Origin of the sequence: Dokdonella soli, from assembly GCF_039523175.1 — a bacterium.
Taxonomy (GTDB): Bacteria; Pseudomonadota; Gammaproteobacteria; order Xanthomonadales; family Rhodanobacteraceae; genus Dokdonella_A; species Dokdonella_A soli.
Genome location: NZ_BAAAEU010000024.1, coordinates 230,687 through 288,357 on the forward strand (window position 1 = coordinate 230,687; position 57,671 = coordinate 288,357).

General features: G+C 65.5%; 49 protein-coding genes, 1 tRNA gene and 2 riboswitches (1 of these 52 cut by a window edge). Of the genes, 30 read left to right on the forward strand and 20 right to left on the reverse strand.

Annotation, left to right across the window (positions count from 1 at the left end):
* The first annotated feature begins 172 nt into the window (after positions 1-172).
* From ABD002_RS15030 to ABD002_RS15040, 3 genes are all read left to right on the forward strand, one after another.
* Positions 173-1,420, forward strand: a complete 1,248-nt coding sequence (locus tag ABD002_RS15030; protein ID WP_343792508.1) for a polyhydroxyalkanoate depolymerase — start codon at positions 173-175, stop codon at positions 1,418-1,420.
* 96 nt (positions 1,421-1,516) lie between these two features.
* Entirely contained in the window at positions 1,517-1,924 is a 408-nt protein-coding gene (locus tag ABD002_RS15035; RefSeq protein ID WP_343792510.1) for a hypothetical protein, read from the forward strand.
* Positions 1,925-1,985: 61 nt separating this feature from the next.
* Positions 1,986-2,915 carry a peptidylprolyl isomerase gene (locus tag ABD002_RS15040; RefSeq protein WP_379988527.1) on the forward strand — a complete coding sequence of 310 codons (930 nt, stop codon included), beginning with the start codon at positions 1,986-1,988 and terminating at the stop codon, positions 2,913-2,915.
* Positions 2,916-3,091: 176 nt separating this feature from the next.
* Here ABD002_RS15040 and ypfJ read toward each other — a convergent pair whose 3' ends face one another.
* Positions 3,092-3,973, reverse strand: a complete 882-nt coding sequence (gene ypfJ, locus ABD002_RS15045) for a KPN_02809 family neutral zinc metallopeptidase (protein ID WP_343792512.1) — start codon at positions 3,971-3,973, stop codon at positions 3,092-3,094.
* 153 nt (positions 3,974-4,126) lie between these two features.
* Complete coding sequence (locus ABD002_RS15050; protein ID WP_343792514.1) at positions 4,127-4,855, reverse strand: MerR family transcriptional regulator; 729 nt, start codon at positions 4,853-4,855, stop codon at positions 4,127-4,129.
* A 340-nt stretch (positions 4,856-5,195) separates the two neighbouring features.
* Between ABD002_RS15050 and rnt the strand changes: the two genes are divergently transcribed.
* The 7 genes from rnt to phoU all read left to right on the forward strand — a co-directional run bounded on the left by rnt (position 5,196) and on the right by phoU (position 11,151).
* Positions 5,196-5,846, forward strand: coding sequence for a ribonuclease T (gene rnt / locus ABD002_RS15055; RefSeq protein ID WP_343792516.1), 651 nt, complete (start codon positions 5,196-5,198; stop codon positions 5,844-5,846).
* Positions 5,847-5,905: 59 nt separating this feature from the next.
* The gene (locus ABD002_RS15060) at positions 5,906-6,190 is read left to right on the forward strand and encodes an FmdB family zinc ribbon protein (RefSeq protein ID WP_343792518.1); all 285 of its coding nucleotides are present in this window, start codon (positions 5,906-5,908) and stop codon (positions 6,188-6,190) included.
* Between the two features lie 238 nt (positions 6,191-6,428).
* Entirely contained in the window at positions 6,429-7,424 is a 996-nt protein-coding gene (gene pstS, locus ABD002_RS15065; protein ID WP_379988618.1) for a phosphate ABC transporter substrate-binding protein PstS, read from the forward strand.
* A gap of 195 nt (positions 7,425-7,619) precedes the next feature.
* Entirely contained in the window at positions 7,620-8,585 is a 966-nt protein-coding gene (gene pstC / locus ABD002_RS15070; protein ID WP_343793290.1) for a phosphate ABC transporter permease subunit PstC, read from the forward strand.
* On the forward strand, positions 8,582-9,442 hold the full coding sequence (pstA, locus tag ABD002_RS15075) for a phosphate ABC transporter permease PstA (protein ID WP_343792520.1): 861 nt from the start codon (positions 8,582-8,584) through the stop codon (positions 9,440-9,442). Before pstC ends, pstA begins: the two co-directional genes overlap by 4 nt.
* On the forward strand, positions 9,435-10,262 hold the full coding sequence (gene pstB / locus ABD002_RS15080; RefSeq protein ID WP_343792522.1) for a phosphate ABC transporter ATP-binding protein PstB: 828 nt from the start codon (positions 9,435-9,437) through the stop codon (positions 10,260-10,262). The genes pstA and pstB overlap by 8 nt, the downstream gene beginning before the upstream one ends.
* Positions 10,263-10,422: 160 nt before the next feature.
* On the forward strand, positions 10,423-11,151 hold the full coding sequence (gene phoU / locus ABD002_RS15085; RefSeq protein WP_343792524.1) for a phosphate signaling complex protein PhoU: 729 nt from the start codon (positions 10,423-10,425) through the stop codon (positions 11,149-11,151).
* 197 nt (positions 11,152-11,348) lie between these two features.
* On the opposite strand, the gene rlmB is transcribed toward phoU, so the two are convergent.
* Positions 11,349-12,095 (reverse strand): 23S rRNA (guanosine(2251)-2'-O)-methyltransferase RlmB, encoded by a 747-nt coding sequence (gene rlmB / locus ABD002_RS15090; protein WP_343792526.1) that lies wholly within the window; start codon positions 12,093-12,095, stop codon positions 11,349-11,351.
* Positions 12,096-12,154: 59 nt separating this feature from the next.
* Positions 12,155-14,368 carry a ribonuclease R gene (rnr, locus tag ABD002_RS15095; protein ID WP_343793292.1) on the reverse strand — a complete coding sequence of 738 codons (2,214 nt, stop codon included), beginning with the start codon at positions 14,366-14,368 and terminating at the stop codon, positions 12,155-12,157.
* A 215-nt stretch (positions 14,369-14,583) separates the two neighbouring features.
* Here rnr and ABD002_RS15100 point away from each other — a divergent pair.
* The 6 genes from ABD002_RS15100 (at position 14,584) to ABD002_RS15125 (ending at position 22,338) form a co-directional block, all read left to right on the forward strand.
* Positions 14,584-14,668 (forward strand) — tRNA-Leu (locus tag ABD002_RS15100).
* 459 nt (positions 14,669-15,127) lie between these two features.
* Positions 15,128-16,006, forward strand: a complete 879-nt coding sequence (locus ABD002_RS15105) for a response regulator (RefSeq protein ID WP_343792528.1) — start codon at positions 15,128-15,130, stop codon at positions 16,004-16,006.
* Positions 15,987-16,406: a response regulator gene (locus ABD002_RS15110; RefSeq protein WP_343792530.1), complete on the forward strand. Its 420-nt coding sequence runs from the start codon at positions 15,987-15,989 to the stop codon at positions 16,404-16,406. The genes ABD002_RS15105 and ABD002_RS15110 overlap by 20 nt, the downstream gene beginning before the upstream one ends.
* 3 nt (positions 16,407-16,409) lie before the next feature.
* Complete coding sequence (locus ABD002_RS15115) at positions 16,410-16,883, forward strand: chemotaxis protein CheW (protein ID WP_343792531.1); 474 nt, start codon at positions 16,410-16,412, stop codon at positions 16,881-16,883.
* 33 nt (positions 16,884-16,916) lie between these two features.
* A complete protein-coding gene (locus ABD002_RS15120) occupies positions 16,917-18,740 on the forward strand; it encodes a methyl-accepting chemotaxis protein (RefSeq protein WP_343792532.1) in 1,824 nt (607 codons plus the stop codon).
* A gap of 73 nt (positions 18,741-18,813) precedes the next feature.
* Complete coding sequence (locus ABD002_RS15125) at positions 18,814-22,338, forward strand: hybrid sensor histidine kinase/response regulator (protein ID WP_343792534.1); 3,525 nt, start codon at positions 18,814-18,816, stop codon at positions 22,336-22,338.
* A 116-nt stretch (positions 22,339-22,454) separates the two neighbouring features.
* On the opposite strand, the gene ABD002_RS15130 is transcribed toward ABD002_RS15125, so the two are convergent.
* Positions 22,455-22,877, reverse strand: a complete 423-nt coding sequence (locus ABD002_RS15130) for a VOC family protein (RefSeq protein ID WP_343792536.1) — start codon at positions 22,875-22,877, stop codon at positions 22,455-22,457.
* Positions 22,878-22,962: 85 nt separating this feature from the next.
* A riboswitch (glycine riboswitch) is annotated at positions 22,963-23,062 on the forward strand.
* A gap of 1 nt (position 23,063) precedes the next feature.
* Positions 23,064-23,170, forward strand: a riboswitch (glycine riboswitch).
* 60 nt (positions 23,171-23,230) lie between these two features.
* On the opposite strand from ABD002_RS15130, the gene gcvP reads away from it, so the two are divergent.
* Positions 23,231-26,122, forward strand: a complete 2,892-nt coding sequence (gene gcvP, locus ABD002_RS15135; protein WP_343792538.1) for an aminomethyl-transferring glycine dehydrogenase — start codon at positions 23,231-23,233, stop codon at positions 26,120-26,122.
* 106 nt (positions 26,123-26,228) lie between these two features.
* Here the strand turns inward: gcvP and ABD002_RS15140 are convergent, their stop codons facing one another.
* Both ABD002_RS15140 and ABD002_RS15145 read right to left on the reverse strand, forming a co-directional pair.
* Positions 26,229-26,906: an alpha/beta hydrolase family protein gene (locus tag ABD002_RS15140; RefSeq protein WP_343792540.1), complete on the reverse strand. Its 678-nt coding sequence runs from the start codon at positions 26,904-26,906 to the stop codon at positions 26,229-26,231.
* 11 nt (positions 26,907-26,917) lie between these two features.
* Complete coding sequence (locus ABD002_RS15145) at positions 26,918-27,625, reverse strand: DUF72 domain-containing protein (RefSeq protein ID WP_343792542.1); 708 nt, start codon at positions 27,623-27,625, stop codon at positions 26,918-26,920.
* 31 nt (positions 27,626-27,656) lie between these two features.
* Between ABD002_RS15145 and ligD the strand changes: the two genes are divergently transcribed.
* The 4 genes from ligD to ABD002_RS15165 all read left to right on the forward strand — a co-directional run bounded on the left by ligD (position 27,657) and on the right by ABD002_RS15165 (position 32,702).
* A complete protein-coding gene (ligD, locus tag ABD002_RS15150; RefSeq protein WP_343792544.1) occupies positions 27,657-30,539 on the forward strand; it encodes a non-homologous end-joining DNA ligase in 2,883 nt (960 codons plus the stop codon).
* Positions 30,540-30,559: 20 nt separating this feature from the next.
* Positions 30,560-31,459 (forward strand): non-homologous end joining protein Ku, encoded by a 900-nt coding sequence (gene ku, locus ABD002_RS15155; RefSeq protein ID WP_343792546.1) that lies wholly within the window; start codon positions 30,560-30,562, stop codon positions 31,457-31,459.
* A 7-nt stretch (positions 31,460-31,466) separates the two neighbouring features.
* Positions 31,467-32,285 carry a tetratricopeptide repeat protein gene (locus tag ABD002_RS15160; RefSeq protein WP_343792548.1) on the forward strand — a complete coding sequence of 273 codons (819 nt, stop codon included), beginning with the start codon at positions 31,467-31,469 and terminating at the stop codon, positions 32,283-32,285.
* 183 nt (positions 32,286-32,468) lie between these two features.
* Positions 32,469-32,702 carry a hypothetical protein gene (locus ABD002_RS15165; protein WP_343792551.1) on the forward strand — a complete coding sequence of 78 codons (234 nt, stop codon included), beginning with the start codon at positions 32,469-32,471 and terminating at the stop codon, positions 32,700-32,702.
* Positions 32,703-32,836: 134 nt separating this feature from the next.
* Here ABD002_RS15165 and ABD002_RS15170 read toward each other — a convergent pair whose 3' ends face one another.
* The 7 genes from ABD002_RS15170 to miaA form a co-directional block, all read right to left on the reverse strand.
* Positions 32,837-34,129, reverse strand: coding sequence for an adenylosuccinate synthase (locus tag ABD002_RS15170; protein WP_343792553.1), 1,293 nt, complete (start codon positions 34,127-34,129; stop codon positions 32,837-32,839).
* A 373-nt stretch (positions 34,130-34,502) separates the two neighbouring features.
* The gene (locus ABD002_RS15175) at positions 34,503-34,688 is read right to left on the reverse strand and encodes a DUF2065 domain-containing protein (protein ID WP_343792555.1); all 186 of its coding nucleotides are present in this window, start codon (positions 34,686-34,688) and stop codon (positions 34,503-34,505) included.
* A 4-nt stretch (positions 34,689-34,692) separates the two neighbouring features.
* On the reverse strand, positions 34,693-35,553 hold the full coding sequence (gene hflC, locus ABD002_RS15180; RefSeq protein ID WP_343792557.1) for a protease modulator HflC: 861 nt from the start codon (positions 35,551-35,553) through the stop codon (positions 34,693-34,695).
* Positions 35,553-36,605: an FtsH protease activity modulator HflK gene (gene hflK, locus ABD002_RS15185; RefSeq protein WP_343792559.1), complete on the reverse strand. Its 1,053-nt coding sequence runs from the start codon at positions 36,603-36,605 to the stop codon at positions 35,553-35,555. Before hflK ends, hflC begins: the two co-directional genes overlap by 1 nt.
* A gap of 157 nt (positions 36,606-36,762) precedes the next feature.
* Positions 36,763-38,157, reverse strand: coding sequence for a ribosome rescue GTPase HflX (hflX, locus tag ABD002_RS15190; RefSeq protein WP_343793294.1), 1,395 nt, complete (start codon positions 38,155-38,157; stop codon positions 36,763-36,765).
* Positions 38,158-38,241: 84 nt separating this feature from the next.
* Positions 38,242-38,520, reverse strand: a complete 279-nt coding sequence (gene hfq / locus ABD002_RS15195) for an RNA chaperone Hfq (protein WP_343792561.1) — start codon at positions 38,518-38,520, stop codon at positions 38,242-38,244.
* Positions 38,521-38,669: 149 nt separating this feature from the next.
* Positions 38,670-39,623 carry a tRNA (adenosine(37)-N6)-dimethylallyltransferase MiaA gene (gene miaA, locus ABD002_RS15200; RefSeq protein ID WP_343792563.1) on the reverse strand — a complete coding sequence of 318 codons (954 nt, stop codon included), beginning with the start codon at positions 39,621-39,623 and terminating at the stop codon, positions 38,670-38,672.
* A gap of 98 nt (positions 39,624-39,721) precedes the next feature.
* Between miaA and tdh the strand changes: the two genes are divergently transcribed.
* The 7 genes from tdh (at position 39,722) to ABD002_RS15235 (ending at position 45,878) form a co-directional block, all read left to right on the forward strand.
* Complete coding sequence (tdh, locus tag ABD002_RS15205) at positions 39,722-40,759, forward strand: L-threonine 3-dehydrogenase (protein ID WP_343792565.1); 1,038 nt, start codon at positions 39,722-39,724, stop codon at positions 40,757-40,759.
* On the forward strand, positions 40,750-41,406 hold the full coding sequence (locus tag ABD002_RS15210) for a hypothetical protein (protein ID WP_343792567.1): 657 nt from the start codon (positions 40,750-40,752) through the stop codon (positions 41,404-41,406). Before tdh ends, ABD002_RS15210 begins: the two co-directional genes overlap by 10 nt.
* A gap of 8 nt (positions 41,407-41,414) precedes the next feature.
* Positions 41,415-42,794 carry a tRNA lysidine(34) synthetase TilS gene (gene tilS / locus ABD002_RS15215; RefSeq protein WP_343792569.1) on the forward strand — a complete coding sequence of 460 codons (1,380 nt, stop codon included), beginning with the start codon at positions 41,415-41,417 and terminating at the stop codon, positions 42,792-42,794.
* 11 nt (positions 42,795-42,805) lie between these two features.
* Positions 42,806-43,057 carry an exodeoxyribonuclease VII small subunit gene (locus ABD002_RS15220; protein WP_343792571.1) on the forward strand — a complete coding sequence of 84 codons (252 nt, stop codon included), beginning with the start codon at positions 42,806-42,808 and terminating at the stop codon, positions 43,055-43,057.
* A gap of 262 nt (positions 43,058-43,319) precedes the next feature.
* On the forward strand, positions 43,320-44,204 hold the full coding sequence (ispA, locus tag ABD002_RS15225; protein WP_379988615.1) for a (2E,6E)-farnesyl diphosphate synthase: 885 nt from the start codon (positions 43,320-43,322) through the stop codon (positions 44,202-44,204).
* Positions 44,205-44,217: 13 nt separating this feature from the next.
* Complete coding sequence (locus tag ABD002_RS15230) at positions 44,218-45,381, forward strand: dipeptidase (RefSeq protein ID WP_343792573.1); 1,164 nt, start codon at positions 44,218-44,220, stop codon at positions 45,379-45,381.
* Positions 45,378-45,878 (forward strand): Rid family hydrolase, encoded by a 501-nt coding sequence (locus ABD002_RS15235; RefSeq protein ID WP_343792576.1) that lies wholly within the window; start codon positions 45,378-45,380, stop codon positions 45,876-45,878. The genes ABD002_RS15230 and ABD002_RS15235 overlap by 4 nt, the downstream gene beginning before the upstream one ends.
* 42 nt (positions 45,879-45,920) lie before the next feature.
* Here ABD002_RS15235 and ABD002_RS15240 read toward each other — a convergent pair whose 3' ends face one another.
* Together ABD002_RS15240 and pmbA are read right to left on the reverse strand one after the other, a co-directional pair.
* Positions 45,921-46,337, reverse strand: coding sequence for a DUF4870 domain-containing protein (locus ABD002_RS15240; protein WP_343792578.1), 417 nt, complete (start codon positions 46,335-46,337; stop codon positions 45,921-45,923).
* Between the two features lie 66 nt (positions 46,338-46,403).
* The gene (pmbA, locus tag ABD002_RS15245; protein ID WP_379988613.1) at positions 46,404-47,729 is read right to left on the reverse strand and encodes a metalloprotease PmbA; all 1,326 of its coding nucleotides are present in this window, start codon (positions 47,727-47,729) and stop codon (positions 46,404-46,406) included.
* A 58-nt stretch (positions 47,730-47,787) separates the two neighbouring features.
* On the opposite strand from pmbA, the gene yjgA reads away from it, so the two are divergent.
* Positions 47,788-48,309 carry a ribosome biogenesis factor YjgA gene (gene yjgA, locus ABD002_RS15250; RefSeq protein ID WP_343792582.1) on the forward strand — a complete coding sequence of 174 codons (522 nt, stop codon included), beginning with the start codon at positions 47,788-47,790 and terminating at the stop codon, positions 48,307-48,309.
* Between the two features lie 149 nt (positions 48,310-48,458).
* Here the strand turns inward: yjgA and tldD are convergent, their stop codons facing one another.
* The 4 genes from tldD to ABD002_RS15270 form a co-directional block, all read right to left on the reverse strand.
* Positions 48,459-49,901, reverse strand: coding sequence for a metalloprotease TldD (gene tldD, locus ABD002_RS15255; RefSeq protein WP_343792584.1), 1,443 nt, complete (start codon positions 49,899-49,901; stop codon positions 48,459-48,461).
* A gap of 340 nt (positions 49,902-50,241) precedes the next feature.
* Positions 50,242-54,198, reverse strand: a complete 3,957-nt coding sequence (locus tag ABD002_RS15260; protein ID WP_343792586.1) for a YhdP family protein — start codon at positions 54,196-54,198, stop codon at positions 50,242-50,244.
* A 24-nt stretch (positions 54,199-54,222) separates the two neighbouring features.
* Entirely contained in the window at positions 54,223-55,821 is a 1,599-nt protein-coding gene (locus tag ABD002_RS15265) for an Rne/Rng family ribonuclease (RefSeq protein ID WP_343792588.1), read from the reverse strand.
* 246 nt (positions 55,822-56,067) lie between these two features.
* Positions 56,068-56,634, reverse strand: a complete 567-nt coding sequence (locus ABD002_RS15270; protein ID WP_343792590.1) for a Maf family protein — start codon at positions 56,632-56,634, stop codon at positions 56,068-56,070.
* 123 nt (positions 56,635-56,757) lie between these two features.
* Between ABD002_RS15270 and ABD002_RS15275 the strand changes: the two genes are divergently transcribed.
* On the forward strand, positions 56,758-57,671 hold the 5' end (the start) of the coding sequence (locus ABD002_RS15275) for a TonB-dependent receptor (protein WP_343792592.1). The gene runs 1,339 nt beyond the window's last position; only the first 914 of its 2,253 coding nucleotides appear in the window; it begins with the start codon at positions 56,758-56,760; its stop codon lies off the right edge, out of view.

Below are 57,671 nucleotides of genomic sequence, written 5' to 3' on the forward strand. Positions count from 1 at the left end.
CCGCGCGACCGCGCCGCCAATCGGTCATTGTTGCATCCGGAACCGGCACGGAAATATGCCATTCGGCCCACTTGCCGGCCGCGTCACTCGTTTGCATTCCGCGACCCGCCGCACAACACGCCGGCGCGACGGATAGCCTAGAATCGCCCGTTGCTGTACCTCAGGACTGCCGATGCTCTACTACTTGCACGAAGTCAACCGCACCCTGCTCAACCCATGGGTGACCTGGTCCGGCGCCGCTGCGCACGCATTGTCCGCGCCGGACAGCTGGCTCTCGCGCATGCCGGGCGTCGACCGCGTCGCCGCCGGCTACGAGCTCTTCTACCGGCTCGGCAAAGACTACGAGAAACCCACGTTCGGCATCACCGCGGTGCACGCGCACGGTCGCGAGGCCGCGGTGATCGAGGAGCGCACGCTCGAACTGCCTTTCTGCAACCTGCTGCATTTCAAGCGTTACAGCGACGATCAGGATGCGCTGAAGCAGTTGCGCAGCGATCCGGTCGTGCTGGTCGTCGCACCGCTGTCCGGCCACCACGCGACGCTGCTGCGCGACACCGTGCGCACGCTGCTGCGCGACCACGACGTCTACATCACCGACTGGATCGACGCGCGCATGGTGCCGCTCGACAAGGGTCCGTTCGGCCTCGACGACTACATCGCCTATGTGCGCCGCTTCATCGGCCATCTCGATGCCGGCAAGCTGCACGTGATGTCCGTCTGCCAGCCGACCGTGCCGGTGCTCGCGGCCGTCTCGCTGATGGCATCGGCCGGCGAGCCGACGCCGCTGACCTTGACGATGATGGGCGGCCCGATCGATCCGCGCCGCTGCCCGACCAAGGTCAACGACCTGGCGACGACCAAGCCGTATTCGTGGTTCGAGACCAACGTCGTGTTCGACGTGCCGCCGAACTATCCGGGCAAGGGTCGCCGCGTCTATCCGGGCTTCCTGCAGCACGCAGGCTTCGTCGCGATGAATCCGAGCCGGCATTTCACCGCGCACTGGGATTTCTACCAGGACCTGCTGCGCGGCGACCTCGACGATGCCGCCGCGCATCGCCGCTTCTACGACGAGTACAACGCGGTGCTCGACCTGCCGGCCGAATACTATCTCGACACGATCCGCGTCGTGTTCCAGGACCACCTGCTGCCGCTCGGTCGATGGACCGTGGATGGCGAGCGCGTCGCACCGGAGGCGATCAAGCGCTCCGCGCTGCTGACCATCGAGGGCGAGCTCGACGACATCTCCGGGCTCGGCCAGACCCAGGCAGCCCACGATTTGTGCACCGGTATTCCGGCCGCGAAGCACGCGCATCTGGAAGTGAAAGGCGCCGGCCACTACGGCATCTTCAGCGGCCGCCGCTGGCGCGACGTCGTCTATCCCGACGTGCGCGATTTCATCCGGCGCTTTCATAAGGCGTGAGCAAGCTTCCATCGTTCGTCGTCCCGGCGAAGCGCTTCTTTACAACCGGTCAAGCCTGAATCCATTTCAGTTTTGCGCTCAACAAAGGACTAGATCATGAGCGCGCGCTCTGATCGAGGCGACTTCGAAAACGCCTACCTAAGCGTCATTCGGGCGCTACGCGTCTTGGCGGCTTCTCCAGAGGAAGCCTGTGAATTGCAGGGTCACTACAATGTCGCGTACGAAGTAAAACTTGAAGCAGAAGCAGCACCGTACATTTTTGATCTGCCCGCGTGCACGCTGACAAATGAGCATAAGCAAGCTTTGCTTGGCATTGTGGCGGCGCTGCAATCAATTCCGCAAGAAGTACTGGCTTTCACAAGCATCAAGGAGGAGAGCCTGGAGAAGATGAAGCATTCGAGCTGGAAGGTTCCGCGCGGAATGGCGCGTCTTCTTGTCGATGCACTGAAACCAACAACAGACATTAATAGTTGGTATTTTGAGCAAGACCGAAGCAAATGGTAGTTGCACTTTCACCAACGCGAGCAGCGCCCCAATGATGGATTCGGCACGACGGATACATTTCATGAAGAAGTGGACTCCTGTTCTCGGCACAGCCTTCCTTGTGATTGCGTTCGCTGATGTGAACGCCCAAGCGCCGCCGAAGGCGCCGACGATGCAGCAGGTCTTGGACGCATCGAAGCCTTCCGACTGGCGCGCGACCGATCCGGACAACACGCTGTACGTAGACCTGCCGGCTGGCCGCGTTGTCATCGAACTCGCGCCCGCGTTTGCGCCGCTGCATGCGGCGAACATCAAGACGATGGTGCGCGAGCACTATTTCGACGGCCTCGCGATCCTGCGTGTGCAGGACAACTTCGTCACGCAATGGGGTGATCCGGATACGGACCAGCCGGACAAGGCGCGTCCGCTTGGCAAAGCGAGCAAGACACTGGCGGCCGAGTTCGAGCGCGCGATCACGAAGGACCTGCCGTTCACGCGCCTGCCCGACGGCGACGTCTACGCTTCCGAAGTCGGCTTCACGAACGGCATGCCGGCCGCGCGCGACCCGAAGACCGGCAAGACCTGGCTGGCGCACTGCTATGGCATGTTCGGCGTCGGCCGCGACAATGGCGCGGAGACCGGGAGCGGCGCGGAACTCTACGTGGTGATCGGCCACGCGCCGCGCCAACTCGACCGCAATATCGCGGTGGTCGGCCGCGTCGTGCGGGGCATGGAACTGCTCTCCGCGCTGCCGCGCGGAACCGGCGCGCTCGGTTTCTACGAGAAGCCCGAACAGCGCCTGGCGATCAAGTCCGTGCGCCTCGCCGCCGAGGTGCCGGCCGCGGAACGCACGCCGCTGGAGATCTTGCGCACCGATACGCCGACATTCATGGCGCTGGTCGAATCTCGGCGCAATCGCAGCGATGACTGGTACAAGGTGCCGGCCGGCAGGATCGACCTCTGCAACGTACCAATCCCGGTGCGTGCGCCGCGTGAACAATCGACGCGCTGACACCCCGCTTTGCAGGAGCGGCTTCAGCCGCGATGCTTCCCGTAGCGCGGCGAACACCATCCCCACCTGACCCTCCCTCCTTCGGCCTGGCTCAGGACAGGCTTGAAGGGGAGGGCTTGAAGAGCATCGCGGCTGAAGCCGCTCCTACGATGCTTGAACGCAGGCGGCGAACGCGCTTAAAGCTGCGCGGTATTGAACGTGTCGCAGCTCTTCAGATCGCCCGACGCGAATCCTGCCTTGAACCAGCGCACGCGCTCGGCCGAGCTGCCGTGCGTGAACGAGTCGGGCACGACGTAGCCGCGGGCCTGCTTCTGCAACGCGTCGTCGCCGATCTGGTTCGCCGCGTTCAACGCAGCCTCGATATCGCCGGCTTCGAGCCAGTTGAGCTGCTGCTGCGCATGGTTGGCCCAGACCCCCGCAAAGCAGTCCGCCTGCAATTCCTGTCGTACTGACAAACCGTTCGCGCCCTGCATCGGCGTGCCACGGCGCGCCGCTTGATCGACCTGGTCCATGATGCCGAACAGGTTCTGCACGTGATGGCCGACTTCGTGCGCGATCACGTACGCGCGCGCGAAGTCGCCGGCCGCATGGAAACGCGTCTGCATTTCCTGGAAGAAATCGAGGTCGAGATAGACCTGGCGGTCGCCGGGACAATAGAACGGACCCATCGCCGCCGAGGCCTGCCCGCAGGCCGATTGCACGCCGCCGTGGAACAGCACCAGCCGCGGCGCCGGATACTGCTTGTTGCTGGCCTGGAACATCTGGCCCCAGACGTCCTCGGTGCTGCCGAGTATCTTCTTGACGAACTCGGTCTGCGTGTCATTGCCCGCTGGCGCCATCTGCTGTTGCGCCGGTTGTCCGCCGGTGTCGCCGGACATGTTGCCGAGCAGCTGCAGGATGTCACCCGGATTCTTGCCGAACAGCAGGCCGACGATCACGACGATGATGATGCCGCCGAGGCCAAGTCCACGTCCGCCACCGAACGAAGGACCGCCACCGCCGCCACCGCTGTCGTCCTCGACCACGTTGTCGCTGGACCGTCCCTTCTGCCAGAGCATAGGTTTCTCCGCCGTTCCGTTTCGGACATCCGAACGGCGTGGACACTACTCTGCCGCCCGCGAGACCCGCAAGCGGCGCCGCGCACCCTGAGTGGTGCGCGGCGGCCTTCGTTCAGAATTGTTTACATACCCGTTCGATGCGTGCGGCCACCGCTAGTCGGCGAGCAGGCCGATCGCCTTGCAGGCGTAGGCCATCAGCACCGGATCGATGCCGGTCTGGGTGCGCATCGTGTCCGGGTTGTCCTTGAACATCGTGTTCAACGAGCGCTGGACGCCGGCGTCCCCGCCGGTGAATTCGCGCACGAGTCCGCGCCATCGCCTCGCCAACGCCTGCACTTCAGCCGCGGCCGGATCCTTGCCGAGATCCATCGCCGCGCGCATGCCGGCGATCACGTCCGGCCACGCTTGTTCGACTTCGCGGATATGTTGTGGTCCGAGCGCTTCGCCGCGCTGCTTGATCGATTGCATCTGTTCGGGGGAGAAATACTTTTCCATGATCGTGCTGGCCTCGATGCTGTTGAGCAGGGTTTCGGCATCGATCGTCTCGCCAGTGGCCGCCTGTTGCGCGACGCGCTCCAGGCGGATCAACAGGTCCTGCTGGCGGACGACCGCGGCACGCAACCGGTCGACCTGACGCGCGAGTGCTTCGGCGAGCGAAGGCGTATCGGCGTCGAGGCAGGCGCGGATTTCGGGAAGCGAAAATCCGAGCGCCCTCAGCGAAGCGATGTGCTGCAGGCGCAGCAGCTCGCGTTCACCGTACAGGCGATAGCCGGCGTCGCTGCGCGCTGCGGGGCGAAGCAGCCCCTTGGCCTCGTAGTGGTGCAGCGTACGCACGGTCAGGCCGGTGCGGCGGGCGATCTGGCTTACGGTATGCAGGGTCATCGTTCTGCTTCTGGTTGCGTGCGGCGCCATGCTGCAGCCTGACGTTGCGTGAGGGTCAAGCACTGGGGGAATGGATCACACCGCGACGGCGCGGCACGTGCAAGCGATCGGTGGCCGTACCGGTCAATGGCGCGACGCAAACAGCTCAATGGAGGATGACCGATGACCCGCACGATGCCTTCGATGTCCGGTGCTCGCCGTCGCGCTCGCGATCATCGCCAGCCGCAAGCGATAATCCACGATCCGCGCAGCGGATTTCGTACGAAGTGATCGCTTCGCGGGCGAGCGGGCACCGCTACATTGCATGCGGCAGGCCGCTCCGGCTTGCTATGCTGGCGTGATGAGCATTTCCTCCGCCGCCACGCGAATGGCGCAACGTTTCCGTGGCTTCCTGCCGGTGATCGTCGATGTCGAGACCGGCGGTTTCGACTGCGAGCGCCACGCGCTGCTCGAGATCGCGGCCTGCATCGTGCGCATGGACGAGGATGGTTTCGTGTTTCCCGAGCCCGTCGTCTCGACCCATGTCGAGGCGTTCGCCGGATCCGAACTCGATCCGCGCTCGCTTGAGATCACCGGCATCGACCCGGGCCATCCGTTCCGTGGCGCGCTGCCGGAACGCGAAGCGCTCGAGGTGATCTTCAAGCCGGTGCGCGCGGCGCTGCGCGCGAACGAGTGCCAGCGCGCGATCCTGGTCGGCCACAACGCCGCGTTCGATCTCGGCTTCCTGAACGCCGCGATCCGTCGCACCGCGCACAAGCGCAGTCCGTTTCATCCGTTCAGCTGCTTCGACACGGTCACGCTCGGCGGCCTCGCCTTCGGGCAGACCGTACTCAGCCGCGCAGTCGAGGCATCCGGGCGCGTGTGGGACGCTCGCGAGGCGCACTCGGCGGTCTACGACACCGAGCGCACCGCGGAGCTGTTCTGCGACATCGTCAATCGCTGGAAACGGATGAGCGATATCACGGCCGGGGCGATGTCGCCGGTGGTGTGAGATCCGCCCGGCTGCGGTATGAGCTTGATAGTCCGTCGGCGCAGGCGCATCTTCCTGTCATGCCGATCTACGAATATGCCCCGACTGATCCGCCCGGCTGCGCAGCCTGCTGCTATGGTTTCGAGGTGCTGCAGCGCCTGTCCGATCCTGCGCTGATCCACTGCCCCGCCTGCGGCGGCAAGGTGCACCGCGTGCTCGGCGCACCGCAGGTCGTCGCCGGGCAGGCGCACGTGCTGCGCGAGAAGCATGTCGCGAAGCATGGCTTCACCCAGTACCGCCGCGTCGGCAAGGGCAAGTACGAGAAGACCGCTGGCAAGGGGCCGGACACGATCAGCGGGGACTGACGGACGCCGGCTGTCGTCATATTGAAGTACGCGAACCGAACGGCATATCCATTTGATTTACAAGCACCTGCGGTGTCGGCGCGGCGCATCGGCCATCGCGCTGTAACTTCTCCGCAACAAATTACTCATCGTTCTGCAATCTCGCGGGCCTACAAAGCACACAGGCGGCTTAACGCCGCGTTCGCTTTCCCACCGTTTTGAGGAGTCCCCCGTGCTCACCTCGATCAAGACCCGCTTCATCGCCGTCGGTCTAGCGACCGTCATCGGCGCCGCCTCGGCGCAGGCCGCCGACATCACCGGCGCTGGCGCCACCTTCATCTATCCGATCCTGTCGAAGTGGTCGGACAGCTACAACAACGCGACCGGCAACAAGATCAACTACCAGTCGATCGGTTCCGGCGGCGGCATCGCGCAGATCAAGGCCGGCACGGTGATCTTCGGCTCGTCGGACAAGCCGCTCTCTCCGGCCGAGCTGCACGATGCGGGTCTCGCGCAGTTCCCGTCCGTGATCGGCGGCGTGGTGCCGGTGGTCAACATCGAGGGTGTCGAGGCCGGCAAGATCCATTTCACCGGTCCGCTGCTCGCCGACATCTACCAGGGCAAGATCACCAAGTGGAACGACCCGGCGATCGCGCAGGTCAATCCGGACCTGAAGCTGGCCGACGCGAACATCACGGTCGTGCATCGCTCGGACGGTTCGGGCACCACGTTCAACTTCGTCAACTACCTCTCCAAGGTGTCGCCGGAGTGGAAGTCGAAGATCGGTGAAGGCACCTCGGTGTCGTGGCCGGTCGGCGTCGGCGGCAAGGGCAACGAGGGCGTCGCCGCGTACGTCAAGCAGATCAAGGGCTCGATCGGCTATGTCGAACTCGCCTACGCGCTGCAGAACAAGATGACCTACGCCGCTGTGCAGAACTCGGCCGGCCAGTTCGTGCAGCCGAGCCTGTCCAGCTTCCAGGCCGCCGCCGCCAGCGCGGACTGGAAGAACGCGAAGGATTTCCACCTCGTGATCACCAACGCGCCGGGCGAGAACTCCTGGCCGATCACCGCGACGAACTTCATCCTCGTCTACAAGCAGCCGAAGAACACCGCCGGCACCAAGGCCGCGCTCGATTTCTTCAAGTGGGCCTACGAGAACGGCGGCAAGCAGGCCGAGGAACTCGATTACGTGCCGCTGCCGAAGGGGCTGACCGACCAGATCGAAAGCTACTGGCAGGCCGAGATCAAGCTCTGACCACGATTCAAGCTTTGGCCACGTCCCGTTCGCCCTGAAGTACCGGAGGGCGAACGGAAACATGGATGCAAGCCGTTCGGGCCTCGATTTCCGCTGGCAACCCTGTCCAGGGTTCGCCAAAGGATCAGCCCGGGCGGCTTCCCACTTTCCGGATTCGCGATTCCCATGTCCGCCAACAGCGCAATCACCACGACGATGACCACCGCGGTCATCGACGCTGACCGCCGCAACACCCGCGACGCACGTGCCGATGGCCTGTTCCGCTGGATCGTCGCCGCGGCCGGTCTGTTCGTGCTGGTCGCGCTGGGCGGCGCCGCGCTGTCGATGCTGTGGGGCGGACGCGAGGCCTTCTCCACGTTCGGTTTCGGCTTTCTGTTCTCGACCGACTGGGACGCGGTCAACCACAAGTTCGGCGCGCTGGTTCCGATCTACGGAACCCTGGTCACTGCACTGATCGCAATGGTCATCGCGATCCCGGTCAGCTTCGGCATCGCGCTGTTCCTGACCGAGGTCGCGCCGAACTGGCTGCGCGGTCCGGTCGCCGCCGCGATCGAGCTGCTGGCCGGCATTCCCTCGATCATCTACGGCATGTGGGGCCTGTTCGTGTTCGTGCCGATCATGGGCGAATATGTGACGCCCTGGCTCAACGATCATCTCGGCCACTGGCCCTTGCTCGGCGCGCTGTTCACCGGTCCGCCGCTTGGCATCGGCATGCTGACCGCCGGCATCGTGCTGGCGATCATGGTCATCCCGTTCATCTCCTCGGTCATGCGCGAGGTGTTCCTGACCGTGCCGACGCGGCTGAAGGAATCGGCCTATGCGCTCGGCTCGACCACCTGGGAGGTCGTCTGGGATGTCGTGCTGCCGTACACGCGCTCGGCGGTGATCGGCGGCATCTTCCTCGGTCTCGGCCGCGCGCTCGGCGAAACGATGGCCGTGACCTTCGTGCTCGGCAATGCGCACCAGCTGACCGCGTCGCTGCTGATGCCAGGCAATTCGATCGCGGCGACGATCGCCAACGAATTCACCGAAGCCGATTCCGACATCTACCGCTCGTCGCTGATCGCGCTCGGTTTCCTGCTGTTCGTGGTGACCTTCATCGTGCTGGCTGCAGCCAAGCTGATGCTGCGGCGGCTGACCCGGCAGGAGGGCACGACATGAGCAAGGTCGCGGATCGGCTCTACCTCAAGCGCAGCCTGCTGAACGGCTTCAACATGGCGGTGTCCGGGCTGTGCGCGGCATTCGGCTTGTTCTGGCTGGTCTGGATCCTGTGGACCACGCTGCGCAACGGCCTGGCCGCGATGAAACTCGGCCTGTTCACGCAGATGACGCCGCCACCAGGTTCCGACGGTGGCCTCGCCAACGCGTTGTTCGGCAGCCTCGTCATGAGTGTCGTCGCGATACTGATCGGCACGCCGATCGGCATCGCCGCCGGCACCTACCTCGCCGAGTTCGCACGCAAGAGCGCGCTCGGTGAAGCGATCCGCTTCGTCAACGACATCCTGCTGTCGGCGCCGTCGATCGTGCTCGGCCTGTTCGTCTACACATTGGTCGTGAGTCAGGTCGGGCATTTCTCCGGCTGGGCCGGGGCGCTGTCGCTGGCGCTGATCGTGCTGCCGGTGGTCGTGCGCACGACCGACGAGATGCTGCAGCTGGTGCCGAGCCAGATGCGCGAGGCGGCGCTGTCGCTCGGCGTGCCGCAATGGAAGGTCACCCTGCAGGTGCTGTACCGCTCGGCCCTGCCCGGCATCGTCACCGGCATCCTGCTGGCGCTCGCGCGGATCAGCGGCGAGACGGCACCGCTGCTGTTCACCGCGCTCAACAACCAGTACTGGACGCACGACCTGTCGCAGCCGATGGCGAGCGTGCCGGTGGTGGTCTTCCAGTACGCGATGAGCCCCTACGATTCCTGGCATGCGCTGGCCTGGGCCGGCGCGTTCGTGGTCACGATCTTCGTGCTGATCCTCAGCGTCCTCTCCCGCGCGATCCTGCTGCGCAACAAGGCAAGCCATGACTGACGCCCAATTCGCCCTTGCCACGCCGGCTGCATCCGCGGCCGCGACCGCACTGCCGGTCACGGCCGAACGGCCGAAGATGGCCGCGCGCAATCTCGATTTCTTCTACAACGGTTTCCAGGCGCTCAAGGACGTCCACCTCGACATCGCCGAGAAGCGCGTCACCGCGTTGATCGGGCCGTCCGGTTGCGGCAAGTCCACGCTGCTGCGCGTGTTCAATCGCATCTACTCGATCTACCCGAAACTTGAGGCGAAGGGTGAGGTGCTGCTCGATGGCGAGAACATCCTCGATCCGAAGTTTCCGCTGAACCGGCTGCGCTCGAAGGTCGGCATGGTGTTCCAGAAGCCGGTGCCGTTCCCGATGTCGATCTACGACAACATCGCCTACGGCATCCGCCACTACGAGAAGCTGCCGAAGAGCGAGATGGATTCGCGCGTCGAACAGGCCCTGGTGCAGGGCGCGCTCTGGGGCGAGGTCAAGGACAAGTTGAAGCAGAGCGCACTCAGCCTCTCCGGAGGCCAGCAGCAGCGCCTGTGCATCGCGCGCGCGGTCGCGCTGAAGCCCGAGGTGATCCTGCTCGACGAACCGACCTCGGCGCTCGATCCGATCGCGACCGGCAAGATCGAGCAGCTGATCTCCGAGCTCAAGGAACAGTTCACGATCGCGATCGTGACCCACAACATGCAGCAGGCAGCGCGCTGCTCGGATTTCACCGCGTTCATGTACCTCGGCGAACTGGTCGAGTTCGGCAACACGGAATTGCTGTTCACCAAGCCGGTGAAGAAGCAGACTGAGGACTACATCACCGGTCGGTTCGGATAACGCAATGCCCCTCTCCCGTCGGGAGAGGGCCTGTCCTGAGCCTGTCGAAGGAAGGGCGAGGGTTCGGCGACATCGAACGCCGCACTCCGCCCGAACCCTCACCCGCCCCTTCGGGGCACCCTCTCCCGGCGGGAGAGGGAAAAGCACGAGACACACGCCCATGAATTCGACACCACAAACCGGCGACCACATCGTCAAGGGCTACGACCAGGAGCTGAAGCGCCTGACCGGCGAGATCCAGCGCATGGGCCAGCTCGCACTGAGCCAGCTCGAAGCCGCGATCGACGTGGTGATGGAGCGCGACAGCGACGCCGCGATGAAGGTCGTGCACGATGACTCCGCGATCGACGCGCTCGAACACGAAGTCAGCCAGGATGTCGTGCGCCTGCTCGCGCTGCGCCAGCCGATGGCGCGCGACCTGCGCGAAATCCTCGCGGCGCTGCGCATCGCGGCCGACATCGAGCGCATCGGCGACTATGCCGCGAACGTCGCCAAGCGATCGATCGTGCTCAACCAATCCGCACCGGTGCAACTCGCCAATGCCCTGCCGCGCCTCGCGCGCCTGGCCGAGGGGCTGGTGCAGGAAGTGCTGGTGGCCTATCGGGACAACGACGCCGACCGTGCGCTCGATGCGTGGGCCCGTGACGAAGAGCTCGACGAGCAGTACACCGGCCTGTTCCGCGAACTGCTCACCTACATGATGGAAGATCCGCGCAACATCACGCCGTGCACGCACTTGTTGTTCATCGCGAAGAACATCGAGCGCATCGGCGACCACGCCACCAACATCGCCGAGTACGTGTACTTCCTCGTGCACGGAACGCAGATCACCCAGACGCGTCGCAAAGGCGACGCAACGTCGGGTCTCGCGATCGACGGGCCGCGCTGAGAAGGACCGACGCTATTCCGTAGGAGCGGCTTCAGCCGCGGTGCGGTTCATGCGCTGACGCCATCCCCCAACCCTCCCCCTTTGGAGAGGGCAACGCATCGCAGCTGAAGCCGCTCCTGCCGACCGTGCACGACGGCGCCTCGTGAACGGGGTGGAAGGAACCTTGGCGGGAGTGACTGCAGTCCCGATGCCTTGTCCTATTTTCCCGCGCGCTGGCGCAAGGCTTCGAACAACGCGATTCCGGTGGCGACCGAGACGTTCAGGCTCTCGACGTCGCCGCGCATCGGAATATGCGCCAGGAAATCGCAGTTTTCGCTCGTCAGCCGACGCATGCCTTCGCCCTCGCTGCCGAGCACGATCGCGATCGGGCCATTGAGGTCGACCGCATAGATCGACTGCGGCGCCTCCTTGCTGGCCATGCCGACTAGCCAAACGCCGGCATCCTTCAGCCCCTTCAACGCACGCGCGAGATTGGTCACCGCGACGATTGGCACACGATCAGCGGCGCCTGACGACGCGCGGCGCACCGTCGGCGTGACACCGACCGCGCGATCCTTCGGCACGACCACCGCGGTTACGCCGGCCGCTTCCGCGCTGCGCAGGCAGGCGCCGAAATTGTGTGGATCGGTGACGCCGTCGAGGACCAGGAACAGCGCATCACGCGCAGCCTTCTCGACCAGCTCGGCCAGCGCCGATTCCGGTAGCGGGGCGGGCGCGTTGTAGTACGCGACAACGCCTTGATGACGCCCGCCGCCGGTCATGCGATCGAGTGCGGCGCGGTCGCGCGCATGCGGCTTCACGCCGAGCTCGCGCGCGCGTTCGCCGAGTTCCTTGACGCGCGCGTTGTGGCTGCCGATCTCGATGTACAGCTCGACGAGATTGCCGACATCGTGGTTCAGCGCGGCTTCGACCGCGTGGATGCCGATCAGGAGTTCATTGCTCATTGTTGATAAAGGGTCGACTGAATAAGGACAGTTGGAATTCGTTTGGGAAGCTTCGCGCGTCAGCGACTCGAGACCAGCCGGAAATCGATCTTGCGGTCCTCCAGGCTCGCGCGCAGTACCTGCACGCGCACCTCGTCGCCGAGGCGGAACTTGAGGCCACGCCGCTCGCCGGTCAGCAGGCGCCGTGTCGCGTCGAAGTGGTAGTAGTCGTTCGGCAGCTGCGTGATGTGCACGAGGCCACTGATCTTCGATTCGGTCAATTCCACGAACAGGCCGAACGAGGTGACGCCGGCGACGATGCCGTCGAACTCGCTGCCGACGTGCTTCTCCATCCATGCGCACTTGTAGCGCTCGTCGACATCGCGCTCGGCTTCGTCGGCGCGGCGTTCGTTGTGCGAGCAGTGCACGCACAGGCTGGCCATGTCGCTCGGGCTGTACTGGTATTCCGCCGGCTTGCCGCCGCCAAGCGCGTAGCGGATCGCGCGATGCACGAGCAGGTCCGGGTAGCGACGGATCGGCGAGGTGAAATGCGTATACGACTCGAGACCAAGCCCGAAATGACCGGGATCGTTCGGTTGATACACGGCCAGGCTTTGCGAACGCAGCAGCACCGATTCGATCAGACTCGCATCGGGGCGCTTGCGCACCTTCTTCAGCAACGCCGAGAAATCACCCGGCGTGACCTGCGAGATCGGCGGCAGGCTCAGCTTGAACTCGCGCAGGAATTCGAGCAGATCCTCGTACTTCGAGGCCGGCGGCGGCGCGTGCACGCGGTATGGCGTCGGGATGCGACGCTTCTGCAGATACTTCGCGGCCTCGACGTTCGCCGCGATCATGCATTCCTCGATCAGCTTGTGCGCATCGTTGCGCTCGTGCGTCGCGAGCTGCACGACCTCGCCGTTGGGACCCAGGCGGAAGTCGACCTCGGTACTCTCGAAGTCGATCGCGCCGCGCTTCTGGCGCGCCTTCGCGAGCAGCTTGTAGAGCTGATGCAGGTTCTTCAGCTGCGGCATCATGTCGGCGAGTTCGTGGCGCGCATCCGCATCCTTCTCGCCGATCGCCTGCCAGACACGGTTGTAGGTCAGACGCGCATGCGAGCGCATCACCGCCGGATAGAACTTCGAACGCGTGACCTCGCCGTCGCGGTCGATATGCATCTCGCAGACCATGCACAACCGCTCGACCTTCGGGTTCAGTGAGCAGATGCCGTTCGACAAGGTCTCAGGCAGCATCGGCACGACGAACCCGGGGAAATACACCGAAGTCGCGCGGTTGTACGCCTCCTCGTCGAGCGGCGTGCCGGGCTGCACATAGTGCGAGACGTCGGCGATCGCGACGAGCAGGCGGAAGCCGTTGTCGTTCGGTTCCGCATAGACCGCGTCGTCAAAATCCTTGGCGTCCTCGCCGTCGATCGTGACCAGCGGCGTCGTGCGCAGGTCGACGCGGCCCTTGATCTCGGCTGCCGAAACCTCGGGTTCGACCTCGGCCGCATCGCGCAGCGCGACGACCGGCCACTCGTGCGGCAAGTCATGGCTCGCGATCGCCATCTCGACGACCAGCGACGGCGTCAAACGCTCGCCGAGCACCGTGAGAACCTTGCCCATCGGTCCGCGCTGCACGTTCGGCTGGTCGGTGATCTCGACGACGACGATCTGGCCCGAGCGGGCGCCGCGGTCCTTGCCCGGCGTGATCAGCACATCCTGGTGCAGGCGCCGGTCGTCCGGCGTAACCAGCACGAGGCCGTTTTCCTCGACCACGCGCCCGACCAGGCGCGGCGAGCGGCGTTCGAGCACCTCGACGATCGCGCCCTGGCGGCGCCCACGCCGGTCGACGCCGACCACGCTGGCGAGCACGCGGTCGCCATGCAGCACCTTGCGCATCTCGGCCGGCGACAGGTACAGGTCCTCGCCGCCCTCCTCGGGCCGCAGGAAACCGTAGCCCTCCGCGTTCGCGATCACGCCGCCGCGGATCAGGTCGAGCTTGCTGGCGACTCCGTAGCCGCCACGGCGATTCTGGATCAGCTGGCCGTCGCGCAGCATCGCGGCGAGCCGCCGTGTCAGCGCATCGAAATCCTGCGGCGTGCTCAGGTGCAGCGCGTGCGCGATCATCTCGACCGTCATCAGCTCGCCGTGCTCCTCCAGCAGCGCGGTGATCGCCTCGCGACTCGCGATCGGCCGCTCGTAGCGGCTCGCCTCGCGCTCGGCATGGGGATCATGGATGGGTGGCGGTTTCGCCCCCTTCTTGCCCGGCAGCGGCGGCAGCTTTTCCGGCATGAATTTCGGTAGGCCGGCACGCTTGCCGGGGCCGCGCTTGTTGCGCACCGCAGGGGCGCGCGAAGTCGTTGTTTTTCTTCTTTTCAATGCTATTTCCTTGTTGTTCGGGGCCAGCGTCGCCGAGCGTGCACGCGATTGCAAGAGCGATGCGTTGACAGCTCAGGCGGCGGCCAGTATTGTTCGCGGCCCCCGGAATGGCCTGCCATCCCGGAAGGGCCCAGGTGGCGGAATTGGTAGACGCACTAGTTTCAGGTACTAGCGGGTAAAACCGTGGAGGTTCGAGTCCTCTCCTGGGCACCACATGCAGCATCTCCGATACGTGGCGATGCCCGATCGCGAGTTTGACACGAAACCCCGCCAGCAGCGGGGTTTTTTGTTGCCCGTCATCCAGCCTGCCCGCAAGGCGTAGCACCACCATGCGCCGGTGAGCCTGCCGCAGGAGGCCTGATATCCGGAATTCACTGATGACACGTCGGTAACTCACTGACGAACGTTGTCACGAGGCGCCAAACATCCCGCAGCGGCAGACGATGCCGACCACGAACTGCAGACATGTCGAAGGTAAGGCTGCGCTAGGTACCCCGATCCGAGGCCGCACCGACGGCCGCAAAATGTGCGGCCTGTCACGCTTTGCTTGCGTGACTCGCATGCGCGCGCATTACCGCATGAACATGGCACCGATATTGCTGCCATGGTGGACCACCCCCGGTCCGAACTGATTACGCAGTGCTGAGCGGACAAACGCTCAGGGAGAAAGCAATGAGGAAATACCCAGTCGCCGGTTGCGCACTGAAGGAGCGCGACCAGAGACTGCTGCAAATGTTGATGTCTCTCCCCGCTGCGAGCCGTTTTCAGTTCCTGGCAGACAAGAGCGCATTCACGCAGCCTCCGAGCATTGCGATCGTCGATACCGGATCGCCGCTTTCTCTGTCGATATACGAAGATCTCAAAAAGCGCTTTGCGCGGACCGTGCCCGTCGCGATCATCGATCCCGAGGGCGCGAAGGGCGACTGGCTGTATACGGTTCAGCGCGCCTCCCTGCTGCGCAGCATTTTCAAGGTGCTCGATTCCATCGTCGATTCGGAATTGTGGGACGGAAAAAGCGACGCGCGAACATCCCATGGTCCCGAAACGTCGGCCGCGAGCCTGGTGCAATCCGTCGACAGGCCTGCGAACGATGCCGCTTTTGTCGAAGGTTCGAGCGGCATACCCGAGCCACTCAAGGCCATCGTTGTCGACGATAGCCTGGCGGTGCGCGAACAACTGCGTGCAGCCCTCGATCGCATGGGTTTCAGATGCGATCAGGCCGCGGATGCCGACCAGGCGCAGGCCATGCTCGCACTCGCAACGTACGACATCGCCCTGCTGGATGTGGTGATGCCCGGCATGGACGGGTACGAACTGTGCCGCAAGATCAAGCAGGACCCCAATAAGCGAAGCATGCCGGTCGTGATGTTGACCAGCCGATCCTCACCGTTCGATCGAGCTCGCGGGATGCTTTCGGGTTGCAACAGCTACTTGACCAAGCCGATCACGTGGGACGAGTTCCGAACGGCGATCGACAAGGCATTGCTCAGGAATTCCAGGAACACCCGCGCTCAGCTGGCCTCGCGCGGATATGCGGGTTCAGGACAGTAATCACCATCGCTTCTTCACCACGCGCAATAGGGGTTTACCCATGCAAAAAGTTTTGATCTGTGACGATTCCGCAGCCGAACTCGCCAATTTGCGCAGCATTCTCACCGACGCCGGCTGGCATTCGGTCACTGCGACCAATGGTACTGATGCGCTGACCAAGGCAAAGAGCGAGAAACCAAACCTGATCCTGCTGGATATCGTCATGCCGGACATGGATGGTTATGAAGCCTGCCGCCTATTGCAGGCCGACGCCGAAACCAAGTCGATTCCGGTCGTATTCGTTTCCAGCAAGTCGCAGAAAGCCGATCACATCTGGAGCAAGATGCAGGGAGCGAAAGCGCTGATCGCAAAACCCTACACGCCCGAGCAGATACTGGATACGTTGAAGGCGTTTGGCTGAACGATGCCCACGTTCGCTCCGTCTTCGCTTGAACCCGTTCGAAGCCAGCGCGCGAGTATTGCGCTGCGCGTGCATCCGTCTCTTCCACTCCTGGTCTTGGACGCGGGCGTGATCGCACAGCAACTGACAGACGCGACTATCGCGCCGGTGCCTATGTGCGCGCCATGGTTCCGCGGGGTCGCGCGCCACGGCGGTCAGATCGTGCCGTTTTTCGATCTGGCCCTGTGGGTGGAAGTAGAACGCCGACGGGAGCGGGCAACGACGATGATTTCGATTGCTTCCGGACCATGTTTCCTGGGGCTGCTGGCGAGCGAACCGCCGATGATTCTTCCTGCGGGCCGCAGCATCGTTCCGTGGGCGGGAAAAGCAGATTGGATCGCACGAGGTGCGAACCCGGACGTCGCGTGCGCCTTCGATCCCCCGACATGGCTTGCGGAGATCGCCCCCACCTTGCTGATGAAGGCCGCCAGGCCCTGATCCAGCTGTAGTTGCTCATCGAGGAATGTTGAAATGTTCAAGAGCCTAAGCATCAGGACAAAGATGTACCTGCAGATCGGACTGATGATGCTCGCGCTGATCGGGCTCATCGGCGCCGCGTTTTTCCAGGGACGCATCCTTACCGATCAGATCAACGGTGCGGTGCGCACCGGTACGGATTCGACCACGCTCGTCGCGTTGGCGCGCAGCGCGCACGTGAACTTCCAGCGCCAGGTGCAGGAATGGAAGGACGTTCTGATCCGCGGCAATGATGCTGCCCTCTTCCAGAAGTACCATGATCAGTTCACCGCACGTGCCGCCGACGTGCAGCGCGAATTGGCTGCCAGCAAAGTCGCGATTGCGAAAGCTGGAATGTCGACGAGTGTGGTCGACAAACTCGTCGACGAACACGCCAAGATGCTCACCACCTACGAGACGGCGCTCAAGTCGTTCGATGCGGCTGATCCGGAAGCCGGCAAGAAGGTGGACCTCCAGGTGCGCGGCTTGGACCGAGCGACCTCGACGCAGTTCGACGAACTGATCCAGAACGTCGTCAGCAGCACGACGGCGTCACTCTCCGCACTGGAGAAGTCGGGTGCGGAGGCAACGTCCCGCTCGCTGGTTGCCATCGCCAGCGCCGCTGCCATCGCCGTCCTGGCCCTGCTGCTCTCCGTGGTCGTGGTGCGCACGATCCTGCGCAACGTGAAGAGCCTGTCCAGTGTCGTCGGACGCTTGAGTGCCGGCGATTTCGCCGCGCGCTCGAATCTGGACACGCTCGACGAACTCGGCCAATTGGGCAGCCAGTTGAACAAGCTTCTCGATGAGCGCCTCAGCGTCATGCTCGCGGCTCAACGGGAAAACGACCAGCTCAACAATTCGGTCGTGAACATCATGACCTCGGTCGCCCAACTCGCGCAGCGCGACCTGAGCATTCGCGTGCCCGTGTCCGAGGACGTGACCGGAGCGGTCTCCGACGCGATCAACATGATGACGACCTCCACCGCGCGCGCACTGGCGGACGTGAGCGGCATCTCCAGACAGGTGTCGGACAGTTCGACGCGCGTCAAGGAGCGTGCGGATGCCGTGCATTCGCTGGCAGGTGAGGCCAGTAATCAGGCCGGCGAAGCGTCGAAGGAACTGACCGACGCGGCGAATGCCTTGCATTTGATGGGCGAACAGGCCCAGAGCGCTGGCCGTGACGCGGAGCGTGCCCTGACCACCACCGGCGACGCGCTGAAGATCGTGGGTCAAACGGTCGAAGGCATCGCTTCGTCGCGTGACCAGATCCGGGAGACGGAAAAACGCGTAAAGCGCCTCGCGGAACGCTCGCAGGAGATTTCGGCAACCGTCACGATCATCGGCCAGATTGCCGAGCGCACGTCGGTGCTGGCGCTGAATGCATCGATGCAGGCGGTCGCAGCCGGAGACGCCGGTCGCGGCTTCGCAGTCGTCGCGGACGAAGTCAAACGCCTGGCCGAGAACGCGCGTGAAGCGACGCAGCAGATCGCCGGACTCGTCAACGCGATCCAGTCCGATACCTCGGAAACGCTGCAGGCCATGAACAACACGATCACCAAGGTCGTCGAAATCACCCATCTTGCGGACCGCGCCGGATCGCAGATGAACGATACGCGTCACGCGACCGAAGCGCTGGTGAATTCCGTCCGTTCGATCTCGCAGACCACGCAAGCGCAGGGCGCGGCCTCGCAACGACTGCTGGAACGCGCGCGCAGCCTTTTGACCGCATCGAAGCGAACATTGGAGGAAATCGGCGAGCAGCGCTCCGACACTGAGAGTCTGAGCGACTCGGCGTCCTCGCTGGTGCGCACGATCTCCGCGTTCCAGTTGCCCGCCTGATCCAGCGGCAGACGACTGAATGGCCGCATTCCAAACCACCCTCGAACTTGCAGCCGAGTCGCTGGACGATCTGTTGTCCGGGCTGCGCGCTGTCGAGACAGCATCCGCCCCGCAGGAAGTCGGCCCACTTCTGCCCAAGATCGCCTCCCTGCGGGCGGCAAGCGCGGGCAGTCCCGGCGTCATAGAGCTGTTGCGCGTGTGGAACGCGACGTTGCAGCAACGCGCGTCCGATGCACCCTATTTCGGCGCGTCCGAAGTCGCCAGTGCGATCGCATGGTTTTCTCGCCTGCGCAGCTATCTGGACGGAACATTGCCGCACGCGGAGCGGGCCGTTCTCGCGCAGTTGCCTGCGGACGTGGCAGGCATGCCCCAGCTCAAGCCGGTATGGGTGGCGGAGATCGCGCGCAGGCTGTCGTCGTCCGCGCCGATCGCGAGCGTGCCGCACGCTGCGCCGGCCGAACCGCCTGCGCTGGCGGCAATGGCCTTGCCTCAAACGGATCAGGACGACACCGCTTTCCTGCTCTCGCCAACCAGCATCGAGCCGGCTGAGCACGTCGCGTCTGCATTTGTCGTTGAGCAAACGCAGGTGCACATCGAGGCGTTCACCGATGCACAGGCGGATGCGGCGACTGCGCTCGCGCTGAACGATTCGTTTCCGGCGCTGCCGTTTGCAACATCGGAATCCTCGCCCGTTGCGGACTCGCTCGGCCTCGTCGGATTCCCGGACCACGACAATGAACCGTCCACGTCGGAAACATCGGTCGACGAGCAGCGAAGCGAACTCATTTGGATAAGCGACGAGGAACGCGAACTCACCAAGAAAGCCGTCGTCGAGGAATTGATGCCGCTTGCCCAGCAGTGGGTGGACGACGCGTCCGATGAGGCGCGGGCGAATACCACCGAAGCGGTCGGCTACCAGAGCGAGCTAATCGCCAATGTGCTGGATGTCATCGGCACGCAGCAGCTCGCCCGGAGTCTGCGCGCGATTCGGGAAACGATCCTCGAGCCGTCTTCGGCAGTCGATTCGGAGCGGGTTCTGCAGTGGTGCACGGGCTTGCTCATTGCCCTCGACCAGCCGGGAGAAGACAGCGCCATGCTGCTCGCCTCACTGGTCGACGGAGTACCCGCGCTCGACGACGAATGGCGCAGCGCACTGTCAGCGGAACTTGCGCGCGTGCGCATCGGGCGTGACCCTGCCCATGCAGTTGCACGCAAGCGGGAAGCGCTCGAAGAAGACGTCTCGCTGCAACCCGCAACGGACGCATTGCCTGCTGTGCTCGAAGGCATGCTGCGCGAATTGCCCGGCAACGCCACCCGGCTCGGAGCGTCGGTACGCGGCGCCGTCCTGGAACAGGATGCAAACCGGCTCAGCGAGGCGCGCCGGGTTGCGCATACGCTCAAAGGCGACGCCAACACCGTCGGCGTGCGCGGACTCGCGAGTATCACCCACGCGCTGGAAGACATCCTGGACGCCTATGCCAGGCAGCAGGATGCGCCGGATCCGCGTACCGCCGAACTGCTGGTCGACGGTACCGACAAGATCGAGGAGATTTCCGACTTCCTGCTCGGTCGCGGCCCGCATCCGGACGGCCTGCTCGATCTCTATCAGCGCCTTCTCGATGCATCCAACGCGCTCATGGAAGACGGCGGCGTGCAGCCGTCCGTCGTCGAGAAGGCGAACGCGCCACAAGAGCTCGGCCATGTGGCGGCCCCCGTGGCGAAAAGCGACCCCGGTCCCGCGCCGAAGCCCGCGACGGCAAGCCCGACCGTGCGCAATCTCACGCTCGGCAGTGACGTGCTGGATCACCTGCAGAATCTCGCCGGCGAAGCAACGATCGTATCGCAGGGAATCGATCGTCTATTGGAAGGCATCGTTGCCTTGCGTCGCGACCAGGAGGCATCGAGCCGCCATTCACAGGAATTGCTTGCGCGCCTCGATGATCTCGTCGCGTTGCGCGGCGCGGCCCTGCAATCCACGGCCATCGCGTCCGGAACGGATCTGGATCCGCTGGAAATCGACCAGTACAACGAGTTGCACGTGATCTCCCGGCAGCTCGCCGAGGCGCAGACGGACGCCAGCGTGTCCGTGCGCGGCCTGCGCCGCACGCTGAGCGCGCTTGCCGACCTGCGCAGCGAGCAGGAACGCATCAACACGGATCTGCAGCGCAGCATCCTGCGCACCCGAATGGTGCCGTTCAACCAGGTTTCCCCGCGTCTGCAACGCATTGCGCGACAGACGGCCAAGCAGGTCCTGAAACAGGTGGATCTGAAAATCTCCGGCGCAGACACGCTTATCGACGCAGAGTTGCTCGAACGCATCGTCGAGCCGATCGGACATCTGATCCGAAACGCGATCGACCACGGCCTCGAAACGCCCGAGCAGAGAGTGCGCCTGGGCAAGCCGGAAACGGCGCCCCTGCACATCGACGTCGGCGTGCAGGGCGATACCGCGACGATCGACATCCGCGACGACGGGCGCGGCCTCGACTTCGAAGCCATCCGTGCCCGCGCCGTCAATGCGGGCTTGCTCCCAGAGGGAGCGCAGGCGGATGAGAGACAGTTGACCCGTTTCGTGCTGCTGCCCGGCTTTTCCACGCGCGATACGACGACCGAAATCTCGGGGCGCGGCGTCGGCCTCGACGTTGTCAATCAACGCGTCATGGAATTGCGCGGCACCCTGCAACTGCAAAGCCGTCCGGGGCAAGGCCTGGCGGTAAGAATCAACGTGCCGGTGACCCAGACCCTGGCGAACGTCATCCTGGTCAGCGGGCAGCGGCACCGAACCGCCGTGGTCGCCTCGTCGGTCGAGCAGATCGTCGGCTTCGCGGCCGATGCCTGCCTCTATGATGAGACGAGCACGTCGCTGAACATCACGATCGAGGGCAAGAACGTCCCCGCGCTGCCGATCGAGAGCGTCTATCGCGAAAGCGCGGACGTCAACATGTGGCTGTCGGCGGGCGGCCTCGGACTGCTCATGCGCAATGCCGCCGGCGATCCGACGCTGGTGCTGGTGCGCTCGGTGGACGAGGTGCGTTCCATCGTCGTGAAGCCGGTGAGCGCACTGCTGCCACCGATACCCGCGGTGCGCGGCATCACCCAGCTTCCCGATGGCGGCCTCGCCCCCGTCGTCGATCTCAACCAGTTGCTCGCGCACAGCACGGACAGGCGCGAAACGGAACGCGCTCTGCAGTTCGTACCAGCGCCCGAGATCCCGCGAATCGTCGTGGCCGACGATTCACTCAGCGCGCGCCGTTCCCTGGAACAGCTGATGCGGGACGCCGGCTACGTCGTGGATGTCGCTAGCGACGGATTCGAGACGATCTCCCAAGTGGAATCCAAGCCGACTGCGGTGCTCTTGCTCGACATGGAAATGCCGCGCATGAACGGGCTGGAGGTTGCGCGCAACCTTCGCAACAAGCCTGCCAGCCGCGACCTTCCGATCCTGATGATCACCTCCCGAACGGCTGAAAAGCATCGCCTGATGGCCGAGGAAGCGGGGGTGACTCGAATGCTGGCCAAGCCGGTGTCCGAAGACATGCTGGTTACCCTGGTCGCGGACCTGATTGCGTCCAGAGCCTCGGTCACGGCTGACGAGTAGCTCTGCTTGTTTTAGGCATTCGTCGTCCCGGCGCAGGCCAGGACCCGGCGTCGTTGTCCGTCCGGACGCCATCTTCCTGCGCGGGTCACAGCGTGCCGTTCGCCTTTCGATGCTCGTCAATCGGAATCGGGCGGCCCCTTGAGCTCGAGCATGTTGCCCTCCGGATCGAACAGGTAGAGCGACGGCCCCTCGCCTTCCGCCCCATAGCGCGAGCCATGGTCGCCGATCCTCGCACCATGCGCGGTCAGGTGCGCGCGGAGCGCATCCACATCGAAGGCGTCCACGCGCAGGCACAGATGATCCATGTTGTGGCCTTCGGCGCCCGGCGCCGCGCCGCCCATGCGACCGAGCTTGCCGTCCACGCCGACCAGGTCGATCAGCGAGGCCCCGGCGCGCAGCTGCAGGAGGCCGATCGCGTCCTGACGCCGCTCGACCGTGCAACCGAGCACGTCGCAGTAGAACGCCTGCATCGCCACGCTGTCGCGCACGCGCAGCACCACATGGTCGATCTGCAACAGCCGGAACGGCGGAGTGTTCATCGGGATTCGGACGCTGAACGAAGGGGCGCCATGGTAACGCCGGATGCCGTTGATTCCGTCGCCGACCGGCTATAATTGCGGCTTGATGCACGCGGTGGGAGAAGCGGGCGGCCCTGCATAGGGCATGTTCCGCTGCCGAAGGCGCAACGCCCGTAATCGCTCAGGCTTGAGACCGCCGCGTACACACACTCTGGAGAGACCGGCTGCCCTCATCGGCACGAACCGGCGCCGAAGGGGCAAGAAGCGCGACCTCTCGTCGACGCTTCCAAACTCTCAGGCAAAAGGACAGAGGGGCGCCCCCACGTGCGGCTTCGCGCGTGCAGCTCACATGAGCATTTCCGGACGCCCCTGCCATGCCCCAGAACACCTCTCATTCCCTGCGCGAACTCGAGCATCATCACGCCTTCCTCGAGCGCCATATCGGCCCCAACGACGCAGAGATCGCGCAGATGCTGCGCACGATCGGCCAAAGTTCGCTGGAGTCGATGACCGACGCGATCGTGCCGGGCAACATCAAATCCGCCGCGCCGCTGGCGTTGCCGGCAGCGATCACGGAAGTCGAGGCGCTCGCCAAGATCCGCACCGTCGCCGACAAGAACCAGGTGTTCAAGAGCTTCATCGGCCAGGGCTATTACGGCACGCTCACGCCGAACGTCATCCTGCGCAACATCCTCGAGAACCCGGCCTGGTACACGGCCTACACGCCGTACCAGGCGGAGATCTCGCAGGGCCGCATGGAGGCGCTGATCAACTTCCAGACGATGGTCGCCGACCTCAGCGGCATGGAGATCGCCAACGCCTCGCTGCTGGACGAAGGCACCGCCGCGGCCGAAGCGATGACACTGGCCAAACGCTCGGCGAAATCGAAGTCGAATGTGTTCTTCGTCTCCAACGCCGTGCATCCGCAGACGCTGGAAGTGATCAAGACCCGCGCCGAGGCGATGGGCATCGCGCTGCATGTCGGCAACGATGCAGAAAGTATCGGCACGGACAGCTTCGGCGTGCTGCTGCAGTACCCGAACACCTTCGGCCAGATCCATGACTACAAGGCGCTGGCCGATGCCGCACACGCGAGCGGCGCGCTGGTCGCGGTGGCTACCGATCTGCTCGCGCTGACCCTGATCGCCGCACCCGGCGAATGGGGCGCCGACATCGTGGTCGGCAACAGCCAGCGCTTCGGCGTACCGTTCGGTTTCGGCGGCCCGCACGCTGCGTTCATGGCCTGTCGAGACGCCTACAAGCGCTCGATGCCAGGCCGCCTGATCGGCGTCTCGGTCGATGCCGAAGGCAAGCCGGCCTACCGCCTCACCCTGCAGACTCGCGAGCAGCACATCCGCCGCGAGAAGGCGACTTCCAACATCTGCACCGCGCAAGTGCTGCTGGCGGTGATGGCGAGCATGTACGCGGTCTACCACGGCCCTGAAGGCCTCACCCGCATCGCTCGCCGCACGCATCGCCTCGCCGCGATCCTCGCCGCGGCGCTGCGCGAGGCCGGTGTCACCGTCGGACCGGATTTCTTCGACACCCTGCACGTGGTGAACATCGACGCGGCCGCGATCCACGCCAAGGCCGACGCTGCACGCATGAACCTGCGCCGCATCGACGGCAAGAGCCTCGGCATCAGTCTCGACGAGACCACCACGCGTGCCGACGTGATCGCGCTGGCCACGCTGTTCGGCGCCCGGATCACCGACATCGACGCGCTCGATGCCGCGACCGCCGACGCGCTGCCGGCCGCGCTCGAGCGCAAGAGCCGGTTCCTGCAGCATCCGGTGTTCAACACGCATCACAGCGAGCACGAACTGCTGCGCTACATGCGCGCCCTGGCCGACAAGGACCTGGCGATGGATCGCACGATGATCCCGCTCGGCAGCTGCACGATGAAGCTCAACGCGACGGCCGAGATGATCCCCGTGACCTGGCCGGAGTTCGGCAACATCCATCCGCTGGCGCCGAACACGCAGACCCAGGGCTACAAGGAACTGATCAACGGCCTCGAGGCGATGCTGGTCGAGTGCACCGGCTACGACGCGGTCAGCCTGCAACCGAATTCCGGTGCGCAGGGCGAATACGCCGGCCTGCTGGCGATCCGCGCGTATCACCGCTCGCGCAATGAGGGCCATCGCGACATCTGCCTGATCCCCGAATCCGCGCATGGCACCAACCCGGCCTCCGCGCAGATGTGCGGCATGAGCGTGGTGGTGACCAAATGCGACGCGAACGGCAACGTCGATGTCGAAGACATCCGCCGCGCCGCCGAGAAATACTCCGACCGCCTCGCCGCGCTGATGATCACCTACCCGTCCACGCACGGCGTGTTCGAGGAAGACGTGGTCGCGATCTGCGAGATCGTGCATGCACACGGCGGTCAGGTGTACACCGACGGCGCCAACATGAACGCGCTGGTCGGCGTCGCCAAGCCCGGCAAGTGGGGTTCGGATGTGTCGCACCTGAACCTGCACAAGACGTTCTGCATCCCGCACGGCGGCGGCGGCCCCGGCGTCGGCCCGTGCGCGGTGAAGTCGCACCTCGCGCCGTTCCTGCCACGCACGTTCGGTGGCGAAGGCACGGTCGGCATGGTCAGCGCGGCCAGCTTCGGCAGCGCCAGCATCCTGCCGATCTCGTGGATGTACATCACGCTGATGGGCCAGCAGGGCCTGCGCAAGGCGACCCAAGTCGCGCTGCTCAACGCGAACTACATCGCCAAGCGCCTTGCCCCGCATTACGAGACGCTCTACACCGGCCGCAACGGCCTCGTCGCGCACGAATGCATCCTCGACCTGCGTCCGCTTAAGGACGCGACCGGCATCGGCGCCGAGGACGTCGCCAAGCGTCTGATCGACTTCGGCTTCCATGCCCCGACCTTGAGCTTCCCGGTCGCCGGAACGCTGATGGTCGAGCCGACCGAGAGCGAATCGCAGCACGAACTGGACCGCTTCATCGACGCGATGATCCAGATCCGCGACGAGATCCGCGCGATCGAGGACGGCAAGCTCGACCGCGAGGACAATCCGCTCAAGCACGCCCCGCACACCGCCACCATGGTCAGCGCGAGCGAGTGGACGCACGCCTATCCGCGCGAACTCGCCGCGTTTCCGCTGCCGAGCCTCAAACTGCAGAAATACTGGTCGCCGGTCGCGCGCGTGGACAACATCTACGGCGACAAGAACGTGTTCTGCAGCTGCGTGCCGGTGGAAGCGTTCAAGGGCGAGATCGAGGCGTTCAGCGAACCGAACGTGGCGTAACGGCTCGAGCACCGGTCAGAACCGAAGGCCCCGCGAATGCGGGGCCTTTTTCATTGTCCGACGCGACAGCGCTTCACTGTCGCGCGCCGCTCGGATTCCGTGCGACTCATCCTGCGTGCGCGCCGATCCAATTCGCCAGCGCATCGAGCACGTCTTCCATGACCTGCGCATCCGTGCGTCCCGAACGCGCAGGCACATGGAAGGAATGATCCGCGTCCGCAAACAGCTGCAGCGTCGCGCGCGTACCGAGGCGCTTGATCACCGACTGCAGCAATTCGAGATCCGCCAGCTCGTCGCGCGTGCCCTGCAGGAACAGCATCGGCAGATCGACATCGGACAGATGCGCGGCGCGTTCGTCCGAAGGCTTACCGGCCGGGTGCAGCGGAAAACCGAGGAATACCAGCCCGCGCACGCCCGGTATCGGTGCTGTCGCCTGCGCCTGCGACGTCATGCGACCACCGAAGGATTTGCCGCCGGCGAATAGCGGCACGCCGGGAAGCAGCTGCGCTGCGTCCGCGACGGCCGCGCGCACGGTCGCGTGCGCGAGCTTCGGCGTGTCCGGTCGCTTCGAACCGCGCTCCATGTACGGAAACTGGTAGCGCAGGGTCGCGATGCCGCGTGCCGCGAGGCCCTCCGCAACGCTGGCCATGAACGGATGCGCCATGCCGGCGCCGGCGCCATGCGCGAGTACGTAGCAGGCACGCGCGTCTGGCAGCGCCTGCAGCAAGCCGGAGACGTGCTGCTCGGCATCGATTGCGATCGTTGTGGATTTCGGTTTCGACATGGCGACGCTGCCTACTCTGACGCTAGCCGCAACAAGGTCTGCGCATACCCAGGCGCGGTCGGCTCATACATGAAGTACACATGCACGTCCGTCCATGACGTCACCGCAAACCGCTTCGCCCATTGCGCGAGATCAGCGTCCGAATACTCTTCCAGTCGCAGCCGCACATAACCCCAGGGCGCAGTCTCGACCAGCGGTGGTGGCGCATTGTCCTCGCGCTCGGACAGGCAAAGCGCCGCGCCGGATGCCTTCAGCATCGCGTACACCTCGTCGTCGAACCAGCTGTCACTGCGGAATTCGAACGCGGCGCGATGATCGGCGGGCAGCAGGCGAAGGAACTCGCCGAGCCGCGACAAATCCTTCTTCAGGAAAGGCGGGAGCTGAAACAGCACCGGTCCGCGCTTGTCGCCGAGCGACTCCAGCGTACGGTACAGGTAGGCCACCGAATCCGCCGCCGCATCCGCCTTCAGGCGCGCCTCGTGGGTGATGCGCCGCGGAGCCTTGATCGCAAAACGGAAACGCTCCGGCGTGGCGGCGGCCCAGGTTTCCAGTACCGGTGCCTTCGGCATCTGATAGAAGGTATTGTTGATCTCGACTGTAGGCAGCCGCTCGGCATACCAGGCGAGCATGCCGTCCGGCTTCATCTTTTCGGGGTAGAAGGATCCCTTCCACTCCTTGAAGGAATAGCCGCTCGCACCTGCCCACAGTCGCGCTGTCATGATCCGGCCTGCCTGAGGTGAATACGTCGACATGGCGAAACTCGGCGAATATTCGGCCAAGCGCCGCTTCGAAGCTACCCCCGAACCGGCACCGAGCGTCCCGGAGACCGGCGCCGGCCCGCTGCTCTTCGTCGTACAGCAACATTCGGCGCGGCAACTGCACTACGACTTCCGCCTCGAATGCGACGGCGTGCTGAAGTCCTGGGCGGTGCCCAAAGGTCCTTCACTCAATCCGGACGACAAGCGCCTCGCGGTGTTCGTCGAGGACCATCCGTACGACTACGCTTCGTTCGAAGGCGTGATTCCGCCCGGCCAATACGGTGCCGGTGAAGTGATCGTGTGGGACTGCGGCGTCTACAGCCCGGACGAGGGCGGCACTGCGTTCCACGATCGCGCCGAGGCCGAACGCCGCGTGCGCGAGGGCATCGCGGCCGGCAAGCTCAGCATCCAGCTGCGTGGCGAAAAACTGAAAGGCTCGTTCGCACTGGTGCGCACGAAGGACGCGAAGGCCTGGCTGCTGATCAAGCACAAGGACCGTTTCGCGAGCACGGCCGATGTCACTGCGCAGAACCGTTCGGTGCTGTCGGGTGTCGCGGTGAAGGATCTCAAGGTTGTTCCCGTACACCGGATGCCGGCAACGCAGCTCGTTCCCGCCGGCAAGTCCGCATCGATGCCGGCCTCGTTCGAGCCGATGCAGGCCGAGGTCGCCGATGCACCGTTCAGTCATGCGGACTGGATGTGGGAGCCGAAGCTCGACGGCTATCGCGTGCTCGTCTTCATCGACGAGCATGGCGTCAGGATGCGTTCGCGGCGCGGCCTCGAGCTCGCCGGCATTTTTCCGCGACTCGCGGCGGAACTACGCCAGCAGGCCGTGCACGGCGTGATCCTGGATGGTGAGATCGTCGCGTTCGACGCGAGCGGAAAGCCGTCCTTCAGCACGCTGCAGAATCGCTTTCAACTGAAGACCGAGCGTGAGATCACGGCCGCCGACAAAGCGACGCCCACGCTCTTCTTTGCGTTCGACCTGCTGTACTTCGAAGGCGTCGACCTGCGCAAGGCGCCGTATCGCGATCGCCGACGCTATCTCGCGCAATGCCTGCTGCCATCACCGTTGATCCAGCGCGTGCATGCGGCCGAAGACGGCGTAGCCCTGCACACGGCGGCACTTGCGAGCGGCTTCGAAGGCGTGGTCGGCAAGCGCAAGGACAGCAAGTACGAAGCCGGGAAGCGCTCACCGTCATGGCTGAAGATCAAGCCGACGCACAGCGCCGACTTCGTCATCGGCGGCTACACCAAGGGCAAAGGCGCACGCGCGCCGCTCGGCGCATTGCTGGTCGGCTATTGGGACGACCCTCACCCCACCACTCGCTCCGCGAGTAGTCCCCCCCTCTCCCGCGAGGCGGGAGAGGGACGTCGGTCGGCGGCCTCAAGCCGCCGAGTCTACGATGATGGCAAGTTGCGCTATGCCTCGCATGTGGGTTCCGGCTTCGACGATCGCACGCTGGCGCAAGTGAAGGCACGTCTGGAGCCGCTGCATTCACGCAGTTGCCCGTTTGCCGAGAAACCGGAGGTCAACGGGCCCGTGACATGGGTCAAGCCGGAACTGGTCGCCGAGGTGAACTTCCAGCGCTGGACCGAAGACGGCTCCCTGCGCGCACCGATTTTCCTGCGGCTGCGCGATGATATCGATCCGAAGACGGTGCAGCGCGTCGAACCAACCAGGACTTCAAGCTCGTCATCCCGGCGAAAGCCGGGATCCAGCGACATTGAAGAAAAGACACTGGATCCCGGCTTTCGCCGGGATGACGAGCGAAAGGAAAAGAACAGAACCAATTCCGAATCGCGCGAGATCGACGGCGTCCTCATGCAACTCGAAAGCACGAAGAACAGCTTCGATCTCGTCATCTACGCGCAACGCATCCGCCTTACCCACCTCGATCGCGTCTACTGGCCCGCCAACGAAGCATTGCAGCAACCGGCGCTGACCAAGCGAGACCTGCTGCGCTATCTCGCGCAGGTCTCGCCGTTGATGCTGCCGCATCTGGCCGATCGACCGCTCACGATGATCCGCATGCCCGATGGCATCGCCGGGCAGCGCTTCTTCCAGAAGCACTGGACGCAGGAGCGCCCTGCCTTCGTCGAAACCGTCACCGTGTTCTCCGACCACAAGGACGAACAGCACGATTACCTGCTCTGCAACAACCTGCCGACGCTCTTGTGGCTGGCGCAGTCGGGCACGCTCGAATTCCACGTCTGGCACTCGCGCGCAAAGCTCGGACCCGACGCGAAGTCGAAGTCGACCGACTATTCGAGTTCGCTCGAGGCGCTGGAAGCGTCGGTCCTGAACTATCCTGACTACGTCGTTTTCGATATCGATCCGTACATCTATTCCGGCAAGGAAGCCGAGGGCGCCGAGCCGGAACTCAACACGGTCGCGTTCGAGAAGGGCAAGGAGATCGCATTCGCGTTGCGCGAGCTGCTGCAGAGCATGTCGCTCGAAGCGATCGTGAAGACCTCGGGCAAGACCGGCCTGCACGTGTTCGTGCCGATCAGGCGCACGCTGGATTTCGACGCGACCCGGCACGTCTCGGAACTGGTCAGCCGCCACCTGATGCGCCTGCATCCGAAGGACATCACGATGGAGTGGAGCGTGCCCAAACGCACCGGCAAGATCTTCATGGACCACAACATGAACGTGCGCGGGAAGACGCTGAACGTCGCCTATTCCCCGCGTGGCGAGCCTGGCGCGCCGGTGTCGATGCCACTGACCTGGGACGAGCTTGCCGGGGCGCATCCACTCGACTTTCGCATCACGAATGTGATAAAGCAGCTCCCCCGCACGGGCGATCGCTGGATCGACGCCCTGAAACGCAAGCAGGATCTGGAGCGAGCCCTGAAAGGCCACAAGGCCTGAACATAACGTCGGAGTCCGTCATGGCTGCACGTTCGATTGCGTCGTTGACCGTTTCGTTCGGCCTCGTGGCCATTCCGGTGAAGCTCTATTCGGCCACCGAGGCGAGCCACACGATTTCCTTCAACCTGCTGCACAAGGGCTGCGGCTCGCGCGTGAAGCAGCAGTACTTCTGCGCACGCGAGAACATCCCGATTTCGCGCGAGGACATGGTCAAGGGCTACGAATTCGCCAAGGACCAGTACGTGATGTTCACGCCGGAGGAGCTGAAGGCGATGGAGGAAGCCGGCACCCACAGCGCCGACATCGTCGAGTTCGTGCCGATCTCCGCGATCGATCCGGTGTACTTCGACAAGGCCTACTACATCGCACCCGACAAGGGTGGCGCGAAACCGTATGCGTTGTTCGCCAAGGCGCTGCGCGTCTCCAAGCGCTGCGCGATCGGCCACTGGGCCACACGCGGCAAGCAGTACATCGTGATGATCCGGCCGGTCGAGGATGGCCTGGTCATGCAGCAGTTGCTCTACGCGAACGAAGTACGCCCGATCAGCGATATCGACATCCCGACGATGGACGTCAAGGATGCCGAACTCAAGCTCGCGCAGCAGCTGATCGATCAGCAAAGCTCCAGCACGTTCGATCCCGGCGCGTACAAGGACGAGGTGACCGCGCGCATCGAAGCAGCGGTGCAGAAGAAGGTCGAAGGCGAGCAGATCACGTTGGCCGAAGCGCCGGAGGGCGGCGCGCAGATCATCGACCTGATGGAGGCGCTGCGCGCGAGCCTGGAGAAGAAAGGCGCCGCGAAAGCACCGGCAAGCAAGGCCGCGACCGAAGCCAAACCCGCGCGCAAGCCCGCCAAGCAGGCGGCGCCGATGGAGGAAGCCGAGCCGGCCAAGCGCAAAGGCGCGAGGCGCGCGAAGTAGGCGTTCGATGCATTCCTATGGCGTGCGTGACGTCGAAAAGCTGCTCCGCCTGCCACGCAGCACGATCCGCTCGCTGATCGCGGCGGGCTTCGTCACGCCGGCACGCGGTCCGCGCAACGCGTGGTTGTTCTCGTTCCAGGACCTGATCGTGCTGCGCACCGCGCAGGCGCTGGCCGCGGCAAACATTCCGCACCGTCGCATCGTGCGATCACTGAAGGACCTGCGCGGCCGCCTGCCCGAAACGATGCCGCTTTCCGGCCTCAGCATCGGCGCCATCGCGGACCACGTGGTCGTGCGCGAGGGCGGCAACCGCTGGCAGGCCGAATCCGGACAATACGTGCTCGCGTTCGAAGGCGACCCCGCCGCGGGTTCGCTGCGCGTGATCGAACCACCGGCCGCAGCGGCCGTCGAACAAGACAACTGGCACGCCCACGGCATCGCGTTGGAACGCTCCGACGCCGAAGCGGCGCTACGCGCCTACGAACGCGCGATTGCCGCCGACCCCTCGCGCACCGACGCGCGCATCAACCTCGGCCGACTGCTGCACGAGCAAGGCCGCCTCGAAGCCGCCGCGCAGACCTATCGCGCTGCGATCGAAGCCGGCGGCCGCGATCCCCTGCTCTTCTACAACCTCGGCGTCCTGCTCGACGACATGGACCGCAAGCCCGAGGCAATGCAGGCCTACGAAGCCGCGCTGCACGAAGACCCGCAACTGGCTGACGCCCACTACAACCTCGCCTTGCTGTGCGAGGAACTCGAACGACCGCGTGAGGCGATACGGCATATGGCGCAGTACCGGAAGTTGATCGGCACGCGGGACGGATAGCACGAGCCGCAACCCGTGACGACCCCTGCACCTGGAAGTGCGAACTGCATCGCGACTTCCGCCGCCCCGCCTGAACCCCATCCCGTGCCGGCCATCACAGTCGCCGGCACGATTGTTCGTCAGATTGGCGGCATGCCGCAGACGGGGGTGCGGCGAAACGAACCCGTGCGTGAGGAACGATCGATGGCGGCCAAGTTCGAGTCCCGGGATTGGATGGCGGCACTGAACCAGCTCAAGAGCGAGGCAGGCGCGTCAGCGGAGACGCCGCGCTCCACGAGCGAATCGGACAAGCGCGAGCAGTTCAAGGTGAAGGTGATCGAGGCGCGCGTGAAGCTGAAGCTGATGCGCGATCGCACCGACGCACTGAAAGAGGCGCTGGAGCGCTACCGCGCGCGTCGCGAGTCGATACGTGCCTGAGATCCGGCGGGGCCGGCGCGCAAGGCGCCGCGCCACCGTTCAGGAGCGACGAAAGTCGCGATCTCTTCTTCTCCGCCATCCGGCCGACAGCGGCAAGCATCGCGGCGTGCGCCGCTCTCCAATCGTTCGAAAACTCAGGCGAACGGGTCGCGCAGCACGATGTTCGCGTCGCGGTCGGGACCGGTGCTGACGATCGCGAGCGGACAGCCGGCGAGCTCCTCAAGCGCGCGCAGGTACGCGCGCGCGGCGGGTGGGAGCTTGTCCCACTCGGTAATGCCGTGCGTGCTCTCTTCCCAGCCCGGGAACTCGAGATACACCGGCGTGCATTCGTCCCAGCCGGCCGCGTCGAGCGGAGCGTATTCGGTGCGCTTGCCGCGATATTCGTAGGCGATGCAGATCTTCAGCTTGTCCATCCCGTCGAGGATATCGAGCTTGGTGATACACAGGCCGCTGATGCCATTGATCGCGACCGCACGCTTCAGCGCGACGATATCCATCCAGCCGCAACGGCGCGGGCGACCGGTGGAGGCGCCGTATTCCTGGCCGCGGTCGCGGATGCCCTGCCCGATCTCGTCGTTGAGTTCGGTCGGGAACGGACCGCCACCGACACGCGTCGCATAGGCCTTGGCGATGCCGAGCACATAGTCGATGTAATCCGCACCGACGCCACTGCCGGCGAGTGCGCCGCCGATCGTGGTGTTCGACGAGGTGACGTAGGGATAGGTGCCGTGGTCTATGTCGAGCAGCGCGCCCTGCGCGCCCTCGAACAACACGCGCTGCCCCTGCTTGCGCAACTCGTGCAGGATGCCGGCGACATCGGACTTCATCGGTTCGACGTACTCGCCGAAGGCCAGCGCCTCGTCCAGCGTCTGCTGGAAATCGATCGCATCGGCACCGAGGTATTTCGTCAGCACGAAGTTGTGGTAGTCGAGCGCGGTGCGCAGGAGTTCGGCGAGCTGCTGCGGGTAATGCAGGTCCGCGACGCGGATGCCGCGGCGCGCGACCTTGTCCTCGTAGGCCGGACCGATGCCGCGACCGGTGGTGCCGATCGCCTTGCCGCCGGCAGCCTTCTCGCGCGCCTGATCGAGCGCAATGTGGTACTGCATGATCAGCGGCGTCGCCGGGCTGATCTTCAGGCGCGAACGAACCTCGACGCCATTGCCTTCGAGCTCGGCGATCTCCTTCTGCAACGCAGCCGGCGACAGCACCACGCCGTTGCCGATCAGGCACAGCGCGTCGTCACGCAGGATGCCGGACGGAATCAGGTGCAGCACGGTCTTCTTGCCCTTGATCACCAGCGTATGGCCGGCGTTGTGGCCACCCTGGAAACGAACGACCGCACCGATGTTCTGCGTCAGCAGGTCGACGATCTTGCCCTTGCCTTCGTCGCCCCACTGTGCGCCGAGAATAACTACCGACTTGCCCATAAAGTTCTCGCTACGTTGCCAAGCCCCGCTGTGGGGCGACGTCGGTGACTAGCCTCGCGATCCTCGCTCGGCAAGTCACCCGGCCTCCGGCATCCTGCCTCCGGCGCTCGCCGGAGCGGAATGCCATTACTCGCGCCATCCCTGCGCTCGCCCTGCCGGGCCGGCTCCGCCGTTCGCGTGCGCTCCCGGCGCACGCAGTCACGGCATTCCGCTAAAGCCCGGCCCGCCCCCACTGTGCGCCGAGAATAACTACCGACTTGCCCATGATGTTCTCGCTTTGATTGCACGTACGCGGGACGAAGACGCTGGGTCCCGGCCTCCGCCGGGACGACGAGCCCTTTCCAATTCCCGATTCCCTATTCCCGGCTTCTCATCAATGCACGATCTTCAGCATGACCAAGCCGACTACGATCATGCCGCCGCCGATCATGCGCAACGTGCGCCGATCGACCTGTTGCATCTGCTCGGCCATGCGTTTCCACAGGCGCGGCGAAGCAAACAAGAACAATCCCTCCAGCACCAGCACGAGGCACAGCGCCGCCGCGAGTTCGCTTTTCACCTGATTACTTGCTGTCCTGCAGGTAACGCAGGAACTCGGATTTCGGATCGAGCACGAGCATGCCGTTCGGCGTCGCGAACGCTTCGCGGTACGCCTCGAGGCTGCGGTAGAACGCGAAGAAATCCGGATTCTTTCCGTAGGCAGCGGCGTAGGTCTGAGACGCGGTTGCATCGCCCTCGCCGCGTATCTTCTCCGCGTCGCGATAGGCTTCCGCGTTGATGACCTGGACCTGGCGGTCGGCATCGGCCTTGATCGTCTTGGACGCTTCCGCGCCTTCCGCGCGCAATTGGCTGGCAACCTTCTTGCGCTCGGAACGCATGCGCTCGTAGACCGAGCCGATCACGGTGCCGTCCTCGGGCAGGTCGATGCGCTTGATGCGCAGGTCGATGACCTCGATGCCGAGGCTCTGCGTGGCGCGGTTCGCCTCCGACACCAGGTGCTGGGTCACGTCCGCGCGGCCGCCGGAAACCAGTTCCTGCAGGGTGCGCGAATTGACTGCGGTGCGCAGGCCTTCCTTCACGATCGGGCCGACGCGCTGCTGCGCGCGGTTCTCGTCGCCGGCAACCGTCACGTAAAACTTGCTCGGATCGGCGATGCGCCACTTCACGAAGAAGTCGATGTTGACGTCCTTCTTCTCCGAGGTGAGGTAGCGTTCGGGTGCGGAATCCAGCGTCAGCACGCGCTTGTCGAAGCGCTGCGCCTGCTGGATCAGCGGCAGCTTGAAGTGCAGGCCCGGCGTGAAGCCGGTCTGCACGATGCGCCCGAACTGCAGCAGGATCGCCGTCTGTCCCTCGTTGACGACGAACGCGGAATTGGACGCGATCAGCACCGCGACGAGCGCGATGACCAGCGAGACGAAGCGCATCAGCGGCCTCCCTTGTTCGGTTCGGGCGCGACCACGGTTGTCGTGCCGGTCACGCCGGGCGCGAGCCCCGGCGCCTGTGGCAGCGACAGGATGTTCTTGCCGGACGAGAAATCGATGATCTTCGGCGTGTGTCCGACCACCTGCTGCAGGGTTTCCAGATACAGACGCTTGCGCGTGACTTCCGGCGCGGCCTTGTACTGGGTCTCGACCAGGTTGAAGCGCTGCGCGTCGCCCTCGGCGCGTGCGATGCGCTCGCTCTTGTAGCCGGCGGCTTCGGCGCGTGTGCTGGCCGCGTCACCGCGCGCCTCCGGCACGACCTGGCTCGCGTAGGCCTTCGCTTCTTCCTCGATCTTTTGCTTGTCCTGCAACGCACGGTTCGCGTCGTCGAACGCGTCCTTCACTTCCTGCGGCGGGCGCACGTTCTGGAAATTGAGCTCGGTCAGCGCGATGCCGGTCTTGTACTGGTCGAGCGTGGATTGCAGCAGCTTCTTCGCCTCGGCCATCAGCTCGGTGCGCTGGCCGGACAGGATCGTGTCCATGTCGCTGCCGCCGACAACGGTGCGTACCGCGCTCTCTGCGGCCTGGCCAAGCGTCGCGTCCGGATCACGCACGCCGAACACGAACTGCTGCGGGTCGGTGACCTGGTACTGCACGTTGAAGTCGACCAGCACGATGTTCTCGTCCTTGGTCAGCATGCGCACCTGATCATTGGTCTGGCGCACACCACCGACGTCGACCCGAATCATCGATTCGATCGGGCGCGGAAACTTGAGGTTGATGCCGGGCGTCAGCAGCCGGCTGAACTGGCCGAAGCGCAGCACCACGCCTGCCTCGTTGGCCGGCATGCGAACCACGCTGTCGAAAGCGAGCCACGCGATCAGGATGCCGACCACCGCGACGCCGATACCGCCGCCGCCACCGCCGAACAGGCGATTGAGGAAATCCCGCACGCGCCTCGCGATAGCGTCGAAATCCGGCGACGGGCCATTGCCGCCACCGTTGTCGCGCCACGGATCACGCTGCTTCCCGCTGCCGGGTTCATTCCATGCCATTACTCGTTACCTCGCTGCCGGCAACCGTCGCACAACGCTTCAGGTACCCATTGAAAAGTGCGGCCATGGATGGCCGCTTTTGGACTCGCTGTCAGCAGCGACCGCACAAGTACTGAAGATGCACCCCTGAAGGAGCGATCAGGGACGATCGCACAAGTCACGCCGGGGTTGCCGAAGGATTGTAGGTAGGGTCACCGGTCGCGGCAAGCAAGCGCGTCCGCAGCCAGGCACCGTCGCCATCCGGCAGGCCGAACAACGGCTCGACCAGCGCGCGTGGCGCGTCGATGCGGATGCGCCAGCCGCTTTCGTCGGCGGATTCCTCAGCGACCAGCCCCTGCGCATGCAGGCGCGCGCGCAGACGACCCGCGGCCGCCGGCAGCAGCAGCTCGGTGCGCACACGCTGCGAACCGAGGCGCTCACCGATCGCACGCAGCAGGCCGTCGATGCCGGTGCCATCCATCGCGGAAACCCAGGCCCGCGGCAGCTCGCCGCCGTCGATGTAATCCACCCGTGGTGCTTTTAGTTGAGAAGTGCGGCCATGGATGGCCGCTGTTTGATCTTCGCCAGCAGGGATGCTGGCACCCAGCAAATCGATCTTGTTGTAGACCAGCACCTGCGGCAGGTCGGCGGCGCCGATCTCGGCGAGCACGGCCTCGACATCGGCAATGCGCTGGTCGCGCTCTGGGTCGGAAGCATCGACGACATGCAGCAGCAGGTCCGCGTCGCGCGCCTCGGCCAGGGTCGAACGGAACGCCGCGACGAGGTCGTGCGGCAGATCACGGATGAAGCCGACCGTGTCGGCCAGCACGATCGGCCCGCAATCGAGGCCGTCGAGACGGCGCAGGGTCGGATCGAGCGTCGCGAACAACTGGTCGGCGGCATAGACGGTCGCGCCGGTCAGCGTGTTGAACAGGGTCGACTTGCCGGCGTTCGTGTAACCGACCAGCGCAACCACCGGCAGCGCATTGCGCTGGCGCGAGCGACGCGCCGTGGCGCGCTGCGTCTCGACCTTCTCCATGCGCTTCTGCAGTTGCTTGACGCGCTCGCCGAGCAGGCGGCGGTCGAGTTCGAGCTGGGTTTCGCCGGGGCCGCGCAGGCCTATCGCGCCACCGCGCTGGCGTTCCAGGTGGGTCCAGCCGCGCACCAGGCGCGTCGACATGTGTTTCAGCTGCGCGAGCTCGACCTGCAACTTGCCTTCGTGCGAACGCGCACGTTGCGCGAAGATATCGAGGATCAGGCCGGTACGGTCGACGACACGGCACTCGGTGAGCTTCTCGAGGTTGCGCTCCTGGACCGGGCTGAGCGCGTGGTTGACCAGGATCAGGTCGGCGTCCAGCGCCTGCCGGTGTGCCTTCAGCTCCTCGGCCTTGCCGGTACCGACGAAATAACGCGGGTTCGGGCGCTCGACGCGCGCACTCAGGCTGCCGACGACGCTGGCGCCGGCCGAGCGCGCGAGTTCACCGAACTCATCGAGCGCGAGCGGATCGTGTCGACCCGGCGCCTGCGGCTGCAACAGCAGTGCGCGCTCGCCTTTTCTTGATCGTTCAAACAGCGGAAGTCACCTTGGTTGGAGACGCATCGAACGCATTGAATGAGTCCTGTTGCGACTTATTCAAGCATACGCCTGCATACCCGATCAGGCACCGCCTTCGTCCGCCTCGCCTGCTGGCGCGCCGTTCGGCGCATGCGCGCCCTCGGGGCCGCCGACGCGCACGTTGCGCGATGGCACCACGGTCGAGATCGCGTGCTTGTAAACCATCTGGCTGACCGTGTTGCGCAGCAACACGACGAACTGGTCGAACGATTCCACGGTGCCCTGCAACTTGATGCCGTTGACCAGATAGATCGACACCGGCACACGCTCGCGCCGCAACGCGTTCAGAAACGGATCCTGCAACGACTGCCCCTTGGACATGGTCTTGTTCTCCCGACGAAATTCCCGAACCGGCAAAAAACCGCACGCCGCGCCAATCGAAACTCTGCGCACCGCCCCCGATTCAATCAATATTCAGCTTCTTGGGCATCTTAACGAGTTGTCCCCGCGAAGAGAATGGTCCGGCGCGTTCAGGAGCCCTCATCAGGCAGAAATTGCGATACCGCACCGACGACATCTTCCTCCAATTTGTTGCGATCTGCATCGAACCAGCGCGCATCAAGCTCGCTTCGGAGCCATGTGATCTGACGCTTGGCGAGTTGGCGCGTCGCAAAAATTGATTGTTCACGAAAGGTCGCCGCGTCGACACGGCCGTTCAGGTACGGCCACGCCTGCCGATAGCCGACTGCGCGCATCGCCGGCAGGTCGGCGTGCAGGTCTTTCCGAAGGTGCAGGCGGCGCACCTCGTCGAGGAAACCGCCAGCGAGCATCGCATCGAAGCGCTCGGCGATTCGCGCATGCAGGGGGCCGCGGTCAGCCGGCACCAGTGCGAGCTTGAGCACGCGCCAGGGCAGGCGTTCAGCGGGACCCTGCTGCTGCTCGGACAACGGCCGGCCGCTCAGCGCGATGACTTCGAGCGCGCGCTGGATGCGCTGCGCGTCGCCGGGCCGGATCCGCGCGGCGGCGTGCGGATCGAGTTCCGCCAACCGCGCGTGCAGGGCGGGCCAGCCGATCCGCGCGGCTTCGTCGGCCAGCTCCGCGCGCAGCGCCTGATCAGCATCGGGCAGCGCCGACAGGCCGTGTTCGAGCGCACGGAAGTACAGGCTGGTGCCGCCGACCAGCAGCGGCACCTCGCCCGCCTGCGTGATCTCGCGCATGGCGGCGAGCGCGTCGGCGCGGAACTCGGCAGCGGAATAGGGTTGCGATGGATCGCGGATGTCGATCAACCGATGCGGATAGCGCGCCAAGGTTGCCGCGTCGGGTTTCGCGGTGCCGACGTCCATCCCGCGATAGACCAGCGCCGAGTCGACGCTGACCAGGCGCAGCGGAAAGCGATCGGCCAGCGCGCAGGCGAGCGCGGTCTTGCCGGACGCGGTCGGCCCCATCAGGAAGATCGCGTTCGGGCGCTGGTCGATGGACTCCATGCCGGCATTCTACGGTCCGGCATCGCGCGATCATCGGCGATGCAATCGCGCGCTCTATAATCGCGCCCTCGCAAACCCCGTCCCTCAGGAAGATTCCGATGTCGCAAGCGATGATGAAGGCCCTGGTCAAGCGCGAAGCCGCGCGCGGCATCTGGATGGAGGAAGTGCCCGTTCCCGAGATCGGCCCGAACGACGTGCTGGTCAAGCTCGAAAAGACCGCGATCTGCGGCACCGACCTGCACATCTACAAGTGGGACGACTGGTCGCAGCGCACGATCAAGCCGGGCCTGGTGATCGGCCACGAGTTCGTCGGCCGCATCGTCGACATCGGCGCCGGCGTGCGCGGCTACCAGCTCGGCCAGCGCGTGTCCGCCGAAGGTCACGTGGTCTGCGGCGTGTGCCGCAACTGCCGCGCCGGCAAGCAGCACCTGTGTCCGAACACGGTCGGCATCGGCGTGAACCGCAACGGCGCGTTCGCCGAATTCGTCGCGGTGCCGGCCTCCAACCTGTGGCCGATTCCGGACCAGATCCCGAGCGAACTCGCCGCGTTCTTCGATCCGTACGGTAACGCGGCGCACTGCGCGCTCGAGTTCGACCTGATCGGCGAGGACGTGCTGATCACCGGCGCCGGTCCGATCGGCATCATCGCGGCCGGCATCGCCAAGCATGTCGGCGCGCGCAATGTCGTCGTCACCGACGTCAACGACTACCGCCTGAAGCTCGCCGCCGACATGGGCGCGACGCGCGTGGTCAACGTCTCCAAGCAATCGGTGAAGGACGTCGTCAAGGACCTGCACATGGAGGGTTTCGACGTCGGCCTCGAGATGTCCGGCAACCCGCGCGCGTTCAACGACATGCTCGACTGCATGTACCACGGCGGCAAGGTCGCCTTGCTCGGGATCCTTCCGAACGGAGCCGGCATCGACTGGGACAAGGTCATCTTCAAGGGCCTGACCCTGCACGGCATCTACGGCCGGCGCATGTACGAGACCTGGTACAAGATGACGCAGATGGTGTTGACCGGTTTCCCGCTACAGAAGGTGCTGACCCACCAGATCCACATCGACGATTTCCAAAAGGGCTTCGACCTGATGGATTCGGGCAACTGCGGCAAGGTCGTCTGTTCGTGGAATTGAATCCCGAGGGACAGCAGCAGAAGAAGAGCGCAGCCGCTGCGCCGCGACGCGCGCTGTTCCACCGCGAGACGATCAGCCTGGCCGAGATCGCGGTCCAGGTGTTTTCCGTGGTGCTCGGCATCCTGCTCGCGTTCGGCATCGGCAACTGGAGTGCCAGCCGCGAAACCGCCAGCAAGATCGCCGAGGCGCAAACGGCCATCCGTGCCGAGATTCAGGCAAACCGCGTCAGGCTGCAGCAGACGGTCATCTATCAGGGCGGCCTCGCCAAGGCCGTAACGGATGCCATAAACAGCTCCGCTCCACCCAAGCGCTGTACTGAAGTAGCAAGCTGGCGCGGCATGCAGACGGCCTTGTTGCTGCACAGCTCCTACGACAACGCGATCGCGGCCGGCGTATTCACGAGCATGCCGCTTGCGGACGGACAAACCATCGCTGCGATCTATGCGTGGCAACAACGCTATATCACGTATTCCGACAAATCCCTGGACTGGATGGTGATGAAGTTCATGGAGGACGAACTCGCGGGATGCGCAGGCGTGCTCGAGGATCTGTCCGCAGCGGGGCAGAATCTGGTGGCGAACTACGACGCCTACCTCTCGTCATCGTCGGCTGCGCCCGCCGATTCGAAATCCCGCGCGAGTCCGTAACGCCCGACATGCCCGCCCACCGCATCCACGACCTGCTCGAATCCGCGCTGGCGGAGCTGACTCCGGCGCCGCTGCTGGTCGCGTTCAGCGGCGGCCTCGACTCGAGCGTGCTGCTGCACGCGCTGGCGGCATCGCCCGCCGCGCGCGCGCGCGGACTGCGCGCCGTGCATGTCGACCACGGCCTGCATGGCGACAGCACGAACTGGTCTCGGCATTGCCAGACCTTCGCCGACTCGATGGGCGTCGAACTGATCGTGCGTACGGTCGATGTCACGCGCAACCCGGGCCTCGGGCTCGAGGCCAGCGCGCGCCGCGCGCGCTACGGGGAGATAGAGGCGCTGCTCGCACCCGGCGAGATCGTCGCGCTCGCGCATCACCGCGATGACCAGGCCGAGACCGTATTGCTGAAGTTGCTGCGCGGCGCCGGTCCGGAAGGCATTGGCGCAATGCGTCCGCTGCGCAGGATCGGCCGCGGTTTCGCGTGGCGCCCCCTTCTCGGCCTGCCACGCGCGGCACTGCGCGACTACGCCGAGCAGTTTCAGCTGACCTGGATCCAGGACCCGAGCAACGCCGATCCGACCATCGACCGCAACTTCCTGCGCCTGCAGGTGATCCCGCGCATCGTCCAGCGCTGGCCCGAAGCAGAGACGAGCATCGCGCAGAGTGCTGCCTGGGCGCGCGCCGCTGCGGAATTCATCGACGAGGAGGCCGAACGCGCGCTTGCGCGCACGCAGGGGCTCGACCCCTCGACCCTGCGATTCCGTGAATGGCTGGCGTTGCCGCAGGCGCTGCGCGACCCGGTGCTGCGGCGCTGGCTGCGTGCGCTCGACCTGCCCGAACCCACCTACTACCAGGCGGCCGAACTGGTGCGCCAGCTCGGCGAAGCCGGCGAGGACCGCCAGCCCTGCGTGCGTTGGCCTGGCGCGGAAGTGCGCCGTTATCGCGACCTGCTGCACGCGCTACCGCCGCTGCAGCTGCCGCCATTCGACTGGGCGGCGGAGTTCGACGGCGCCGACCTCGCCTTGCCGATGGATCTCGGCACGCTGCGCCTCGCCGGTGAGGCAGGTTCGCCGCGTCTCGCCCGACGGCTGCAGGTGCGCTTCCGCCGCGGCGGTGAAAGCCTGCGCCTGGCGACCGGCGAGCACACGCGTGAACTGCGCGACCTGTTCCAGGAGGCCGGCATTCCGCCGTGGCAGCGTGGTCGCCTGCCGCTGGTGTTCGAACGCGATGGCGCGCTGCTTGCGGTCGCGGACCTGTGGCTCAGCCAAACCGGCGCACGGCTGCTTGAACCGCTCGGCGCACGCCTGCAATGGATCGCGCGTGACATGTCACCTTCCGCAACCGGCGGCGCGCGTCCGCGCATTGATCTTGGCGACGCGCTGAGCTAGCGTTCGCGCCCATGCCGAACGCCGCTGCTGAAACACCCCAGGTCGCCGATTTCGAGAAGTCGCTCGACGAACTCGAACAGCTCGTCGTGCGCATGGAACAGGGCGAGCTCAGCCTCGACGACTCGCTGCAGTCGTTCGAGCGCGGCATCGCGCTGTACCGCACCTGCCAGGGCGCACTCGACCAAGCCAAGCTGCGGGTCAGCCAGCTGCTCGATCCGGCTGCGCCGGAATCCGCGCGCCCGTTCGATCCCGACGTTCCGTAGCTTTTGCGATCCACAACTTGTGCGATCGTCCGCGATCGCTGCGTCGGATACGCAGATAACCACCCGAACACTGCAGATTCCGCTGAACTCCAGAAGCGGCCATCCGTCGCCGCACTTACGGGAATTTTGCGATCATCCATGATCGCTGCGCCAAGCCACGCGCGAATTGGCATAGGGTGCGTGCGATTTGCAAATCCAAAGCGGCCATCCATGGCCGCACTTCTCAACTACAACAACAGCGCTGATATTCCACGTGAGCGACCTGACACCCGAACTTCTGGCGCTGTCCGTGCGTGCCGACGCCGCGCTTGCGCGCGTGCTTCCCGACGAACACCAGCCGCCGGTCGAGTTGCATCGCGCGATGCGCTATGCGGTGCTCGGCGGCGGCAAGCGCCTGCGTCCGTTGCTCGTGTACGCGACCGGCAGCGCATTCGGCGCGACGCCTGAAAAGCTCGATGCCGTGGCCGCGGCGGTCGAAATCATCCACGCGTATTCGCTGGTCCATGACGACCTGCCGGCGATGGACGACGACTCCCTGAGGCGCGGCCGCCCGACCTGCCACATCGTGTTCGGCGAGGCGATGGCGATCCTCGCCGGCGACGCGCTGCAGGCGCTCGCATTCGAGGTCCTGGCGAACGACGCGACGCTCGACGTCGATGCGGCGACGCGCCTGGACATGCTGCGCACGCTGGCCACCGCCTGCGGCTCGCAGGGCATGGCCGGCGGCCAGGCCTTCGACCTCGCCGCCGTCGGCCACAAACTGGATGCGGCCGAACTCGAGCGCATGCACGTGCACAAAACCGGCGCACTGATCCGTGCCTCGGTGCGACTCGGTGCGCTCGCCGCAGGCTGCACCGACACGGCGACGCTCGCCGCATTGGAAACCTATGGTCATTCGATCGGCCTGGCGTTCCAGATCCGCGATGACCTGCTCGACATCGAAGCCGAAACCTCACAGCTCGGCAAGACCGCGGGCAAGGATGCGGCGGCGAACAAGCCGACCTATCCGGCGATCCTCGGCGTCGACGCCTCGCGCGCCGAACTGGCCGCGCTGACCACGGCGGCTCTGAATGCCGTCGAGCCCCTCGGCGCTGCTGCCGCACCGTTGCGCGAACTGGCACACTTCGTCGCCGAACGCGCGAACTGAAGGAGACCGCGACATGCAAGTGAGCCCGCCGCGCAGACGCTTCCTGACCGCGCTCGGCGCGCTCGCTGCCGCACCACTGCTGGCGAGCCGCGTGGTGCGCGCTGCGGCGACGACGACGCTCGCAGGCTCGGCCAACTGGAAGGGATTCCACGACGCGATCGTGATCGACGCACTCGGCGGCCCGGACGGTTCGGTCGACGGCCCCGCCGGGGTGCTGCCGCAGGCTGCGCTCGACGATATCCGCGCGTCGGGAATCACCGCGGTGAACCTGACCGTCAGCGGCGTCGGCAGCTATGCGCGCAACTATGACGAAACGATCGCCAACATCGCCTGGTGGAACGACCAGGTGGCGCGTTTTCCGCAGCAACTGCTGGTCGTACGCGGTGGCGCCGATATCGACGAAGCCAAACGCAGCGCACGCCTTGGCCTGATCTACGGATTCCAGGACGCGACCCCGCTCGGCGAGGACCTCGACCGCGTCGAGCTGTTCCACCGGCTCGGCGTGCGCGTGTTCCAGCTGACCTACAACCGGCGCAATCTCGTCGGCGACGGCTGCCTGGAACCCGGCAACGCGGGCCTCAGCACGTTTGGGCGGTCCCTGATCGAGCGATTGAACGCACGTCACGCGTTGATCGATCTTTCCCACGCCGGCGAGCGCACCACGCTCGAGGCGATCGATGCCTCGAAAGTTCCGATCGCAATCTCGCACACCGGCTGCGCGGCGCTCGCCGCGAACCCGCGCAACAAGACCGACAACGAACTCAAGCGTCTCGCCGACAAGGGCGGCGTCGCCGGCATCTACCTGATGCCGTTCCTGCGCAGCCGCGGCCAGCCGATGGCCGAGGATCTGATCCGGCATCTGGAACATGCGGTGGACGTCTGCGGTGAGGACCATGTCGGCATCGGCAGCGACGGCGTGATCTCGGCGACCGACGCGACGCCGGAGTTCAAGCGCAAGTTCGCCGCGGAAATCACCAAGCGCCGTTCACTCGGCATTTCCGCGCCCGGTGAGCAGCCTGACGCCTACACGTTCCTGCCCGATCTGAACGCGCCGGACCGCTTCGGACGGGTTGCGACGCTGCTGGCGCGCCGCGGCTATTCCGATGCGCGCATCGAGAAACTCATCGGCGGCAACTTCAACCGACTGTTCCGCGAAACCTGGGGAGCCACGACATGAACCGGATATCGACCCGCACGATCATGTTCACCGCTGCGCTGTTGGCGTCCGCGGGCGGTTCGCCCCCGGCTCACGCCGCGGAACCGACCGCACCCGCCAAGATGACGGCATCGGAGCCGGTTTTTCATCCGTTGCCGGACGCGCAGGGCGCCATGCAGCTGCCCTTCTCGGAATCCGTGCGCGCCGGCGACATGCTGTATCTGTCGGGCCAGATCGGCACCGACGCGACCGGCAAGCTCGTAACGGGCGGAATCCGCGCCGAGACGAAACAGCTGATGGACAACATCGGCGCCGCGCTCACCCGCGGCAGCTCGTCATTCGATCGTGTCGTGCAATGCACGGTCGCGCTCGTCGACATCAAGGACTGGCCGGCCTTCAACGAGGTCTACCGCACGTATTTCCCGAAGCACTTCCCGGCTCGCATGGCCTACGCTACGACCGCGCTCGCGCTCGGCGCGCATGCGGAAGTGCAGTGCAACGCAGTCGTCTCGCGCTGAGACCACGCGGCGACGCCCCAGGCGTCGCCGCGATCGGCAAACCTACTTCACCAGCCGCAGCGTGAACGGATAGCGGTAGGCGACGCCCTCGTTCGCCTTGATCGCCGCGATGATGGTGAACACGACCCAGCCGACGAACAGCGCCAGGCCGAGCGGAACCGTCAGAATCACGCCGATGAAGAACGTGCCGAAAGTGATCACCCACAGCGCGACGAACGCGATCGCGACCGAGATGTTGAAGTTCAACGCTTCCTTGGCCTGATCGGCTGCGAACGGGAGCGTGTCGCGCTTGACCAGCCAGACGATCAGCGGCCCGAGTACGCAGCCGATGCCGGTGATGAACGCGCTGAACGCGGACAGATGGCCGAGCATCGCCCACAGGCGCTCGTCGCTGGATTGCGTCGCCGGCTCGGACGTCTGCGGCGGGTTCGGCGGCACAACGTTGTCGTTTTCGCTCATGGCACGGCTCCGCTGGATGACATGTCCACTTTTTCGCGTTGGCGGGGAGCTGTCAAGCGCGGAAAGTCACGCGTCGCCGGCGACGGTCATGCGTTCAAGCAGGATCGAGCCGGTCAGGATATGCGAACGCGGATCGACGTCCCGACCGACCGCGGCGATGTTCTGGAACATGTCGCGCAGGTTCGCGGCGATCGTGATCTCCTCAACCGGATACACAATCTCGCCGTTCTCGACCCAGAAACCGCTGGCGCCGCGCGAGTAGTCGCCGGTGATCAACGACACGCCCTGCCCCATCAGTTCGGTAACGAGCAGGCCGGTGTGCATGCGCTTCAGCAGTGCGGCGAAGTCATCGCTGCCGGGCTGCACGACGACATTGTGGATGCCGCCGGCGTTGCCGGTCGACTGCAGGCCGAGCTTGCGCGCCGAATAGCTGCCGAGAATGTAGCGTGCGAGCACGCCGTCCTTGATCAGGTCGGAGTCGCGCGTGGCGACGCCTTCGGCGTCGAATGCGGTGGAGCCATGGCCACGCGGGATGCGCGGACGCTCGACGAGCTGCATCCATTCCGGGAAGACCGGCTTGCCGACATGGTCGACGAGGAAGCTGGCGCGCCGGTACAGCGCACCACCGCTGACGGCCGAGAGGAAATTTCCGATCAGGCTGCGCGCAACTTCCGGCACGAACAGTACCGGACAGTCGCGCGTCGACAGCCGGCGCGCACCGAGCCGCGCGATGGTGCGCTCAGCCGCCTTCCTGCCGAGCTGCGCGGCAGGAATGAAATCGCCGGCCGCGCGCACGCTGTCGTACCAATAGTCGCGCTGCATGCCGTTCGCGTCCTCGGCGATCAGCGCGACCGACAGCGAATGGTGCGTTCCGCGCTCTGTGCCTACGAAGCCGAGCGAGTTCGCGTACGCAGTCAGCGACGCGCCGACCTGCACCGACGCGCCGTCGGAGTTGTCGATGCGCGGGTCGAACGCGCGTCCGGCATCCTCGATCTCGACGGCGAGGCGGATCGCCTCCTGCGGGCTGATGTCCCACGGGTGCCAGAGATCCAGATCCGGCTTGTCCTTCGCGAGCAGGGCCGGATCGGCGAGGCCGTTGGCCGGGTCCTCCTCGGTATGGCGCGCGATCGCGCAGGCGTGCTCGACGGTCTGCTCGATCGACTTCGGGTCGAGATCGGCGGTGCTCGCCGAGCCTTTGCGCTTGCCGAAATACACGGTCAGCGAGACGCCGCGGTCACGCGTGCGCTCGACCGTCTCGACTTCGCCCAGGCGCACGCCGACACTCAGGCCCGCATCGATGCTCGCCGCGACGTCGGCCTCGCTGGCGCCCTTCGCGCGGCAGCGCCGGATAACGTCCTCGGCGATCCCAGCGAGACGATCGAGTTCGGCCATGCTGCTATCTTTGTCGGTGACGATTGCGTTCACTGGATGGTTTTCCCGGGTAACCCTGATGCACGAAGACGAACTGCACGACGAAACACTGGAGCCCAGTCGCAGCCAATTGCGCCGCGACGCGCTCGATATCTTCAAGCTCGCCGAGGCGCTGGCCGCGCTCGGCGATGCCGACCTCGCTCGGGTGCCGCTCGACGAGGACCTTCACGGCGAGGTGCTGCGCACGCGCGCGGTCACCTCGCACATCGCCCGCAAGCGCCAGACCCAGTTCCTGGCCAAGCAATTGCGCAAGCTCGGCGACGACGAGATCAAGCTGATCCGCGACGCGCTCAGCACCGACCGCGACAAGGCGCACCGCGAAACCGCTGCGATGCACCGCATCGAGACCTGGCGCGACCGCCTGCTCGAGGAAGGCGACGACGCGCTCGGCGAACTGCTCGCGCTCGTTCCGTCCGCGGATCGCCAGCGCCTGCGCCAGCTCGTGCGCAACGTGAAAGCCGAGCGCGAACGCAACAAGCCGCCGCATGCGTACCGCGAACTCTTCCGTGAGTTGCGCGAATTGTTCGGCGAACCGCTTTAGCCCTCTCCCCCATCGCCTGCGATGGGGGAGAGGGTTGGGTGAGGGGGCGTGGCTGCGCTCGGCTGCAATGTCTCGACAAACCGAACCCTCGCCCCCTCACCCTACCCTCTCCCCCAACGGGGAAGCTGTTGGAGGAGAGGGGAATATCGTCAAGCCGCCGTGCCGCCCACCGTCATCGAGTCGATCTTCAAGGTCGGCTGCCCAACGCCGACCGGCACGCTCTGGCCGTCCTTGCCGCAGACGCCGACACCCTCGTCGAGCTTGAGGTCGTTGCCGATCATCGAGACGCGCTTGAGCACTTCCGCACCGGAACCGATCAGGGTCGCGCCCTTGACCGGGCGCGTGACCTTGCCGTCCTCGATCAGGTACGCCTCGCTCGCCGAGAACGTGAACTTGCCGTTGGTGATGTCGACCTGTCCGCCGCCGAAATTGACCGCGTACAGGCCGCGCTTGACCGAGGCGATGATCTCGCCCGGATCGCGCTCGCCCGGCAGCATGTAGGTGTTGGTCATGCGCGGCATCGGCAGGTGCGCGAATGATTCGCGGCGACCGTTGCCGGTGGATTTCATGCCCATCAGGCGCGCGTTGAGCTTGTCCTGCATGTAGCCCTTCATCACGCCGTTCTCGACCAGCACCGTGCAGTTCGTCGGCGTGCCCTCGTCGTCGATGTTGAGCGAACCGCGGCGGCCGGCCAGCGTGCCGTCGTCGACCACGGTGACACCTGGCGCCGCGACTTTCTCGCCCAGCATGCCGGCGAACGCCGAAGTCTCCTTGCGGTTGAAATCACCTTCGAAGCCGTGGCCGATCGCCTCGTGCAGCAGCACGCCGGGCCAGCCCGGACCGAGCACGACCGGCATGTTGCCGGCCGGCGCCGGCACCGATTCGAGGTTGACCAGCGCGACCCTCACTGCCTCGTGTGCGAACGCATGCGCGCGGCCGTTTGCGAGCAGTTCCGGAAAACCGTAGCGTCCGCCACCGCCGCTGCTGCCGGATTCACGCCGGCCATCCTGCTCGGCAATCACCTGCACGTTCATGCGCACCAGCGGGCGCACGTCGGCGGAGAGCGTGCCGTCTGAATGCGCGATCAGAACGGTGTCCAAGGTCGCTGCGATGCTGACGATGACCTGCTTCACCCGCGGATCCGCGGCGCGGCAGAACGCGTCGACCTCGCGCAGCGCGGCGATCTTCGCCTCGCTGGACAAGGTGTCGATCGGGTCGATCGCCGGGTACAGCGCGCGACCCGTCGCGATCGCCAGCGGCTTGCCGACGCCGTTCGCGCCGGCCTGCGCGATCGCGCGCGCGGAACCCGCCGCTTCCAGCAACGCCGGCAGCACGATCTCGTCCGAGTACGCGAAGCCGGCCTTCTCGCCGGACAGCGCGCGCACGCCGACGCCCTGCTCGATCGAATGGTTACCGTCCTTGACGATGCCGTCCTCGAGCATCCACGACTCGCTGCGCGAATGCTGGAAGTAGAGATCGGCCGCGTCGATCGACGGCCCCATCAACCGCGCGAAGATGCCGTCGAGATCACCGGCGGCGAGGCCGCCAGGGCGCAACAGCTGCTGTTCGGCTTGGGTGATGAGTTCGGTCATGGGGAGGGATTCTGGATTCTGGATTCGAAGATTGGGGCAACTGCGTCCTTTACTCCCTCTCCCCCGACGGCTTTATCGTCGGGGGAGAGGGCCGGGGTGAGGGGGCGGGAGCGCATGCGGAGCAAAGCCCCGCAATCGAAAATCGCTTAGTCATGCCTCATCGCGAAAATCGCGGCCTCGCGACCGTTTACCACCCCGCCCCCTGACCCAACCCTCTCCCCCAACGAAGAAACCGTTGGGGAGAGGGGCTTTCCAAGACGGACACCGCCTGAATTGGGGGCGCGCATGCTGGAGCACAACCGGCTTTACTGCAAACCCGGGGCTTCGATCGGCCGCGCGGCTACCAACGCGGCCCTGCACCGGGCGCACCGTCCGCTGCCGGCGATGACTCGCGCTCAGGTGGATCCGGCGTTCCAGCACCGGATTTCCGCGGCTTCTTCTTTCCGGCTCCCGGCTCCCGATTTCCGATCCCCGGCTTTTCGCGCGAGACCAGGGTGATCTTCGGCTTGTCCCATGAGCCGCTCACCTGGTAGTGCAACCCCATCGCCATGCCGAGCGGCTTGTTCAGGATGCCCTGAATGACCAGACCGGCCGCGGCGCCAACCGGGCCGGCCGCGATCGCGCCGACGATCGGCAGGGTCGCCCCGGCATGCGGGCTCACGGCCATGCGCTGGTCGTAGTCCTTCGCACGCAGGCCGGTACGCCCGGTCACCACGATGTCCGCAGCCGGGCTGTTGATGGTCAGGCCGTCGGTGTATGCGTTGCCGTCGGCGAGACGGAACTTGCCGATGATCGAATTGAAACTGAGGCCGGACTGGAAGAAATCGCTGAAGTCGAGGCTCAGGCGACGCGGGATCTCGGTCAGCGAGAACAGGCCGAAGATGCGCCCGGCCCCCGGTTCGACGTCGAGGATGCGCCCTTCGGCGACATTGATGTCGAGCACGCCGTCGAGTTTCGGCAACGCGAACGCGGACGGTGGCCCGGCCCAGGTCGCATCGATCGTCGCGCGCGTCGTACCGCCGTCGATCAGGCCCGGGAATCCGAGCGCGTCCATCATGTGCCCGAGATTCTGCGCGGACAGTTCGATCGAAAGCCGTGAGTGGTTGTCCTTCGCGCCGCCGGTCCAGTCGCCGCTCGCCTTCATGGTGATGTTCGGCGACTGCGATTCGAGCTTGTCGACGCTCATGCCATTGGCGATCGGATGACTCTCGAACTGCGCGGAGCCGAAGCTCGCCTTGCCGAGCTGGAAATCATCGACGACCAGATGCAACGGAGGCAGCGACGCCGGCGCGACATCGGCGAACGCGCTGGAGTCCTGTGCATCCGCCGGCGTCTCCGGCCAATGGATGCGCGCGAACTTCGCGCTGATGCCGCGTCCGACGAGGTCGGTCCTGGGAATCTCCAGACGGCCGGCGATCGCAGCGCCGTCCAAACCCACCGTGGTCGCCGCAACACCGTTGTCGACCGTGAGGCGCATGTCGCTGAAGTGGCGGTTCGCGAACAGGAAGTCGTCTGCGCGCAGGTCGACGGCCTGCACGATGCTGCCCGTGCTGCCGGTGTCCTGCTCGACCCGTTCGAGCCAGGAACCGGCGTCGAGCCGCGGAGTGCGCCCGCCGATCACGACCGCCTGCGCAGGTGGCTCGCCCGGTGGCGCCGTGCCGAGCTCGACGCGCGCGGCGAATGGGCGGCCGCCGCCGGGCACGCGCCCCTTCACACCGAGGACGTCTCCGAGTTTCGCCACGAAGATCTGGCCGGCGGGGGGCAGGTCGAGATCGAGATGGAACGGCAGCGCGACGTCCGCGGCCTTTGCCAGTGGCGCAGGCAACTCGATGGACGTACCGCGCAGATCGCTGTCCAGCGCCAGCCGGCTGCGCACCGCTCCCCCTGCAGGAGCCTCGACGCCGACGCTCGCGGTCCACGCCGACTCGCCCGGAAACGCCGTCAGCATCGGCAGCAGTACCGGCACGTCGGCGAACACCGTGGTCGCCGGAAAGCGGCCGGCCAAGGTCGCCTCGAACACATGCCGCGGATCCGCGGCGTAACCGCCGATCGCGATCGAGAGTTTCGCCTTGCGGTCGCGGAAGCCGACATCGAGCGCATCGGCCGCAAAGCCCTTCTGGTTGAAACGCAGGTGTCCCGCAGCATCGGAAAAATGCAGGTTGAACGCTCCGTGGTCGAGCTTCGCGCCGCCGAGATCGACACCGCCGTTGAGGTTCAACGCTTCAATCTGCTTGATCGGCAGGTTCAACGTGAACGCGACCGCAGCCTTGCCGGTAACCGCCACATCCTTGAGCTGATCCTGGTAGCGCTTGCCGACCGGCGTCGCGCGCATGAAGCCGAGCAGGTTCGCACCGCTCCCCTCGCCCTTCACGGCGAGATCGAGCACGAGCGGGCCGAAGTCCGCGATCGTCGCGCTGGCCTGGGTGATCTTGTTGCCCATCGCTTCGGCCGCGTCGACGTCGACCTGCATGCCGTCATTGACGAAGGTCGCGACCGCATGCAGCTTCTCCGCGCGCGGCCAGTTCGGATCGTAGTCGAGCGTGGCGTCGGCGATTTCGGCGCGTGCGACGAAACGTCCGCTGCGATCATGGAACGGCCAGTCAGCGAGATCGCCGCGCAACGCAACGCGGCCATCGACGAGGCGGCCGCCGACCAGCGCGCGGTCCAGCCACGCGATCGCAGGCGGCGGCATCGTGATCGTCGGCCAGAACAGTTTCGCAGCGACGATATCGCCGTGCGTGATCAGTGCGTACAGGTCGACCAGCGGACGCCGGCCGGAAGGCAGAGCGACGCTGCCGCGCAGTTCGCCGCCGTAGCCCTCGCCCTCGAAACCGAGGCGGTCGGTCTCCAGTTGCCAGGCGTCATCGACGCGGCGCGCGATCACGTCGCCACCGAACTGCGCGAACAGCAGCGGCTTGCGAAACACATGCGGATAGTCGACGCGCAGCGCCTGCTGCGGCAGCTGCAGCAGCAGCGCCTGCGCGTCGCCGCCAAGATCGAGATCAATGTGCTCGATACCCGGCGCGGCGCCCGCGCTGGCGAGGCCGATACCGCGCAGTTGCGCATTCACTTCGTAGTCGTCGGCGCCGCGCCAGTCAATGTCGGCGCGCGCCAGCGTGCCGCGCGGATGCGCGAGATACAGCCAGCGGCGCAGACCCTCGGGAGCCTGTCCGCTGAGCATCGCGAGATTGCCGAACGGTTCGAGCGGCAGTCCAGTCGCGCCGGCTCGGTAACGCGGCTGCGCATCGTCACCACGGCGCTCGACGGTGAGCCGCGCTGGCGCGGGCGCGGGCGTGGACGCCGCACCGGTAGCGCGGATATCAGGCCCGGCGACAAAGTCGGCAAGATCGAAGGTCCAGCCATCGGGCTCGCGCAGCCAGCGCGCGACGAACGCGAGGCGGTCCGTGCCGATGCGCGGCGCGATCGCGGTGTGTTCATCCACCGCGATCGGCGACGCAGCGTCGAACCGCACATCCTTGAGATCGACGCGGACGCGCACATCGTCGGCGCGCGCCGCGTTCACACGCGCCCACAGCTGCACCGCGCCGCTGCCGGCGACGAGTTGGATCCCACCGGGAGACTGTTGCGCCGCGTAGCGGCCCAGGTCCACATCGCGTCCGCCGACGTAGATCTCGCCCGAGCGCGTGTTGATATCGAGATCGGCGACCAGATCGAGCGGCGGCGAATCGGTGTCGGCCACGCGTACGCGGCCGAGCACGCGGGTGATCGCGCCGCGATTGAGCAGGCGCAGCATCGGCGCGGCCAGCGCCACGTGCAGTCCGCGCTGTGGATCCTCGATGGTCAACCTGAGGTTGCTGATCTCCAGCGCGCCAAGTGCACCCAGTGAGAACGGCTCGTCACTTTGCTGCGGGGCGCCGAAGTCGAGACCGCGCACATGCCAGCCGCTCGCCTCGTTGACCAGCCCGAGATCGAGGCCGGAGAGCCGGAATTCGCTGAACGCACCGTTGCGCTTGAACGGTGCGTACAGATCGAATGCCAGCTCGGCATGCGGAATCGCCAGCGCCGGCTGGTCGGCCAGGCGACCGGCGATGCGCACGTCATCGAGCGCGAGCAACGGACCACCGCCGATCCAGCCGCCGCTGAGGTGTCCGATCTTCACGGGCCGTTCGAGGCGCTTGGACAGCCAGTGCTCGACATGTTGCGGATGACGCTCGAGCCACGGCATCGCGAGCTGGGTCAGCCCCGCCAGCACGCCGAGCAGGATCACGACGGTCGCGCCCGCGGCCAGCAGCGCGAAGCGCAGCCGACGCAAGCGTGCGCGCCACGGAGTCGTCACCTGACCTCCGGCGACATCGCGCGCTTATAGCAGCACGACATCGTACTGTTCCTGCGAATAGTGCTCTTCAGGCTGGAAGCGGATCGTCTTGCCGATGAATTCCTCGAGCTCGGCGACCGCGGTCGAGTCCTCCTCGAGGATCCGGTTCACGACCTTCGGCGCGGCCAGCACCAGCAACTGCTTGGCATCGAACTGGCGCACTGCGCGGGTGATCTCGCGGAAGATTTCGTAAGTAATGGTCTCGGCGGTCTTCAGGCTGCCGCGGCCGCCGCAGGTGGCACAGGGTTCGCACAGCTGGCGTTCCAGGCTCTCGGTGGTGCGCTTGCGCGTCATCTCGACCAGGCCGAGCGGCGACATGTCGTAGACGGTGGCCTTGGCATGGTCGCGTGCCATCGACTTCTGCAGCTGGCGCAGCACCTGGCGCTGGTGCTCCTCGTCGGTCATGTCGATGAAGTCGATGATGATGATGCCGCCGAGGTTGCGCAGGCGCAGCTGCCGCGCGGCCGCCTGCGCCGCTTCGAGGTTGGTGCGGAACACGGTCTCCTCGAGGTTGCGCGAACCGAGGAAGCCGCCGGTGTTGACGTCGATCGTGGTCATCGCCTCGGTCTGGTCGACGATCAGATAACCGCCGGATTTCAGCGGTACATCCTTCTTCAGAGCCTTCTGGATCTCGTCCTCGACGCCATACAGGTCGAAGATCGGGCGCTCGCCGGGGTAATGTTCCACGCGCTCGGCCAACTCGGGCATGAATTGCTGCACGAAGCGCTGCGCGCGCTCCAGCGTCTCGCGCGAATCGACGCGTACCTTCTCGATGGTCGGCCGCATCAGGTCGCGCAGTGCGCGCAGCGGCAGGCTCAGATCCTCGTAGATGCGCTCGCCGACCCGCGTGCGCGCGATGTTCTCCTTCACGGTCGCCCACAGCTTGCCGAGGTAGTCGATGTCCTCGGCCAGCGCCTCGCGCGACTCGCCCTCCGCATTCGTGCGCACGATGTAGCCCAGAGAGCGAGGTCGAAGCGGCCCTCCGGCCGCTGAGGGGGAGCCATGGATGGCGACCGGGGAGCGCTCCAGGGATGGATTATCTGAAAGGGCTGAGGGCTGAGGGCCGAGGGCAGCCGCGTCGGGAGCGGGCGCGGTCAATTCGGCCAGCATGTCCTTCAGGCGCGCACGCTCGGCCTCGTCCTCGATGCGCACCGAGACGCCCAGCACCTTGCTGTAGGGCAGCAGTACCAGATAGCGCGACGGGATCGACAGGTGCGTGGTCAGGCGCGCGCCCTTGGTGCCGATCGGGTCCTTCACCACCTGCACCACGATGTCCTGGCCGTCGCGCACCAGTTCGCCGATCGGCGGCGGCGGCGCCGGTGTGGCGTCGCCGTTGTCGGCGATCAGCGGCGTTACCGGCCGCACGATGTCCGATGCATGCAGGAACGCGGCGCGATCCAGCCCGATCTCGACGAACGCCGCCTGCATGCCTGGCATGACCCGGCTGACCTTGCCCTTGTAGATATTGCCGACATAGCCGCGCCGGCTCGCACGCTCGACGTGGACCTCCTGCAGCATGCCGTTCTCGACCAGCGCCACACGCGTCTCGCGCGGAGTCACGTTGATCAGGATTTCTTCGGACATGAAGGCACTTGGCGCGGGAGTATTTGTCGCAAAACCGGGGCATCCTGCCGCGGTTTGCAGCAAACGGTCGCGGCCAAGCCGCGCCACCTTTGTCGCGACAAGCACTTGCGTGCCTGTCGCGGCGGCACATCCATGTGCCGGACGGTTTTTCAAACCGCTCTCGGGCAACTTATAGCCGCCCGGACGCGCCATTGTCGAATGCGGGATCGGCACTTCGGCAAATCTTTGCAAAGCGGTCCGCCGGCTTCAGGCCGCCCCGAAATGGCGCAACAGGGTAGCCGTCTCGTGCAGCGGCAGGCCCATGACCCCGGAATAGCTGCCGTCCAGACGCCGGACGAACGACGCCGCAAGGCCCTGGATCGCATACGCGCCGGCCTTGCCGAACGGCTCGCCGGTCGCGACATAAGTCGCAATTTCGGCATCGGAAAGCCGCGCGAACTCGACCGTCGACTCGCTGACCGCGTGCTCCTCGCGCCCGGCGTTGACCGCCCAGACCACCGATATGACACGGTGCGCGCGCCCCGAAAGTCGCTGCAGCATGCGGATTGCGTCGGCGGCGTCGGCCGGCTTGCCGAACACCTCGTCATCGAGCACGACCTCGGTGTCGGCGCCGATCACGAGTGCGCGGGGCACCGCCGCGACCTGCAGGAGCCCGGCGCCCGCCTTCTCGCGCGCGACACGGCTGACGTAGTCCACCGCCGGCTCGCCGGGCTCACGCTGTTCGATCACGTCGACATCGATCACGTCGACATCGATGCCGAGCTGGCGCAGCAACTCGCGGCGGCGCGGGGACTGGGAGGCGAGATAGAGCATGCGCGAAGTATCCGCGAAAGCGATCGGGACGGGCGAGTGGATGCGTCATGCGGCTGCCGTGGGGCTGTCACGAAACCCTCCTAGCGTGCTGCGGTTTGCCCCTCCACTCCTCAGAAGCCCACGATGCCGACCCGAACCTTCGCTTCGACGCTCGCCCAGCCCGCTCCGCGCCCGCTGATCGCTGCCATCCGACGTTCGCTCACCACGATGCCGTGGCTGCTGGCAGCCGGGTTCTGCCTCAGCGCCAACGCCGCCGACAGTGCCAACGCCGGACCCGTGCCGTCCGCGCCTGTGCAGGCCCTGGAGGAAGTCGAGGTGCGCGCCAGCGTCGAGCAGTCGGCGATCACCGAAGCACCCGTGCAGGCCGAGCTCGACATCACCCAGCCGCAGTCGGTGATCGGGCTGGACTACATCAGCAACCACACCGCGCCGACCGCCGATTACGCCAGCATCGCGGCGATCGCCCCCGGCGTGACCAGCATCAGCACCGCCGGCCCCGGCCTCGGCGAGGCCAAGCAGGTGACCCTGCGCGGCTTCAACGACAACCAGTACAACGTGACCTACGACGGCATCCCGTTCGGCGATACCAACGACTTCAGCCATCACACCAGCAGCTATTTCCCAGCCAAGATGATCGGCCAGATCACGGTCGACCGCGGCCCCGGCGGCGCCGGCCAGATCGGCGAGGCGACGTTCGGCGGCACCATGGCTTTGCGTTCGAAGGACGCGCGCGACGAGTTCTCGTTCATTCCAACCTTCAGTTACGGCAGCTATGACACCTCGCTGACGCATCTCGAGGTCAACAGCGGTCGCATCGAACAGTTGAACGGCGGCAAGTTCATCGCCAGCGCGCAGTACAACGAGACCGATACCGCGCTCACCGATTCACCGATGCGCCGCACGACGACGTACATCAAGTACGTGCAGCCGATCGGCACCGACACCGAGATCACCTTCCTCAGCAACTACAACAAGATCCATTTCAACAATCCGGACAAGACCACGCTGACCCAGCTGCAGATCAACACCCTCGGGCG

Coding starts and splice junctions, on each gene's coding strand:
- ku (WP_343792546.1), top strand. CDS start 30,560: ATGGCTGCACGTTCGATTGCGTCGTTGACCGTTTCGTTCGGCCTCGTG.
- ABD002_RS15230 (WP_343792573.1), top strand. CDS start 44,218: ATGCAAGTGAGCCCGCCGCGCAGACGCTTCCTGACCGCGCTCGGCGCG.
- yjgA (WP_343792582.1), top strand. CDS start 47,788: ATGCACGAAGACGAACTGCACGACGAAACACTGGAGCCCAGTCGCAGC.
- ABD002_RS15170 (WP_343792553.1), bottom strand. CDS start 34,129: ATGGGCAAGTCGGTAGTTATTCTCGGCGCACAGTGGGGCGACGAAGGC.
- ABD002_RS15165 (WP_343792551.1), top strand. CDS start 32,469: ATGGCGGCCAAGTTCGAGTCCCGGGATTGGATGGCGGCACTGAACCAG.
- ABD002_RS15220 (WP_343792571.1), top strand. CDS start 42,806: ATGCCGAACGCCGCTGCTGAAACACCCCAGGTCGCCGATTTCGAGAAG.
- ABD002_RS15050 (WP_343792514.1), bottom strand. CDS start 4,855: ATGACCCTGCATACCGTAAGCCAGATCGCCCGCCGCACCGGCCTGACC.
- ABD002_RS15160 (WP_343792548.1), top strand. CDS start 31,467: ATGCATTCCTATGGCGTGCGTGACGTCGAAAAGCTGCTCCGCCTGCCA.
- pstB (WP_343792522.1), top strand. CDS start 9,435: ATGACTGACGCCCAATTCGCCCTTGCCACGCCGGCTGCATCCGCGGCC.
- rlmB (WP_343792526.1), bottom strand. CDS start 12,095: ATGAGCAATGAACTCCTGATCGGCATCCACGCGGTCGAAGCCGCGCTG.
- ypfJ (WP_343792512.1), bottom strand. CDS start 3,973: ATGCTCTGGCAGAAGGGACGGTCCAGCGACAACGTGGTCGAGGACGAC.
- pstC (WP_343793290.1), top strand. CDS start 7,620: ATGACCACCGCGGTCATCGACGCTGACCGCCGCAACACCCGCGACGCA.
- ABD002_RS15270 (WP_343792590.1), bottom strand. CDS start 56,634: ATGCTCTATCTCGCCTCCCAGTCCCCGCGCCGCCGCGAGTTGCTGCGC.
- ABD002_RS15235 (WP_343792576.1), top strand. CDS start 45,378: ATGAACCGGATATCGACCCGCACGATCATGTTCACCGCTGCGCTGTTG.
- ABD002_RS15140 (WP_343792540.1), bottom strand. CDS start 26,906: ATGTCGAAACCGAAATCCACAACGATCGCAATCGATGCCGAGCAGCAC.
- pmbA (WP_379988613.1), bottom strand. CDS start 47,729: ATGGCCGAACTCGATCGTCTCGCTGGGATCGCCGAGGACGTTATCCGG.
- tldD (WP_343792584.1), bottom strand. CDS start 49,901: ATGACCGAACTCATCACCCAAGCCGAACAGCAGCTGTTGCGCCCTGGC.
- ABD002_RS15035 (WP_343792510.1), top strand. CDS start 1,517: ATGAGCGCGCGCTCTGATCGAGGCGACTTCGAAAACGCCTACCTAAGC.
- hflC (WP_343792557.1), bottom strand. CDS start 35,553: ATGCGCTTCGTCTCGCTGGTCATCGCGCTCGTCGCGGTGCTGATCGCG.
- ABD002_RS15030 (WP_343792508.1), top strand. CDS start 173: ATGCTCTACTACTTGCACGAAGTCAACCGCACCCTGCTCAACCCATGG.
- hflK (WP_343792559.1), bottom strand. CDS start 36,605: ATGGCATGGAATGAACCCGGCAGCGGGAAGCAGCGTGATCCGTGGCGC.
- ABD002_RS15110 (WP_343792530.1), top strand. CDS start 15,987: ATGCGGGTTCAGGACAGTAATCACCATCGCTTCTTCACCACGCGCAAT.
- ABD002_RS15265 (WP_343792588.1), bottom strand. CDS start 55,821: ATGTCCGAAGAAATCCTGATCAACGTGACTCCGCGCGAGACGCGTGTG.
- ABD002_RS15060 (WP_343792518.1), top strand. CDS start 5,906: ATGCCGATCTACGAATATGCCCCGACTGATCCGCCCGGCTGCGCAGCC.
- ABD002_RS15115 (WP_343792531.1), top strand. CDS start 16,410: ATGCCCACGTTCGCTCCGTCTTCGCTTGAACCCGTTCGAAGCCAGCGC.
- ligD (WP_343792544.1), top strand. CDS start 27,657: ATGGCGAAACTCGGCGAATATTCGGCCAAGCGCCGCTTCGAAGCTACC.
- ABD002_RS15040 (WP_379988527.1), top strand. CDS start 1,986: ATGAAGAAGTGGACTCCTGTTCTCGGCACAGCCTTCCTTGTGATTGCG.
- ABD002_RS15145 (WP_343792542.1), bottom strand. CDS start 27,625: ATGACAGCGCGACTGTGGGCAGGTGCGAGCGGCTATTCCTTCAAGGAG.
- tdh (WP_343792565.1), top strand. CDS start 39,722: ATGTCGCAAGCGATGATGAAGGCCCTGGTCAAGCGCGAAGCCGCGCGC.
- ABD002_RS15120 (WP_343792532.1), top strand. CDS start 16,917: ATGTTCAAGAGCCTAAGCATCAGGACAAAGATGTACCTGCAGATCGGA.
- miaA (WP_343792563.1), bottom strand. CDS start 39,623: ATGGAGTCCATCGACCAGCGCCCGAACGCGATCTTCCTGATGGGGCCG.
- ABD002_RS15105 (WP_343792528.1), top strand. CDS start 15,128: ATGAGGAAATACCCAGTCGCCGGTTGCGCACTGAAGGAGCGCGACCAG.
- rnr (WP_343793292.1), bottom strand. CDS start 14,368: ATGCCGGAAAAGCTGCCGCCGCTGCCGGGCAAGAAGGGGGCGAAACCG.
- tilS (WP_343792569.1), top strand. CDS start 41,415: ATGCCCGCCCACCGCATCCACGACCTGCTCGAATCCGCGCTGGCGGAG.
- gcvP (WP_343792538.1), top strand. CDS start 23,231: ATGCCCCAGAACACCTCTCATTCCCTGCGCGAACTCGAGCATCATCAC.
- ABD002_RS15240 (WP_343792578.1), bottom strand. CDS start 46,337: ATGAGCGAAAACGACAACGTTGTGCCGCCGAACCCGCCGCAGACGTCC.
- phoU (WP_343792524.1), top strand. CDS start 10,423: ATGAATTCGACACCACAAACCGGCGACCACATCGTCAAGGGCTACGAC.
- hfq (WP_343792561.1), bottom strand. CDS start 38,520: ATGTCCAAGGGGCAGTCGTTGCAGGATCCGTTTCTGAACGCGTTGCGG.
- rnt (WP_343792516.1), top strand. CDS start 5,196: ATGAGCATTTCCTCCGCCGCCACGCGAATGGCGCAACGTTTCCGTGGC.
- pstA (WP_343792520.1), top strand. CDS start 8,582: ATGAGCAAGGTCGCGGATCGGCTCTACCTCAAGCGCAGCCTGCTGAAC.
- ABD002_RS15130 (WP_343792536.1), bottom strand. CDS start 22,877: ATGAACACTCCGCCGTTCCGGCTGTTGCAGATCGACCATGTGGTGCTG.